This window comes from Huintestinicola sp., from assembly GCF_050874005.1.
Classification (GTDB): Bacteria; Bacillota; Clostridia; order Oscillospirales; family Ruminococcaceae; genus Huintestinicola.
Map to the genome: position 1 here is coordinate 1 of NZ_JBNMJV010000020.1, position 49180 is coordinate 49180.

General features: G+C 42.5%; 39 protein-coding genes. 3 read left to right on the forward strand and 36 right to left on the reverse strand.

The features are described from left to right. Nucleotides 1-29 precede the first annotated feature (29 nt). The 22 genes from ACR0QN_RS08055 to ACR0QN_RS08160 all read right to left on the reverse strand — a co-directional run bounded on the left by ACR0QN_RS08055 (nucleotide 30) and on the right by ACR0QN_RS08160 (nucleotide 18950). Nucleotides 30-1640, reverse strand: a complete 1611-nt coding sequence (locus tag ACR0QN_RS08055; RefSeq protein ID WP_432650690.1) for a recombinase family protein — start codon at nucleotides 1638-1640, stop codon at nucleotides 30-32. A 124-nt stretch (nucleotides 1641-1764) separates the two neighbouring features. Next, complete coding sequence (locus ACR0QN_RS08060; protein ID WP_432650691.1) at nucleotides 1765-1917, reverse strand: hypothetical protein; 153 nt, start codon at nucleotides 1915-1917, stop codon at nucleotides 1765-1767. Between the two features lie 69 nt (nucleotides 1918-1986). Next, on the reverse strand, nucleotides 1987-2346 hold the full coding sequence (locus ACR0QN_RS08065) for a helix-turn-helix domain-containing protein (RefSeq protein WP_432650692.1): 360 nt from the start codon (nucleotides 2344-2346) through the stop codon (nucleotides 1987-1989). A 269-nt stretch (nucleotides 2347-2615) separates the two neighbouring features. Beyond that, the gene (locus tag ACR0QN_RS08070; protein WP_432650693.1) at nucleotides 2616-3605 is read right to left on the reverse strand and encodes a helix-turn-helix transcriptional regulator; all 990 of its coding nucleotides are present in this window, start codon (nucleotides 3603-3605) and stop codon (nucleotides 2616-2618) included. A 374-nt stretch (nucleotides 3606-3979) separates the two neighbouring features. Further along, complete coding sequence (locus ACR0QN_RS08075) at nucleotides 3980-6160, reverse strand: NHLP bacteriocin export ABC transporter permease/ATPase subunit (protein ID WP_432650694.1); 2181 nt, start codon at nucleotides 6158-6160, stop codon at nucleotides 3980-3982. A 12-nt stretch (nucleotides 6161-6172) separates the two neighbouring features. Further along, nucleotides 6173-8350: an NHLP family bacteriocin export ABC transporter peptidase/permease/ATPase subunit gene (locus ACR0QN_RS08080; protein WP_432650695.1), complete on the reverse strand. Its 2178-nt coding sequence runs from the start codon at nucleotides 8348-8350 to the stop codon at nucleotides 6173-6175. Between the two features lie 9 nt (nucleotides 8351-8359). Then, nucleotides 8360-8836, reverse strand: a complete 477-nt coding sequence (locus ACR0QN_RS08085; RefSeq protein WP_432650696.1) for a hypothetical protein — start codon at nucleotides 8834-8836, stop codon at nucleotides 8360-8362. Between the two features lie 33 nt (nucleotides 8837-8869). Continuing rightward, the gene (locus ACR0QN_RS08090; RefSeq protein ID WP_432650697.1) at nucleotides 8870-9829 is read right to left on the reverse strand and encodes a radical SAM protein; all 960 of its coding nucleotides are present in this window, start codon (nucleotides 9827-9829) and stop codon (nucleotides 8870-8872) included. Next, on the reverse strand, nucleotides 9826-10785 hold the full coding sequence (locus ACR0QN_RS08095) for a radical SAM protein (protein ID WP_432650698.1): 960 nt from the start codon (nucleotides 10783-10785) through the stop codon (nucleotides 9826-9828). The genes ACR0QN_RS08090 and ACR0QN_RS08095 overlap by 4 nt, the downstream gene beginning before the upstream one ends. Nucleotides 10786-10950: 165 nt before the next feature. Then, nucleotides 10951-11211: a Nif11-like leader peptide family RiPP precursor gene (locus tag ACR0QN_RS08100; RefSeq protein ID WP_432650699.1), complete on the reverse strand. Its 261-nt coding sequence runs from the start codon at nucleotides 11209-11211 to the stop codon at nucleotides 10951-10953. Between the two features lie 77 nt (nucleotides 11212-11288). After that, nucleotides 11289-11585 (reverse strand): hypothetical protein, encoded by a 297-nt coding sequence (locus tag ACR0QN_RS08105; RefSeq protein ID WP_432650700.1) that lies wholly within the window; start codon nucleotides 11583-11585, stop codon nucleotides 11289-11291. Between the two features lie 24 nt (nucleotides 11586-11609). Next, nucleotides 11610-11903 carry a Nif11-like leader peptide family RiPP precursor gene (locus tag ACR0QN_RS08110; RefSeq protein ID WP_432650701.1) on the reverse strand — a complete coding sequence of 98 codons (294 nt, stop codon included), beginning with the start codon at nucleotides 11901-11903 and terminating at the stop codon, nucleotides 11610-11612. An 80-nt stretch (nucleotides 11904-11983) separates the two neighbouring features. Next, nucleotides 11984-12829 (reverse strand): DUF7005 family protein, encoded by an 846-nt coding sequence (locus ACR0QN_RS08115; RefSeq protein ID WP_432650702.1) that lies wholly within the window; start codon nucleotides 12827-12829, stop codon nucleotides 11984-11986. Beyond that, nucleotides 12816-13016 (reverse strand): hypothetical protein, encoded by a 201-nt coding sequence (locus ACR0QN_RS08120; protein WP_432650703.1) that lies wholly within the window; start codon nucleotides 13014-13016, stop codon nucleotides 12816-12818. The genes ACR0QN_RS08115 and ACR0QN_RS08120 overlap by 14 nt, the downstream gene beginning before the upstream one ends. Before the next feature lie 31 nt (nucleotides 13017-13047). Next, nucleotides 13048-13542: an RNA polymerase sigma factor gene (locus ACR0QN_RS08125; protein WP_432650704.1), complete on the reverse strand. Its 495-nt coding sequence runs from the start codon at nucleotides 13540-13542 to the stop codon at nucleotides 13048-13050. A gap of 28 nt (nucleotides 13543-13570) precedes the next feature. Then, complete coding sequence (locus tag ACR0QN_RS08130) at nucleotides 13571-13972, reverse strand: ATP-binding protein (RefSeq protein WP_432650705.1); 402 nt, start codon at nucleotides 13970-13972, stop codon at nucleotides 13571-13573. Nucleotides 13973-13974: 2 nt separating this feature from the next. Next, nucleotides 13975-15696, reverse strand: coding sequence for a SpoIIE family protein phosphatase (locus ACR0QN_RS08135; RefSeq protein WP_432650706.1), 1722 nt, complete (start codon nucleotides 15694-15696; stop codon nucleotides 13975-13977). Between the two features lie 11 nt (nucleotides 15697-15707). Then, a complete protein-coding gene (locus tag ACR0QN_RS08140; protein WP_432650707.1) occupies nucleotides 15708-16418 on the reverse strand; it encodes a hypothetical protein in 711 nt (236 codons plus the stop codon). Next, nucleotides 16405-17304, reverse strand: a complete 900-nt coding sequence (locus tag ACR0QN_RS08145; protein WP_432650708.1) for a DMT family transporter — start codon at nucleotides 17302-17304, stop codon at nucleotides 16405-16407. The genes ACR0QN_RS08140 and ACR0QN_RS08145 overlap by 14 nt, the downstream gene beginning before the upstream one ends. 15 nt (nucleotides 17305-17319) lie before the next feature. After that, nucleotides 17320-17799 (reverse strand): DUF3574 domain-containing protein, encoded by a 480-nt coding sequence (locus ACR0QN_RS08150; RefSeq protein WP_432650709.1) that lies wholly within the window; start codon nucleotides 17797-17799, stop codon nucleotides 17320-17322. Continuing rightward, entirely contained in the window at nucleotides 17799-18104 is a 306-nt protein-coding gene (locus ACR0QN_RS08155; RefSeq protein ID WP_432650710.1) for an STAS domain-containing protein, read from the reverse strand. The genes ACR0QN_RS08150 and ACR0QN_RS08155 overlap by 1 nt, the downstream gene beginning before the upstream one ends. Nucleotides 18105-18122: 18 nt before the next feature. Continuing rightward, nucleotides 18123-18950, reverse strand: coding sequence for a GGDEF domain-containing protein (locus ACR0QN_RS08160; protein ID WP_432650711.1), 828 nt, complete (start codon nucleotides 18948-18950; stop codon nucleotides 18123-18125). 335 nt (nucleotides 18951-19285) lie between these two features. Between ACR0QN_RS08160 and ACR0QN_RS08165 the strand changes: the two genes are divergently transcribed. Further along, nucleotides 19286-20371: a site-specific integrase gene (locus tag ACR0QN_RS08165; RefSeq protein ID WP_432650712.1), complete on the forward strand. Its 1086-nt coding sequence runs from the start codon at nucleotides 19286-19288 to the stop codon at nucleotides 20369-20371. A gap of 175 nt (nucleotides 20372-20546) precedes the next feature. Here ACR0QN_RS08165 and ACR0QN_RS08170 read toward each other — a convergent pair whose 3' ends face one another. Genes ACR0QN_RS08170 through ACR0QN_RS08200 form a run of 7 tightly spaced genes read right to left on the reverse strand, consistent with a single transcriptional unit; the run spans nucleotide 20547 to nucleotide 39170 of the window. After that, a complete protein-coding gene (locus tag ACR0QN_RS08170) occupies nucleotides 20547-31436 on the reverse strand; it encodes a DUF3849 domain-containing protein (RefSeq protein WP_432650713.1) in 10890 nt (3629 codons plus the stop codon). Nucleotides 31437-31450: 14 nt separating this feature from the next. Then, nucleotides 31451-31828, reverse strand: coding sequence for a hypothetical protein (locus ACR0QN_RS08175; RefSeq protein ID WP_432650714.1), 378 nt, complete (start codon nucleotides 31826-31828; stop codon nucleotides 31451-31453). Then, nucleotides 31825-33078, reverse strand: a complete 1254-nt coding sequence (locus ACR0QN_RS08180; RefSeq protein ID WP_432650715.1) for a DUF3991 domain-containing protein — start codon at nucleotides 33076-33078, stop codon at nucleotides 31825-31827. The genes ACR0QN_RS08175 and ACR0QN_RS08180 overlap by 4 nt, the downstream gene beginning before the upstream one ends. Further along, nucleotides 33079-34965 carry a diguanylate cyclase gene (locus ACR0QN_RS08185; protein WP_432650716.1) on the reverse strand — a complete coding sequence of 629 codons (1887 nt, stop codon included), beginning with the start codon at nucleotides 34963-34965 and terminating at the stop codon, nucleotides 33079-33081. Nucleotides 34966-34983: 18 nt separating this feature from the next. Next, a complete protein-coding gene (locus tag ACR0QN_RS08190; protein WP_432650717.1) occupies nucleotides 34984-35295 on the reverse strand; it encodes a hypothetical protein in 312 nt (103 codons plus the stop codon). Further along, nucleotides 35292-36800: a hypothetical protein gene (locus tag ACR0QN_RS08195; protein ID WP_432650718.1), complete on the reverse strand. Its 1509-nt coding sequence runs from the start codon at nucleotides 36798-36800 to the stop codon at nucleotides 35292-35294. Before ACR0QN_RS08195 ends, ACR0QN_RS08190 begins: the two co-directional genes overlap by 4 nt. Before the next feature lie 3 nt (nucleotides 36801-36803). Then, nucleotides 36804-39170, reverse strand: a complete 2367-nt coding sequence (locus tag ACR0QN_RS08200) for a DNA topoisomerase (RefSeq protein WP_432650719.1) — start codon at nucleotides 39168-39170, stop codon at nucleotides 36804-36806. Nucleotides 39171-39352: 182 nt separating this feature from the next. Between ACR0QN_RS08200 and ACR0QN_RS08205 the strand changes: the two genes are divergently transcribed. Both ACR0QN_RS08205 and ACR0QN_RS08210 read left to right on the forward strand, forming a co-directional pair. Further along, on the forward strand, nucleotides 39353-39622 hold the full coding sequence (locus ACR0QN_RS08205; RefSeq protein WP_432650720.1) for a type II toxin-antitoxin system Phd/YefM family antitoxin: 270 nt from the start codon (nucleotides 39353-39355) through the stop codon (nucleotides 39620-39622). Next, nucleotides 39609-39950: a type II toxin-antitoxin system RelE/ParE family toxin gene (locus ACR0QN_RS08210; RefSeq protein ID WP_432650721.1), complete on the forward strand. Its 342-nt coding sequence runs from the start codon at nucleotides 39609-39611 to the stop codon at nucleotides 39948-39950. The genes ACR0QN_RS08205 and ACR0QN_RS08210 overlap by 14 nt, the downstream gene beginning before the upstream one ends. Before the next feature lie 34 nt (nucleotides 39951-39984). On the opposite strand, the gene ACR0QN_RS08215 is transcribed toward ACR0QN_RS08210, so the two are convergent. The 7 genes from ACR0QN_RS08215 to ACR0QN_RS08245 all read right to left on the reverse strand — a co-directional run. Continuing rightward, entirely contained in the window at nucleotides 39985-40314 is a 330-nt protein-coding gene (locus ACR0QN_RS08215) for a hypothetical protein (RefSeq protein ID WP_432650722.1), read from the reverse strand. Between the two features lie 9 nt (nucleotides 40315-40323). Continuing rightward, entirely contained in the window at nucleotides 40324-43065 is a 2742-nt protein-coding gene (locus ACR0QN_RS08220; RefSeq protein ID WP_432650723.1) for a hypothetical protein, read from the reverse strand. 21 nt (nucleotides 43066-43086) lie between these two features. Continuing rightward, nucleotides 43087-46161, reverse strand: a complete 3075-nt coding sequence (locus ACR0QN_RS08225) for a VirB4-like conjugal transfer ATPase, CD1110 family (protein ID WP_432650724.1) — start codon at nucleotides 46159-46161, stop codon at nucleotides 43087-43089. Between the two features lie 21 nt (nucleotides 46162-46182). Continuing rightward, the gene (locus ACR0QN_RS08230) at nucleotides 46183-46737 is read right to left on the reverse strand and encodes a bifunctional adenosylcobinamide kinase/adenosylcobinamide-phosphate guanylyltransferase (protein WP_432650725.1); all 555 of its coding nucleotides are present in this window, start codon (nucleotides 46735-46737) and stop codon (nucleotides 46183-46185) included. A gap of 3 nt (nucleotides 46738-46740) precedes the next feature. Beyond that, nucleotides 46741-47139: a PrgI family protein gene (locus tag ACR0QN_RS08235; protein WP_432650726.1), complete on the reverse strand. Its 399-nt coding sequence runs from the start codon at nucleotides 47137-47139 to the stop codon at nucleotides 46741-46743. After that, a complete protein-coding gene (locus ACR0QN_RS08240) occupies nucleotides 47139-48353 on the reverse strand; it encodes a DNA cytosine methyltransferase (RefSeq protein ID WP_432650727.1) in 1215 nt (404 codons plus the stop codon). Before ACR0QN_RS08240 ends, ACR0QN_RS08235 begins: the two co-directional genes overlap by 1 nt. Before the next feature lies 1 nt (nucleotide 48354). Then, nucleotides 48355-49180 (reverse strand): hypothetical protein (locus ACR0QN_RS08245; RefSeq protein WP_432650728.1); only part of this gene is annotated, 826 nt, incomplete at its 5' end.

Below are 49180 nucleotides of genomic sequence, written 5' to 3' on the forward strand. Positions count from 1 at the left end.
CCCGTCGTTAAAGTGACCCACTTTTCATTTTACTCACACTTGCCGACAAGTCCGACAAATTTATAGTAAATCTTCACTTTCTGAACTACTTTGTTGGGTTCAACATATGTTTTCTCACCAACGGTGATTTTTTCAATAAGTGTGTTAAGGAGTTCCGAAGAAAGCTCGGTTATGTAATCATACTTTTTAAGCAGTCTGATAAACCTCTCCGAGTCCTCAAACACCTTTGTAGCTGATTCAAGTTCTTCTTCAAGCTGGCTCTTTCTTGTAAGGTAATACTGACGCTTTTCCTCACATTCCGCAGCCATTTCTTCAAAGAGCTTTGAATCGTGGATAATTCCATCGTAATAGTCATCGTACAGCTTTTTATACTTTTTCGTCTGCCTGTCGATCTGCTTGTTAATGTCACTCAGTTCGTTGCAGATTCTTTCTTCCGAACCTTCATCCATTCTTATGTTTCCAAGAACCTGATTCAAAAACGCTTCTTCATCGGTTTTGAGCATTTTTATCATCAGATTTATGTCCCTTAAAACACTTTCTTCAAGCACATCATACTTGATGTTATGCGTTGAACATCGGAAGTCCCCTGCTACCCTGCATTGACTTTTGGAACATACAAAGTATCTGCTCTTTTTCTTCGGATTGAACACTCTCATTGTAGAATCGCAATCCATACAAGTCAGAATTCCTTTGAACATATTCTCCGGCTGATTGGGATTGCATTTACGCTTTCGCTGATTCACCCTCATATGAGCATTGTCCCAAAGTTCCTGCGATATTATCGGTTCGTGGGCATTTTCGGCAACCACCCATTCGGATTCGTCCGCCTTGAAAATCTTGTCACTCTTGAAGCTGACCTTTCTTGTCTTGCCGTTTATCATTTTTCCAAGATAGACCTGATTATTAAGGATACCGTATATTGTGGATTTGTTCCATCGGTACGGGTTTGCCGACTTTATCTGCCCGTCCTTGAGTTCCTTCAATGCGGTGGGATTTGGTATTTTCTGTTCGTACAGCATATTGGCAACATTGGTAACACCAATACCCTGATATGCTATCATTTCAAATATCTTTACAACGACCGGTGCATACTCATAGTCGATCTCCAGCTTGTTCTTCTGTGTACTTGATTTCTTGTACCCATAGGGTACTGTCGGGTGAAGAAACTCTCCGTTTTTGGTTTTCACATCAAAAGAATTTCTGACCTTTCCCGACACCTCAGCAGGATAATACTCATTGATGACGCTCTTGATATTCATCATCAGATCATAATGGCTTCTCGGAGTAATATCAATATTATCGTAAATCGCAATAAATCTGATACCGTTTTCCGGAAAGTACACCTGAGTATAACTGTCAACCATAATATGCTCTCTGCCGAATCTCGACAGATCCTTTACTATTACGAGATTTACCTTTCCTTTCTCAACGTCCTTCATCATACGCTTGAATTCGGGTCTGTTGAAGTTTGTGCCTGTATAGCCGTCATCACAATAGAAATCAACGATCTGAAACCGATTTTCTTTGCAATATTCCCTTGCAACAGCCATTTGCGTTGTTATTGAAACGCTTGTCCCATCATTAAGGTCATCCTGTGATAATCTGCAATAACAAGCTGCTTTATATATTTTCATATCCATAAAAACATTATCCTTTCTATGGAATGAAAAACAACGTTTGCATATTCATTTTACCACATTAAAGTGGTGATGTCAATATAGATTCGCTGTTTTTCTGTATTTTTTGATGTCATATAAAGCTGTCTTACTCCGAACTGTCCTCGGCATTGCTTTCTTTTTCAAGTTCCAGAAACTCTATGATTTTTTTTGAAACATATCCTGAATACATTTCAAGAAAACTTCCGTTTCCAAATTCTCTTTCAACAACAATATCTGCTGTTATCGTTCCTGCTCCCACAATATCACCATCATTTCTTTGTTCATCTTGGCTTCATTTTGTATCCGGCGAGATGATGCAAATAAAGCATTATAACTTTGGCAAGTCAAGGTTATCTAATATCCTATTTCCTTGACAAACAGTAATCCCTGATAAAAAAGCGAGAGAAATCAACATCCTAAAAGCCATACCTTGAATATCATAGCCAATAGACATATGAGCTAAACTAATAAGGTATTCTGCCCTATGCTCGTTTATCTGTAACCCTATACACAATGCAACAAGTTTATGTATATCATTCGGAATATGGTTTCCGGCTCGATAATCAATCAGAGTATTTTTGTTAATGCCCGTTCGTGCAGACAATACAGCAATGGTAATATTTTGTTCCATCATATAACGATTTAATACCGATGTGAAATTATCATCTTTGCTTATTTCAAACTCCAAAGATTTCTTCGTTATCTCTCTGATTTCAATCAACACCTTATTAATCTAACTCACCTCCCTGTTGTAATTTATCTCAATATGTACTGTTTTGTATTGATTGAGATTATTCTATCACATATCTCAAAATTTGTCGACCAGAGTGCTTCGGGTTGTAAATGACGTAGAATAGCCGATTTTGATAATCAGGTTTACGTTAAATCGTCTAAAAACGTATCATAATAACCCGAACCACTCGTGTTGTAGGATCTACAAAATTTTTCAACTGTTTTTTATACACATTTAACAAGCAGCCTTGCTTTTTCAAGTTTTTCGATATATTTGTCAATCAGAAAAACCGGGGAAATGATTCTGATGTGATCTTCAAGCGTAAACACCCAGCCCCAGAACGTAGGACTATCCTCAATGGGAAGCTTGGCATAATATCTGTTATCTTCCAGCTTTGTCACTTTTGTGTCCTCGCCATATTTATCGTATATGATATTCATAGCTTTAAAGTCAAACTCAAACTCTGCAATTATCCTCTGACCGCTGTACATACTGAATACCGATGAACGATACCTTTGAATACATTCATCCCTATCGAATGGAATATCACCTTTATTCTTTTTACTGATAACAGTATCCTCCATTCGGTCTATGCGAAAAGTCTTTTCACTGTTGCACCCGGAGTGTGGATCGTAGGCTATCAAATAGTAGTTATCCATTCCATTTATCATTGTTATCGGAAAAACCTCATATATCTTGTTGTTATGTCGATATACCCTATTTTTACTTTCATCAAGGTCGAAATATCTGAATTTCACCCTTTTTCCTCTTGACAGGGCTTCTTGAATGACATTTATGGAGTAAGTTGTATTACAATTTTTATGTTTCAGCCTGAAATCAAGAACAATATCATTGATAAAATGCTTTTCCATTTCTTTATCGGTAAGTCGTACAACTTTTGAAAGAAGCCGTTCTGTTGCGATTGGGGTAACAAATTTTGCAGATACAAGTGAATCAGTTATCAGCCTTGCTTCTGTCGTATCAAAATGTTCGGAAGGGATATAGTAATAATTGATTTTTCCTTTTTTTATAGTAATCAAGTCATATCCTGCTTTTTTTATAACCTTCAAATCCTCAATTAATGTCATCTTACAGGGGGTTATATTTTGACTTGCAAGATAACTCAAAATATCAGCATTGCTAACCGGTTCACTTTCTGTGGATTTTTCTATTATGTATTTCAAGACCATCAGAAGCTGTATTCTGTTATTCATCGCTGTTACCCTTTCCATATAGTATTATAAATCTTTTTGATGTATTTTTTCAACGCCGATAGGTATAGAAATCTATACTTGAAAGCCCTTTTTCAAAGATAAAAACAAAAAAACTGTGTACTCATTATGAATACACAGACTGATAATATTATCCATATCACGTTTTTTCTGCGAATTTCCATTGAATGCATACGGTTGTTATACCTTGCAATTTCATCGGATACCTCTACTCGATTTTTTTTTTAAAATAATACTTCATTATTTCACTCCATTCCGACAGCTATGCCGTCATATATTTTTTAAATACAAACAAAAACGCCGCCTGTTTGTCAAGCGACGTTTTTACATAATTATTTATATGCCGGTGTTCTCTGTTATTCCGCAGCAGTCACAGTCTCAGGGCGCTGTCTTTCGACCAGCTTTGCAAAAAAGCCGTTCTGCCCGATCAGCTCCTCATAGGTGCCATCCTCAATGATCCTGCCCTTGTCAAGAACAATGATGCGGTCGCACTGACGTATCGTAGAAAGCCTGTGGGCTATGACGATCCTTGTGCATTTAAGATTATCAAGAGAATCGGACACTATCTTCTGTGTGATGTTATCCAGAGCGGAGGTCGCTTCGTCAAACATAAGCACCTTTGGCTTCGGTGCAACCGCACGGGCAATAATCAGACGCTGCCTCTGCCCTCCGGATATTCCTCCCGAACCCTCCGAGATAATGGTATGCATACCCATCGGCATATTTCTTATGTCCTCTGCAACACCTGCCATTTCAGCCGCTTCCCACGCTCTGTCCATTGTAAGCTCAGGGGCTGAGATAGTTATGTTTGAAAAAATGTCTCCCTGAAACAGCTTTCCGTTCTGCATCACCGTGCCGATATTTTTCCTGAGAGATTTCAGATCAAGCGATGCAATATCCTTGCCGTCATAATATACAGCACCCTTGCACGGCTTTTCAAATCCCAGCATAAGACGCATAAGGGTGGATTTCCCGCAGCCTGTCGTGCCTACTATCGCAACATACTGACCGGGACGGATCTTAAGGGAAAGGTCATCGATTATCATAGGCATATTGTCATTGTATCTGAAGGATACGTTATTAAGCTCAATACCGCCCGAAAGCCTTGTCACGACCTTTTTATTCTCATCTATCTCAGGAACAGCTTCAAGGATAGGCTTTACCATTTCAAGAATAGGCTTTATCTGTGCAATGGAGGTTCCCATTCCCACAAGCAGCGTGAATGCACCCGTAACAGCACCGTATGCCGCAGTAAAGGAATAATAATCCGCCAAAGGGACATTGGTAGTTATCGTAAAATAGTATATTACTACCGTACCTACAAGAGCGATAAACGAGCCGAATGGAATAACGGGAGTATATTTCGGTTTTGCTGCCTTTGCATACTTGTTTGCCCATTTTGCAAACGCTCTTTTTTCCGCTCCCGAAAGCTTTATCTTCTGTATTCCCGATATAAGAGAATATGTAAGTGATGCTTCTTCCGTACCCTCAGCCATTGCCGTTCTCATCAGTCTGACCTGAATGACAGCAGTTATTACGGAGAATATCACCGTCAGCAAGATCACCGTAAGTCCCGGTACAACAAGCCCGGGACCATATCTGAACATCTGCCCGATATAAAGCAGAGAAAACAGTGATGACAGACCCGTTGTGAACAGAACACCCGTTAAAAGCGAGCAAAGCTCTCCGATATAAGCCATACGGTTTGCCAGATCGCCCGATCCGTATTTCTTGAAAAATTCGGCAGGCAGAGACAGCATTCTCATCATTCCGCCCGCTTCTGCGGCAATGCCCATCTTCTGTGAAATACGGTCAACTATCAGCGTTTTTACAGCAGTTATTATAAGCTGCGAAAGCTGAGAGCAGAACAGGAAGGTAAATACCGCCAGCAAAAGCTGTATGCTTGTGCTGTTTACAACGTGCGAATAGATAACATTATGTATCTTCGGAACAAGCATACCTATCAGTGTAACGCCAAGCGTTGATATACAGATAAGCGCCCTGTCGGAAAATGAAACTGTTCCCAGTATATATTTTATAAGATCGGCTGTGCCTATTTTTTTCAGTGGCAGCGGCTTATAGAAGCAATATGCCTCATTATCCAGAAGCTTTGCCGTGCTGCCGGTAACTCTTAAACGTTTGCCGCTTTCGGTATCGTAGAACGTATATCCGAAAAGCTTTCCGGGAATAAGTGCAACAGGGAGTCCGTTATCCTTTCTTGTACAGAGCATCGCACCTACTGCGTTCTTGTACCATCTGCCCTCAAGGACAACAGTTCTTCTCATTATTCCGGAAGGACGCATAAGAAATTCAAGCTGTTCATCTGCCGTTCTGATATTATCAGGCAGTTCCCGTGTTTTTATACCGTAAAATTTAAGTATCTCATCTATGGCGTTTTTTGTCTGTATCCTGTCATCGCTCAGTGCCTTTGAGAGCCTTTCGCCCGCAACAGCTCCTGCCATAGCCGCAAATGCATCGGCAAAAACATCGTCATCGCTTTGTATCCTCTGCCTTATCTGTTCATCAAACCAACCCATTCCAACACCTCTTTATTCATTTGATACAAGGCGGGCATAAAGGCCACCCTTTGCATACAATTCATCGTGAGTACCACGTTCTGCGACCTTGCCCTTGTCAAGAACAATGATCTCATCACAGTCCCTGACAGTGGAAAGTCTGTGCGCAACTACGATGCAGGTGATACCTCTGTCCCTGATAGATCTTACAACGTCATATTCGGTCTTAGCATCGAGAGCCGATGTTGCCTCGTCCATAATGATTATTGTGGGATCCTCAGCAAGCACACGGGCTATCTCCAGTCTCTGCCGCTGTCCGCCCGACAGGTCCTTTCCGCCCTCGGTAAGCCTGTACTGATAACCGCCGTCACGCTTCATTATATCCTCGTGTATCTGAGCGTCTCTTGCGGCAAGTATCATTTCAAAATCCTCAATGGAGTTATCCCACATTTTGATGTTATTTGCTATCGTGTCCTCAAAAAGGATAATATCCTGATCCACAACGGAAAGAGAGCCTGTGAACACGTTTCTGTCTATCTCCGAGATAGGCTTTCCGTCAAACAGTATCTCTCCGCTCCACGGCTTGTACAAACCTGAAATAAGCTTTGAAAGGGTGGATTTTCCGCAGCCTGATGAACCTACAAATGCGACCCTCTGCCCCGGTTCAAGAGTCATACTGAAATCTTCGATAAGCGGGTCTGCCAGCGGCGAATATCCGAAGGTGACATTTTTCAGCTCTATCTTTCCCGTAAGCTTGCTGTATTCCGTATCGCCTGCCTGCTCACCGTACTTAACATCTGTTGGATATTCCATTACGTCCTCAATACGCTCCATACTTGTGCGCATTTCCTGAAATGACTGTGAAGCCTCCGTCAGCTGCACGGCGGGAGATGTAAAGGACAGCAGAAATCCCGAATAAGCCGTTATCATACCTATCGTCCATTCGCCCCTCATACACAGGTAAACGCTTCCCATAAGTATCACTGTGTTTGTCAGTGCAGAAACGACGGACGGAATTATGCCGAGCCTTGCGTTAAGCTCACTGTACCTGACCTTGCCTGCATTTACACTTGCCTGATAGCCTGCCCATTTCTCGAAAAAGCCGTTTTCAGCACCCGATGCCTTGATGGATTCTATCATCTCTATACCCGCAACGGCAGTACCCGAAAGCTTTCCGCTGTCTCTTACGGCAACTCTTGTGATATTTATTCTCTTTGCGGAGATATAATTTGAAACGGCAAGATTTATCACTATTGACAAAACAGCAATAAGCGTCAGTATGACGCTGTATCTGAGCATTACAAACAGGTAGAATATCATCATTATCGTCTGTATCGCCAGCGGAGCAAAGGTCGAAATAAGCACTCCCGCTATCTCGGAATTCTGCTGCTTTCTTGCGGCGATATCACCTGCCATTCGCTGTGAGAAGAAGCCCATTGGCATACGCAGAACGTGCCACATATATTCCGAATTTGCAATAACGGCGATCTTGCCGTTTGCTTTCATGGAATATACTGTGTTTATGCAGGTCACGATTATCTGAATGACCGCAATTGCACTGAGACCAAGAATAAATGGCTTGAACCATTCGGGATTTTTCCCCGTAAGAAGCCTGTCGGCAAAAATATTTGAAAATCCCGGAGTAACTATTCCGATAAGAGATGTTATGACCGTTGTGATCGTCATCAGCGCAAATGCCGCTCCAGTTCCTCTGAGCTTTTTGACAGCAAATTTCATAATGCTCTTAGGCTTGCCCGACGGCACAAAATTCTCACTCGGCTCAAATAACAAACATATTCCCGTAAATGCCTTGTCGAATTCCTCCATGGGAATTAAACAGGTACCTTTTGCGGGATCGTTTATTACAGCCTTGCTGCCCCTGAAGCCGCACAGAACAACAAAGTGATTGAAATTCCAGTGGATTATACAGGGAAATGTACCCTTTTCCTTAAGCGTTTCCGGTTCATATCTGTATCCCTTTGCGGTAAGTCCGTAATGCCTTGCCGCTTTCAGGATATTTTTTGCGTTTGAACCGTCTCTCGATACTCCACAGTCGGAGCGTACCTGCTCAAGCGGTATCCATTTTCTGTAATAGGCAAGTATCATTGCAAGAGAAGCCGCACCGCATTCGAGGGCTTCAAGCTGAATAACAACAGGCGTTTTGGCTACGCCCTTCGAAACAGGCTGTTTTATGGTATTGTTCTTATTCATACTGCTCCCTCACTGTATCACAAACGAAATAGGCTTGATGCTCTCCGTGATAACCTTTGCTTCATAGATGCCGTCAGGAAGCCCGTCAACGTCTATCTCTGCCGTATATGCAAAATCCCCTGCACTGTATCCTCCGATATACAGCAGATACGGGTCGGCATTTTCAGGAAGCATTACAGGCATATCCGATACAGCAAGCACCGTTCCCGTCTGACCGTTTACCGTTACAGGCATACCCTCGCTTATGGAATCCGCATTCTCAGGCTTTATGTAACACTGGAGCTTCTCACCACTGCAAACAACTTCAACATTTTTTGTTGTTTCTATCGTGCCGAAAATACCCCACACAACAAATCCCGCAAGCAGCACGGCTATTCCCGTAAGAACCAGCCATATCCCCGGAGATGCCACACGGATATATTCGTCAAGCTGTTCGGGTGAATTCACCCTGTCTATGCTTTTCTTTCTGAATATGCTTTCTTTCATAAAAATCATTCCTTTATAATAAATTAATGAGCACTATGCCCCAATAAAGTGTCTTACTCTGAGGCGCTGAGCTTCCTTTTCCACAAAGGGTCTGCACTTTTCAATAAAATCCTTATCCGTAAAAAGCTCATAGCACAGGTGACAGGACACACAGCATTTTTCACGGACCTTTTTCCCGAATGAACGGGCAAGCTCAACATACCAGCCAAATCCGTGATGCAAAAGAACATACAGGAAATCATTCCCGTTAAGATTGTCTATCGCTTGTTTCAGGGTCGTTTCTCCGAACTTACCGACCTTGACTATATCAATATCCCTGCTGAACTGTGAGCAGCACATCATCATCGTACCGTCAAACAATACCGTTATTGTATTATCAAACGAACAGCGGGCTGAAAGGCTGCTGCACTCACAGATAAATTTATCTTCGGGTATCTGCTTTTTGGCTTCTCCTGCCGGGAAACAGGGATACACTATCAGGTCGCAGCCATAAAGAAGGTCTCTGAAATTTTCCGTTGAATAATATACGCTGTCCCCGTCCTTCAGATCCATCAGGGTTATTGCAGACAAAAGCCCAAGCCGACGTGCAATAGTTATGGCGTTTCGCACACTTTCAACAGGAACATATTCCTGATGAAATTTATCCACACTGAAGGATATATGCTTTAAGCCGGCTTCCTTCAATCCGCTTATCTTTTTAAGACCGTCATCATAATTTTTTCCCCAGAAGCCGTTGCTTACAAGGGTCGATGACATTCCGAGGCTTTTGGCATATTCCATACACTCTCTCAGCGTGTCATAATATATTATCGCTTCACCGCCTGTAAAAGCTATCTGATCTGTTGTACCCAGCTCGGAAGCCTGCCGTATATAGTCCTTTACAAGCTCCTTGTCCAGCACTGTTTTTTTCTGCGGTGAGCAGGAAAAGCAGCACATTCCGCAGGCAGCATTGCAGGTATCGGTCATAACAAATGACAGTGATTTCAAGCTCATTTTAACAAACCTCCTCTGCCCAAAAAGCTGTCAACAAGCTTTTTTTCATAAATACTGTCCGCATATTCGGCGAGAATGTTCAGCCTTTTTTCGTCTTTAAACATCATTCTGCAAATTTCACAGTGATCGCCGCACATATCGGGGATATCTGTTTCCGAAGCTGCAATATTTTTAAGCTCTGTAAAGCTGTCAGGGTCTTTGATAACCTTTATAAGCTTAGCCAGTCTGCTGTTTTCCGTTATTTCCTTCAAGGACGAATCGGAAATATTACCCATAGACAATGCCGTATCAAAAACAGTCTGAACACAGCACGGAAAGACTTCGCCATCGTATCGGACAGCAAGAAGCCCTTCGCTGCGGCAATGTATCCGTTTGGCATCACAGAATTTGTAGAAAGCATCATCGGTCATTTTCTTTTCCGCTCTGCCTACTCTCAGATATGGGTAAATATAAAATTTCATCAGATACTTTTCCACACCAAGCTCTCTGAAAAAATCATTCGCTTTTTTCTCTTTTGTCTCACCTATCCCGACACTGTAGGATATGCCGTTTGCTTTGCAGTATCCGACAGCTCTTTCAAAAGCTTTTTCATCAACATACTCGGCGTGATAATGATCGTAGCTGAATGAAATATGATCCAACGGCAGTGCCGAAAGCTTTTTGACCAGCTCCCTGTCGTCCCAGCCGCCCCAGAATCCGTTTGTGGCAACAGTTACACCGAAGCCCTTTTGCTTTGCATATTCCATACCCTTTTTCATAAGCTCATAATATAAAAAGGGTTCTCCTCCTGAAAAGCCTACGGCATCTGCATTGCCAAGCTCTGCGGCATCATCTATTGCTTTCAGCATAAGCTTTTCATCGATTACCGAAGAATTTTTCGGCGAACACGAAAAACAGCAGGTCTTGCATTCCGCATTACATTTGTCAGTCATAATAATACAAACACTTCGCTTCATACCCTCGTCCTCTCCGTCAATATTTATTTTATCACAAAAAATCTCTTTGCACAAAAACGGATAATTTTGTACAAAGAGATTTTTTGCAAAACAGACTCCCATACTGTTTTGCAGCAGACCGAGCTTTTTACGGTCTGCCGCAAAACATACGGAAGCACTTAATTATCAGTTTTCAACAAAATATGTTTTCGCAAAAACAGTGCTTGATGTTACAAAATAGGTCTTTGCAAATATAGTCGCACCGCCCGCAACAGCCTCAAGCTCTGCGTCAATAAGCTCAGTGTTGCTCTTAACATCGTCAACAGTGAAGTTAAAGCCTTCTTCGGCAGCTATCTTTACAAGCTCCTCCGCTGTTTTAACGTTTTCAAACTTTGCAGCAAAAGCCTTGTCTGCTGCGATCTTTTCCTTGAATTCTCTTACGCCCATTACAGTTACACTCCTTTTTTCAGGAAAGAGCTGACCTATATGCAGCCCTTGTTTCCTTGAATAATTGTTGTTTCAGATCAGAATAATTTGCCGATGAGCCATTTTCCTCTTTTGAATAATGTTGAGAAAAATTCCTCGTCAGAAATATATATGTCGTCCATAGATGTTCCTCCGGCAACAGCTTCAAGCTCATCATCGGAAACGGCATTTGCGTTTTCCTTTCTGTCCTTAAGTTCAGAAATCATTTCATCAATGGTGTAGCCGGGGATTATATCCTTAACTACCTCAAAAGCCTCTTCCTTAGAGGAAGCTTCCATAAATTTTTTGCTGAGTTCGGCATTTTTGCCGAGTGCTTCAAAAAGTTTGCCTGCCATTTTAAATACCTCCTGAAATATTGATTATGAAAGTTCGTCAACAACAACCTTTATACCATCAATAGGATGAGTAAAGCCGTACTTAAAGCCTGTCCAGAAGTCACCCCAGAAGCTGCCGCCTGCAACTGCTTCAAGCTCATCATCGCTGATCTCGCCGCTCTTGCCGCTTACAGTGTTAATAAGTTCTTCGGGAGTAACATCAAAGCCTGCTGCCTTGATCTTGTTTATAAGATCCTTGGCATCTGCCGATTTCTGAAGACTTTCCTTGAAAGCTGCATCGCTTTCGAGTTTCTGCTTGAGTTCATTGATTCCTGCCATTGTTAATTCCTCCTGATTATAAAATATGTATTTATATTGATCCGGACTGAAGTATCCGAATAATATACTTTAGAAAAATCTCATGCTTTCAGGCACATATCACTGAGTCCCGTTTCGCATAATGCATTTATTCTTTCTTCTCGGCTTCTGTCAAGAAAATCTGCCGTCTTTGAATATTTTTCGAGATAAGCGGATGCTTGTACGGCAGCTTCGGAAACAGCCGCAAAAAGTCTTTCGGACATTCCGTCTGTATAGAAACTCAACCTGCCGCCGCTTCCGCCTATCCCCATAAATCTGAGGAACAGTTCAGCCCTGTATCCTCCGAAGGCTTCATATATCCCGAAAAAATCTGCAATAAGCTCATCATGAAGATTGTTCCTTGCCGTACCGTAGACCTGCTTTGTGTAATAGTGCGTACACTCATGCTCACGGCGTATTATCATAGATCTTTCTGCCCATTCTTCGGAAGAAATGCCTATCTCCGATGCAGGAACATTGCTGTAGGGCTTTGCCGAAAGGACAATAAATCTTGTGGTTTTTCCGCTGATAAAGGAAGCTCCTGTCTGCGGAAGATTTTCGGGCGGCACACCCTTATATACAGCATTGGTGATAAAGCTTTCAAAATCCTTGGTGTTTTTTATGTATATAACAGGTATCCTGCCTGCAAATGAATCGTATATTTCCAATCGCAGACCAGCTGTATCGGCAAAGCTTACAGGCCTCCTGGGAATAACATATTTATTCAGCGCCTCACCAACACCATTGACAGCAGCGTATGAGCAAATATCTGTCCATCTGTCAACAAAGGAAATATCCGTGTCGGGAGATTTTATATTTCCGATAAATTTATTTTCAAGGTATTCATTAAAGCAGGCGGTATCATTTTCATCGAGACAATATTTTTCTGCGATCTCATTCACCGTCATGCTTATCATCTCCTTTTTCGTTTACTCCGCCTGCCGCAGCCAATAAGCTGTCATCGGACAGTTCGATCGGTGCGGTATTTTTTTCAGTCACAGAAATTTCAATATGACCTTTTTTATTTTTCATCGGGGTAAAATCCGTTCTTTGAACCAGCGACCCAAAAAATTGTTCAAATTCAGATAAGTTCATCTTTAAATCCCCTTTTATAAACATATACGGTTCACATAGCCTTTTTGTCACACTTTTCAAAAACTTTTTTTGCCTTTTTTAAAGCCCTGCTGCAAAGGGTTGTTGCGTTTGTGAGTGAGATGCCCATGATCTCAGCTATTTTTTCGGAGCTCATATCCAGATAATATCTGTAATAAAGCACCTGCCTGTCTCTTACGGGCAGCTCGGACAATATCTCACTCAGCAGCAATCGGTCAGCCGAATTGCATTCAAATTCGTATGCTTCCTCATCACCGATAGACACCTCTTTATGATCTTTATTCTTTCTGAAATGATCAACAGCAACATTTTTCGCTATTTTCAAAGCAAATGTCAGCTTGCCGGAGATATTTTCATCGTATCTATCCATACTTCTGAAGAATTTAAAAAAGGTAACGCTTGTCAGATCTTCGGCAGTATGATGACTCATTGTCGCATAATAGAAGTAATTGTATATCCTTCTGTAATTTTCGGAATAGAATTCCTCAAATTCTTTCTCGGTCAACATTTTAATGCCCCCTGTTGAACTTGAATTTTCAGCAGCATTTTTTGATCAGCTGCAAATGGTTTTTCCCTCCCGAATATTCATATTTTATATCGTCCATACTCTTTTTTACCATTAAGATCCCAAGCCCGCCGATCTTTCTTTCCTCTGCGGAAAGCGTAGTATCGGCATCTTCCTTTTCCAATGGATTGTACGGTACACCGCTGTCAGCAAATGATATTGAAACTACTCCTGCCGCTTCATCAAAGCCCAGTTCAATATCGGCTTCCCCTGTTTTGCCGACATACGCATACGAAGCAATATTAACGTATATTTCTTCGGAAGCCGTAAGTATCTGAAACTTTGCCTTTAACGGACAATTTATGCTGTCAAGAAATTCTTCTATAGCTTCCATAACAACTGTCCAATTTTCTTTTGTTGCCGCAACTGTCATACTTACTCCCCCTTGATGCTGTTGATCTTAATTGCAAGCATAGTAATATCGTCAAACTGATCTGCTTCCCCAACAAATTCGGCTATTTTCTCATTCACATTGCATATCAGCTTTTGCGGTTCGGCATCAGGCTCCCTGTTAAGTGCTTCTGTCATTCTGTCTGTTCCGAAAAGCTCATTGCTGCTGTCAGCCGCCTCTGCCACTCCGTCAGTATAAACGAATAAAGTATCTCCTGCGTTCAGCTGAAGCTCATATTGGCGGTACTTAATATTTTCCATTCCCGCAAGAACAAAGCCGTGCTTGTCCCTGTAAAGCTCAAATTTGCCGTCCGCCCTGCGTATTGCGGGATATTCGTGTCCGGCATTGGCGGCAGTAAGCTTTCCTGTAGATATTTCATAGATCCCAAGCCATACGGTAACAAACATCTGAGCATCGTTATTCTCACAAAGTTGACCGTTTACCTCCGTCAGAATATCCTTCGGGGCTTTTTTCATAAGCGCCTGATTTTTGAGAAGCGTTTTGGAGATGACCATAAACAGTGCAGCGGGAACTCCTTTTCCCGATACGTCAGCAATTACCAAAGCAAGATGATCCTCATCGATAAGAAAGAAATCATAAAAATCTCCCCCGACCTCCTTTGCAGGATCCATAGAAGCAAAAATGTCAAATTCGGTACGTTCGGGAAATGCGGGAAATATTCTCGGCAGCATATCCGCCTGTATCTGCTTGGCAACATTCAGTTCCGCACTGATACGTTCGTTTTCGGCTGTAATATCAGTGATATTTTTTATGTAGCTTTCAATATTTACAGCCATTTCTCCAAAAGCTTTTGCAAGCTCACCGGCTTCGCCGTGAACATTTTCGTATTTACTGCACTCTTCAACTATCCATTTTGTGTTGAGTCCGTTGTCATCTTCGGCTTTTGAATATTCGCCCGCAATATATGAAAGCTTTTCAAGCGGTATAGTGATATGCTTTTCCGCATAAAACAGAAAACATACAATAACCACGCTGAACACAAGCAGGTCTGTTGAAATATAAATATATACTCTGTTCCACAGGGCAAGCAAGTCACTTACATATCCAGATATTTCGTTAAATGCAAACAATCCTATAATTGCCGCCGACAATATCGCAAGGAACAGGAAAATAAGTATGAACCGTTCATTCAGTGAAAAATTCTCGCTGACCTTTTTCAGTCTCAGCTTTGTATAAAGAAGTATCAGCGGAATACCTAAGACCACACAGAACACAAAGTTGTTCAGCAGCAGCATAAGCGTTGTCATTGAAAATATTTTGCCTATTCCCGTAATAAGCATAACAGCTCCGAGAAGAAAGGAAGTGACCGCCGAATTTGCCGCCGATATAAGCATATACCGCATAATATTTATCGAAGAATTCAGACGCATTTCACACCCAAAGCTTTTCCAGACTGCAAAGGGCAGCATACCGTAGACCATCTGAACTGCAAATCCCAATATGCACATAAGCGGAGTGTATCCCGAAAGCAGATCAGCAGCAAGATTTCCCAGCGCACAGCCCAATGCTCCCCAAAAGCCAAATATCAAGCCAAATGTAGGATTCAAAGCGGCAGCAGGGCGCACCTCTGTGACCGATACGACCTGAAAAAGCTTTCTGAACGGCATAGTTACCGCAAAAAATACCGCCGCTGTCAATACAACAACCGCTATTCTTTTTATATTTGACTTTTTATCCGTTATCATTTCCATCACCTTTATATTGATATGGCTATCATTCCGAATATTCCTATGGCAGAGAATATCCCCAGTGCAGTATTATCAGCCGGTGAAAGATGAAATACAAGAACGGCTGCCATTATCAGCGTCATATTCAGAGTATATATAACCGGGAATATCCTTTTCAGCTTTTCATCTCTGAGTATAAGATACCTTTTGCATTTTGGATCACATACAATATTTACATCATCGGAAGAAAGCATTATGAGCAAAGGCATACCCAGTCCGACAGAAAACCCGAAATTATTGAAAAAGACATATCTGTATATATCTTCTATCCATGTATCAAAGAAATAATAAAGACCGAAGCTCAGAAACCAGCTTACGCTTAATGCCGCCGAAAAGCAGATAAGCACATACTTCAGAATATTGACATTCCTATGTAAATTGGGCTGCTCATCGGAGTAAATATACCATAGCCTGTACGGAAGATATGCCGCAGCAAAATTTCCGAAAAAGCCTAAAACTGAGGTTTGATTAAATGTGCCGAACATATCAGCAATAAGATTTCCCGCTCCGCAGGCTAAAGCACCCAAAGGACCGCATACCAGCCCTGCTATTGGCGGTATTGCATTTACAGGTCTTACCTCGGTAAAGCCCTCCACAAGCACCATGACCTTAAATGGTATTCCAAGGGCAAGAAAAGCTGCAAGCACAATAAAAAACTGCTTTGGTTTACTTAGCCTCAAGCTTTTCTCCTCCTTTGCGTGAAAGAAAATCCGTCCCCGAAATAATTGCACCGACCATAATTACAGCAGCACCGAATACGGCAGCAGCTGTAAAATGCTCCTCAAACGCAGTAGGTATAAGGACAGCCAGAACCAGTGTAACGATCGGCTCTGTCGATGCGATTATTGTAACGTTTATGGGATCCGAATACTTTTGCGAATACATAAGCGCAACGTAAGCATACGCCTTTCCGAAAAATGCAAGGATAAATACGGAGGAAAGCATTTCGTTTGTGTATTCAAGCGAAGCAAAGGTCGTCGGTTCTTCAATAAACCACATAACAAATCCCATTATCGCTGTTACCCACATTTGCAGCACGCTTAACAGCAGTGGATCCTCTTCTTTGGTTATCCTGTCCGCAGCTATCGTATATACAGAAGTCACTGCGGCGGAAAGCAGCATAAACAATGCACCGAGACCAAATATGTTTTCTGCTTTGAACCCGCTTGTGATAACTATTCCCGTCATTATAACAACAGCACCCAGCAAATTGTTTTTTGTGGGTATTTTTCTCATTATTATCATAACAACAGGAACAATAAGTATTGAGGAAGATGCAAGAACACTTGCCGCAGACGAAGTAAGCCTGTCTATTCCCATTTTATCGAAAATCAGATTTAAAAGCAGCAGTCCCGACAGAATTACAGATTTTCCAAGCGTGAGGAACTTGACCGTTTTGACTTTTTTGAAGAAAACAATGGTCAGCAAAGCAGCTGCAATTCCGCAGGTCATCGTCAGATATGCGTATGTTGACAGGTCTGACGGCAGACTTTTTATAAAAACATAGGAAGCTGCCCAGCATAGAGTAATTGAAAATAACAGGATATTGTTTTCGGTTCTGCTCATAAATTTCCTCCGCAGTCAATTTCCGCTGTAAAATGTATAAGACCGATCCTGTCTTTCCACAAGAATAGAATTCTGATTGAGAACAGCAAGGACTTCGTCCATTATTGAAATAATATCTGCTTCTTCTGCATCGGTGAAGGTATAGATCAGCGATATTTCCTCTGTCAGAGTACCCGTTTCATCTACCCAGCCGCCGTTTGCCTCTGTCACGGTATATCCGTCAACATACTTGGTGCATATTTCGTTTACTGTCTTTTTTGCTTCCCCGACAGGTATCAGCTGAGTATATGTATCCTTATCATTAAGACCTATATACAGCACATATTTGCCGTTCTGAGAATAGTTATAGTCCAGAACGGAACCTTTATCGTAAATGCCCTGCTGATGTTCTCCGAATGAAAGATAAAATATTATTCCCGACACAGCGATCGCTTCAAGTATCATTACGATAACAACAGCAATTCTGAAAGCCGAGCTTTCCTTTTTTTGATCCATTACTTATCCTCTATATTCAGAATATCCACAAAGCCTGTGACCTCAAATACTTCCATAACAGTCTCGTTGGCTCCACGAATTATCATTTCGCCTTGTTTATTCATGACCTTCTGTGCAGAAAGCAATACACGAAGTCCGGCAGATGAAATATATTCAAGCTCGCTTATTTCAAATATGAGCTTTTCAATATTATCAACAGATTTGCGAAGATCGCCTTCAAGAACAGGAGCTGTTGTCGTGTCAAGTCTGCCAATCAGCTTTACTGTAAGCTCCGTTCCATTAACAGTGTTTTTTATATCCAACATTACTATCGATCCTTTCAATTAAACAATGGCGTAGCTGCCTTTTCCTTTTTCCTTGACCTTATAAAGGGCGGCATCTGCACTTTTATATAGACTGGCATAATCATTGATACCCGAATCAGTCATTGCAGCACCTATACTGACTGACAGCTTTTTATCGGGATATTCCTTTGCAAAATCAGCTTTGACCTTGTTTTCAAACGCTTCCAACGATTCGGAAAGCTTGTCGTAAGTCATTTCTTCGTATATGAATACTGCAAACTCGTCGCCGCCGATCCTTCCGACAAAAGCCGACAATGAAAAAGTGTCATTAAGCATATCCGCAATTTTTTTTAGTACGCTGTCGCCTGCAGGGTGTCCCAATGTATCGTTTACAAGCTTGAAATTGTCCATATCCATAATGCACAGAACGCTTTTATTTTGCCGGAGCTTCAAAGAGCGTTCAACTGTTTTTTCAAAGCCGCTGCGGTTCAGCACACCTGTCAGACCATCGATTTGTGAATTTCTTTTAAGCTTGGCGATCTCTGAAATTGCCCCCACATTTTTATTGACCTGAGCTGTTTTATCAACAATAAAGCCGAAATCTTCATCATCGGTCTTGAACAGATGAATGATTATATACCTTTCATCGATATCAATTATTCCTATCTTATGAATACATTCGCTGTTATCGTGTGTTGTTTCAGCAGACTCAGCCTCAAAAAATGAAATAAGCTTGTCTGCATTCTGCAAATAATAAGTTAATTTTTCCTGATCAAAACCAAGAATTTCAAACAGCTTATCCGAAACATATTTATTTTCTTTACTGCAATAAAAAACTGCGATCCTGCTGTCTATTGCAGCTATCATATGTTCCATCAAGCCTTTTTTTATACAAAACAGATCTTCCATATCCAACCCCTCAGCTATAAATTTATAATGTCAGATGATATTTGCATATATCTGTTCCCTGCCGCACAGCAGAATAAATAGGGTGATAATGTTAATAATACTATAAGTATGCGAGATAATTCATTTCGCAAAATATAGCCTTTTGCGAAAGATGATATAATGTAGTTACTTTCATTGAAGATTATTTATATAGTACCACATTTTTTTGAAAATGTCAATAAATAATTTCAATATTAATAATAATTAATATTTTAATAGTTGTTATTTAACAATTATTTTTGAGGAGTAATATTATGACAGGACACTATAATATCTATCACAGAAAAGATGGAAGATATGAAGGACGTATATCAAAAGGGAAAAGCAAGAGCGGCAAAAGGAGATTTCAGTATGTTTTTGGGCGTTCCAAGGAAGATGTTCAAGAGAAAATTTCCTGTATTCTTGAAAAAGAAATTTCAACAGGACATTGCTTAAAAACAATATCTGAAATTTTTGATGAATGGTATCAAGCTATCAAGCATAGGGTCAAAGAATCTACGGCAGCCAATTATGCCATGAAGGCTCAGAAACACATTCTGCCGGTTTTCGGGACAGCAGTATTTGATGATATTACATCTTCGGATATATACGTATTTATTGAGCAGAAACAAGAAAAAGGGCTGTCAAACCGATATGTATCGGATATTATTACTCTTATGAAATCAATATTTAAGTATGCTTCAGGCAAATATCACATTTCAGATCCGATGAACGGGATAACGATGCATAAAAAGAAATATGCGGAAATAAGACTTCTCGATCAGAGCGAACAGAAAAAATTACCGGAATATATATCGCATGATCCAAATCACACCACGCTCGGTATTGCACTGGCTATGTCAACAGGAATACGGATTGGAGAGCTTGCTGCGTTACAGTGGGAAGATGTGGATTTGGAAAAACGTATTCTGACCGTCAGAAAAACAATTCAAAGGATCCAATGTTCAGATGAAAATAAAAAAACCAAAATAATTATAACCGAACCCAAAAGTGAATCTTCAAGAAGAAGCATTCCGATTCCCGAATGTGTGATGGATTTTCTGAAAAGACTTAAGGGTAATGATCGGGAATTTATTTTGTCAGGCAGCGAAAAGCCCATTGAACCGAGAACGATGCAGTATCGGTTTTCAAAGGTTTTAAAAAACGTAAAATTACCGTCAGTTCATTTTCATTCGCTTCGTCATAATTTTGCATCGAATTGCGTAAAATTGGGGTTTGATATCAAGGCACTGTCTGAAATTTTAGGTCATAACAGCGTAGAAATTACCCTTAACCGCTATGTTCATTCTGATTTTCAGCAGAAATTTGAGTATATGAACAGAGTGAAAATTGATATCTGATATCTTGAATAGTGTGGAAATGCTGTCATTTTTCGCAAAAGGCTATATTTTGCGAAATAATGTGGACACTTACACTTTTTAAATGCTTACAGAGCTTTGATACTCATAAATAAAAAAGCGGTCATAATCACGACCGCTTTTCACATTATATATCTATGAACCGTCTATCAGCTCATTAACGGCTGATATTATCTCTCTTATGCTCTTCTTCACCTGTTTCGGGAGGAGCTGAATACCCCTGCTCCTCGATCCTGTCCATCCAGTCATCGGCAAAAGTAAGAATATCGTTTATCTGCTTCATAGTTTCGGGCTTTCCGTCTGAAATATCATACTGCTCATATACACCCATACCGCTGTTCTCAAAGCTTTTGGGAATGACCTTTTTGTTCTCGTAATCAACCTTGAAGTCAATACGGGGATCGTACATAAGGTCGCCATTTTGAACATAGGTCTGAGCTATGGTGAGAATATCGCTGTTCATTTCAACGTGCAGGGGCATAAAACAATCTGCTTCATACTTGACATAAGACTTCTCCCCTGTCAACACTTCGGGGAATGTATCAACAAGGCGTTCAAACATATCTTTTTGTGCCGAATCGTCCGTAAGCTCAAACTGAGTGAGCTTTATGTGAACATCTTCAAGCTCCGCTTCCGCAGCAGCAAGCTCCTGTTCCTTTTCAAAGGGCTTTTCTACGTCAATTTTCATCTGCTCAAGCTCGTTTTTCTTTATTTCCACCTTTGCTGAAAGGTCATCAATGGATTTCTGAATATTGTTTATAACGTTGTCAAGCCTGATTATATTGCCTGCGGTTGTTTCAATATTTATATCACAATAATGAGCCTTTTCGCCTTTAAGACAAGCCTGCGGCATTTTACGGAAATCGTTGTACATCACCGACAGCTGCAAGCCACGATACTCTCCAAGCTGAATTTCCTTGCCTGACATCATCATTCCGAGATTTTTGCAGACAGCTTCTTTGAATGCTTCGCCTGCTTCCTTTCGTGTAGGATAAACCTTATCGCCCATTTTCAGAGGATATGATACCTTGCCCTCCTCATCAATAGCCTTCGGAGCAGAATTTGCAGTCTGCAAATCGGCCGTGTAATGCTTGATTACAAGCTCACTGTGCATAATTTCATTGGGATATTTCACACGGATATTGTCCTGAAGCTCATAGAGGTTTTCATTGTAACGAGCCTTTTCGGATTTCAGATCCTTTATCTGTGCCTGCAGCTCCATTTCTTTCTTGATCAAAGGGTTGCCTGCGCAGAGTGCCTTTACCTCCGCATAGTCAAGAGCCTGCTCGTCAATATCCGCACAAGTTCTTTCGGGAGTTTTTGAGGTCATAATCTGTGAGATAAACCTCTGCTTGTTCTCCAAAATCTGATAGAGGTAGGCATCGAAGCTCTTGTCGGTAACGTAACGGAATATATCAACTTCGGGATTTTCATTTCCCTGACGTTCGATACGACCGTTTCTTTGCTCCATATCTGACGGACGCAACGGTGCATCAAGGTGGTGGAGAGCTATCATTTTCTGCTGAGAATTCATTCCTGCGCCGCACTTTGCCGTTGAGCCAAGAAGCACACGGACCTCGCCGGAGTTCATCTGATTGAAAAGAGCCTGCTTTTTTTCTGCCGTATCATAATCGTGGATAAAAGCAATTTCCTGTTCGGGTACGCCCAGCTTAATCAGCTTATCTCTAATGTCATCATAAACATTAAAGGGCTTTTCGGGCATTGCTTCTATTGGTGACATTCCCAGACTGTCAAGCAAATCATAGGAATTATCTTCAATAAGCTGTCCGTTTGTGTACACCGCCGCTCTTGATTCGATAGATGTTCCGTCCTCGCTCGGAATACGGAATACTGCAATATCTCCCTCCTGCAGCTTATCCTCCGCATCGGGAGAATGCTTATCCACATAGGACTTTATATCTGCAAATGACGAAATTCTTTTGGATCTGTCCTCATCTCCGCTGCCCAAACCTACCTTTTTGCGGATAAGGTCAAAACCGCTGTCCTTTGACTTGTCGGGACGATATATTTCAAATCTGTCCTGACGTGCATCGGATTTCGGAGTGGACATATCACAGAAAATAACCTGAGTGCTTCTGTTGGGCGCTGTCTTTGTATAAATATCAAAAACATTATTTACGCACATATTCACCTTTGAGTTTGGATTATCGGGACAGCCGGGCTGCATAAGCCGCTGATCCAGACCTATCTTTCGTCCGTCATTGGTTACGCAAAGCATATTATCCTCTTTTGGATCAACGTTTCCGTCACGGATCTTCGCTGCTCTTTTAGCAAGTGACTTTATGAGCCTTCTCTGAATTTTTGAGGGCTGTGCAACAACTTCGTGAACGTGTGAAACAGGCTTTTCAAGGTCCAGAGTATCAGCTGTTCTGACGTCTGCCGCTTCCTTGAACATTCCCATAAGCTCCGGGAGATTGGTAAACTTCGCAAATCTTGTTTTCAGCTGATACTTTCCGTCACTCTCCGGTTTTAATTCGTAATCGGTCTTGACCTCGCCAAAATCAGCTGCCCATTCATCAAAATGATTGATGTCACATTCTTTCAGAAGTTCTGTCTGCAAGTAACGCATCATCGTGTAAAGCTCGGTCATACTATTGCTGACGGGCGTTCCACTGGCAAAGACCAAACCCTTGCCTCCCGTTATTTCATCGAGATACTTTGTTTTCATAAGCAGCTCAGCCGCCTTGCCCGAACCTGTTGTGCCTATGCCTGCAACATTAGACATTTTTGTTGCTGTACCCAGATTCTTGTATAGATGGCACTCGTCCACAAAAATTTTGTCAAAGCCCATTTCTTCAAAGTCGATATAATCGTCCTTTGCTACCTTTTCGGAACTGTCCTTTACCTTCTTTTCATAACGGGCTATTGTCTTTTCAATCTCCTTAACGGAAAAGCTCTTGCTTCCGTCCTTGTCTTTCGCTTCTTCAAGCTGTTCACGGAGATTGCCTATTTCAGCCTGCATATATTTTTCCATACGGTCTTTTGACAGTCCCATACGGTCAAACTGAGAATGTCCGACAATTACCGCATCCCACTCGCCCGTTGCAATTTTTGCAAACAATTCCTTGCGGTTTTTAGGCTCAAAATCCTTTTTTGTGGCAACAAGGATATTGGCAGCAGGATATAACTTTTTGAAGTCCCTGCCCATTTGCTCCGTAAGGGAATTGGGTACGGCAAACAGGGATTTATGATGCAGTCCCAGACGTTTGCCCTCCATTGCTATGGTTATCATTTCATAGCTTTTCCCTGCTCCCACACAATGAGCAAGCATCGTATTTCCGCCGTATAACGCTCTTGCAACAGCATTTTTCTGATGATCTTTAAGGGTTATATCGCTGTTCATACCGACAAAATTAAGATGTGAGCCGTCATATTCTCTGTGCCTGATACTGTTGAATACCTCGTTGTATTTGTCCACAAGAACGGTTCTGCGGTCGGGATCTTTGAATATCCAGTCCTGCCATTCATTTTCGATTTTTCGTACCATTGACTGAACAGCCTTGGTTTCTTCGTGATTTGTCACCTTGACAATGTTGTCCCTTGAATCACGGACAGGATTGCCGTTTTCGTCCAGCTTCGGGTCTTTGACAGTCAGATCTTCGTGATTGAGAATGCCCTCAAGAATCGCATACGCATCTTTACGCTTTGTACCGTAATCGTGCATTGCGGCATAGCTTGTTTTATCGTTTTTGCCTGCACCCTCTATCTTCCACTTGCCGGAAGCCTTGCTGTACTGTGCAGTGACATCGCTTCTCCAGCTCGGCTTGAACTTTTCATTTATGAATTTCGTAACAAATTCGGGAGCTACCCAATGTGAGCCGAGCTTGACGGAAATGTCCTTCGCTTCAACTCGCTTAGGCATTGCAGCTTCAAGAGCTTCTCTGTGCCTGCTTACGTCCATTCCGTCCGGAGCATTATTAAGGTCACGGAGCTTCTGTCGGATATTGCCCGTGAGGTATTCATCGGCAGTCACATACTTTTCTTCTTCCTGTGGAAGTCGGAATATCTGGCCTTCAAGCTCATTTATAAGGGTATTTTTATCCCTTCCGCAAAGCTCGGTCATATAATCAAAATCGACTTTTGCTCTTTCGGCAACGGATAAAATGAGTGCTTCCTGTGCAGTTTCAACGTGTTCAACTATGTTATTGGGCTTAACGGTATCGTGATAGAAAATATCGGCTTTGGTGTATTCTCCGCTGTCCTTGTCCCTTGCTTCAAGTGCTGTAAGGAAGCTGTATCCGTCATCGCCCTTGAACAGACGGGCATTTTTCTTTTCGTCAAAATGTCCATACTTTGCAGTAAAACTATCGTATAACTGATTGAGCTTTTCACGCTTATCGGCAATATCTCCGTCAAGAGAATGGTCTGCATTATCAAGCTGCATATCAAGAAGTTCACGGACAGTATCACGAATTTCAACCATTGCCAAAGCTCTTTTCAGACCATCGCCCGAAAGCTTGACCTTGCTCATAGTTTCATCATCGCCACGATAATAAATGCTGTTATCTACCGCATAATAGCTGTAAGTCCTCGAATTAGCAGGAGCAGGGATAACTTCCTCTGCTTCCTTTTTCTTTTCCGCTTTCCTTGTCTGAGGTGTATATGTGCCGTGAATATTCTTTACAGCTTCGGAAAGCTGCTGTTTAAGGTCTGCACCGGGAATGGGAAGAACCTGTGTATTTTCTGTGGGACCGTATTTCTGATTTGCTTCGGCAATAGTTCCAAGCACCATTTCGGGGTGATTTACAAAATAGCTGTTTACGGAAAAGCCCTCGTCTGTTGTACCCTTTGCGATCCACTCAACTTCATCGGGTTTAATCTCGATAGGTCTTTCACGCTTTTGGAAAAACAGAATATCGGAGGTGACTTCTGTGCCTGCATTTTTCTTAAACGCATCATTGGGCAAACGGATCGCACCTAAAAGCTCTGCTCTCTGTGCAATATATGTCCTCATTTCGGGATTTTCCTTATCCATTGTTCCCTTTGAGGTTATGACAGCCAACACACCGCCGGGGCGAACCTTGTCAATGGATTTTGCCACAAAATAGTCGTGAATGTAGAATTTATGCTTGTTGTAGTCCTTGTCATCAACCTTGTAATCTCCGAAAGGAACATTTCCCACAACCAAATCAAAGCTGTCATTTCCGAACTTTGTTTTTTCAAAGCCCTTTATCTGAATGTCCGCATCGGGATAGAGCTGTTTTGCAATTCTTCCCGTAAGGCTGTCAAGCTCAACGCCGTGAAGCTCACTTGTCCTCATAGCTTCGGGCATTACTCCGAAAAAGTTTCCGATACCCATTGCAGGCTCTAATATCTTTCCGCTTTCAAAGCCTATGTTTGCAAGCCCCTCATATATCGCATTTATGATTATAGGAGAGGTGAAATGTGCGTTCATAGTAGAACGTCTTGCAGCCATATACTCCTCATCGGAAAGCAGTTCTTTCAGCTCTGCATATTCATTGCTCCATTCCTTATTGTCGGAATCGAAAGCCTGTGGAATAGCTCCCCAGCCTGTGTAGCCCGAAAGTACAGCCTGTTCGCTCGGTGTTGCTGTTCTCTGCTCCGCTTCGATAGCGTTCAGAGTGCGGATAGCTTCAACATTGGCGGCAAATCTCGCCTTTGGTGTTTTTACACCCAGATTATCATCGGTAATAACGTAATTTCTCGCATTGGAAGTATGATGTTCCACCGGAACATTTACGGTTTCAACCTCTGCTTCCGCTTCAAAATGTTCCACCGGAACATCGGGAGCAGCTTCTCTTTCGGCTTCCTCAACAACAGTAAAATCGCTTGCAAGGAAATCCGATATGCTCATTCGGGAGGTATTGCCCAGAAGATTTTCCGTTTCGGTAAATGTAATGATACTGCCGCTTATATCGGAAATAGAAAGCAGTTCATCATTGATGTCAATCAAATCACCGATTTTCGGAACATACTCCGACTTTTGGGATTCAGTCAAAGGTGCTTCTTCCTCCTGCACCTTATTGGGATTGCCGAGGAAAATACCATTCTCCGCAAGTTTGTATCTGTCAATATTCTGTGTAGCAAGATAGGTTACACCGCCTGTCTGCTCCAAATATGAAATACCAACATCATCGGGATAAATGCCTTTTTCCGATTCTACTGTGTATTCCCGTCCGTTATATAAAAATACATCTCCGACCTCGACCTCATTGCCCGACTTCTTTCTTCCCGTATCAGATGCAGGGGCAGACTGTTCTTCCTTTTCCTCTGCTCTGCCGTGTACCTTTTCAAAGTCCATAGGCTCGCATCTGTCAATGTCATAGCCTGCATCTTCCAGAATAATGGTGAATGCTTGTCGGAGAGAAATGCTTACATCATCGTAAACGCCGCTGTCCTTAACATTGAAATCGCTGTCATAAATGGTGTAATCATAGCTGTCATCGTCACGCTCGAACATTTCCGCATAGCCCACATTAGGAATCATAAATGCAAGCCTGTCCTCGGTTGCATCAAACTCAAACAGCCTGCCCTCAAGGACGGTTGTTTTGCCGTTCAAATCGGTTATTGAAATGCTCTTTGTAGAATCACTCCTTGAATCCTCAAAAAATTCCTGCACCTCTGCAAGCATACCCTGTCTTGTGGTGAATGTGTCACCCTCGTCCGCATCGGGCAGAACATCATCTTCATATGTAAATTCCTTGTATCTGCCTATGAGATACGAAGAATTCAGATTGCTGAAAGAAATGGTGTTCTTTATGTGCAGGAAATCATCGGGCTGATCCTTTCTGCGGTCATATTCCTCGGTAAGAGTAATTTCCGACAGCTTGGAAATGTCAATATTCTGCTTTTCCAAATCAAAAAACAGATCGGTAACCTCCGTCATTCCGTATGAATCAACGAAAAATGCGGAGCTGCTGTTTTTGTCCTCAAGGACGATAATATCACTTACGGAAAGGCTGTGTCCTCGGAAATCTTCGGGACGGTCAACATTGAATTTTCTGAAAATATCATCAAGAATAACTGCCCTGTTCTGACTTCTGCTTATGTCAGTAAGATAACCGCCGTAAACAGATTCATAGCTGTTCTTGTCAAAAGGAACATTATACCGCTTCAAAGCTTTCCAGTCGGTAAATCTTGAATTGTGATATTCTTCGCCCTTTTTTATCTGATAAATGGTGTACTTGGGAGCATTGGCTTTCTCGGCTCTTTCATCGGCAGAAATATATCTGTCATTTTCCATTGCCTTTATGACTGCCTGTGCAACCTGTTCCCACGAATATTCTGTCAGGTCGGGAAGGGTAATACCGTTAGGAGAAGCTGCATAACCGCCTAAACCGAAGCCCTGTCTTTCATTTTCAACAAGGTCTTTTATAAAAAATGCAAGGTCATTTACGGTAGGGAGATAGCTTTCATAGTATTCCTCTATCTTGAGTTTTCCGGGGTGATGTTCTGTTAATCTGCCTGCAAGGTTTTCAATTTCCTTGCTGTTTTTTTCGGGAATGCCCGAAAGCTCCTTGAAATGCTCAACCTCATCAAGCAGACTTTCAGCCTGTTCACGGAGTTCATCGCTTACGTCCTCGGAGTCCCTTATATTTTCAATGTAGGTTATAACAGAGGAATAGTTTCCGTCATAAAGGGCATTGAGAGTGTTCTCATATTCATTCAATCCCTTTTTGTAATCTGCCCACTCGTCATAGCTCTTTTCAAGGGACAGATAATAGGGCATACCTACCTCTTTGGGGACTGCATTGAAGGTTTCGTTCATATCCCAGATTGCGGAAGCGATAGTGTCGGCAGAAGCAAAAGTTTCAGCGTCCGACTTGCTTGCGGTATATACTCCGCTTTCATCTTCAAAAACCTCCGAAGCCTTGTCCCCTGCCCTGTGAGCAGGAACAGGCTCGTTGTTGCAGAAAATCTCAATACCTCTCTCCCACATTAAAACCGCATTGTCAATGTCCTCGATAACTGATATTCCTGTGGGTACAACGGGAGTTTCAATTTCCGCATTTTCAAAGGCAATATCAAGGTCAACGCTTTCGATTTTGTTGATGCAGAGGTCAATTACCTTCATATCCGAAAGATGATTATTGAAAAACTCTTTCATTCTGTCATCGGAAGATGCAGCCTTTATCGCCTTGTATATTCTTTCAAGAGATGTCATTTCATCAAGAAGAACAATATCTCCCAGTCCTGCGGCCTCCATTTGCTCGGCAATGTCGGTGATATAAAAATCGTTGATGTAAATATCAAGCCTGTCTGTCATAGCGGAAGCATCGTCAAATGTATCGGAATGAATATCCCCGTAATTGGTTTCATCTCTTAACGCATACTTTTCTCCAACCTTTACTACCGTGAAATCCATAGAAAAAATAAAATCGGAGAATGCCTTGTTTTCATCATAGTCAAGGCTATTGAAAAGATTTACGGGAACATAGCCTGTTTCACGAACATTGATTATAAAGCCTGCGGCCTTTGCATTAAGCAGATCGTTTCTGACTTCCTCAATTCTTACGGCAGTATCGGAATTATCATCGCTTTCCCAAGCTCTTTCAATGTCATTGTTGTTTTTGCTGTAATAGAAAACCAGCTTATCATCGGGAGTCTGTACCTCGATGCAGTCTATCTCTCGCATATCCGCATCAATGGCAAGGTCGGGAATAGCAAGACGAAATCTCTTTGCTTCAAATTCAGCAAGTGCATCTGTACCGATTGAATAAAAATCATCAAAGTTAAGCTCGGATAATGCCAGCTCGTTCATTTCCGCAAGGCTGTCATAGCTTTCGGTCTTTATGTTTTCATTATCAATCGTATATCTGATTTTGAGATTTACAAGGTCAATTTCCATCTGCAAACCGTACTCGCCGTACTCACCCAGAACGGAATAGCCTGCGGAGATATGTTCAAGGTCATCAAAGCTGACATTTTCGCTTAAAAACTCCGATTCAAGGTAACTGCGGATATACTCCTTTGCCTGTTCAAGCTGCATTTCTTCCTGCTTGCTTTCAAGCATTTCATCGGGAGTTTTTATGGTATATTCTTCATATTCCAAAGATGTGGTATATTTGTAATCCAGCACCTCGTCAAGATGCTTTTCGATAAAATCGGCTTCATCGGATAATGCACTCTCGGTTTCGATGTCCATATCACCCAGCATCAAGTATTCAACCGATACGCTGACTTCTTCCTCCTGATGCACTGCAATATAGTCCTGATACTGTTCAAGAGCGTGAATATCATATCTGTCAAGATGTTCGGGGACTACAAATCTTACATCGCTGTCAATAGTTACTACGGAGAAAGTAATAGCATTATTATCAAGGTCAAGTGTATCGTAAATCTCGTCCTTTTCCTGTGCTGCAAGCTCTTTTTCCTTTTCAAGATGTGAACGGACTGTATTGGCAAAAAGATTTAATAAGCCGGGGTGAGTGGTAAGATAACAACCGTCGGGGCGTTCTCTAATTTCGGGAGCAACATTGGAAAGATAAACATTAGCCCATTCTTTGTTTTCTCTCGATATACGTCCGTCCCAGTCCTTGCTTCTGATATTCAAAGCAGTTACAAGTGCGATACGGTCGGCAGAAAATTTTTCAAGAAGGTCATTCAAGGCACTTTCCGAATCTATCCTGTTGTTATTGTAGTGCTTGCTGAGAACAGCATCTATCATATCAGCACAAGCAGAATTGGCTTTTCTGCTCTCTCTGTAAATTTCAATTTCTCCCTGCTCCCTTGCTTCGGCAGGTGCCTTTGTATATACGGGAACATTACTGAAAACAGTTTCTTCCTGCTTTGGCTCTGAATGTTCCACCGGAACATCGGGTGCGGGGGGTTCTTTCTGCTCGGTTTCAATATGTTCCACCGGAACATTTTCCTTTTCTCTGCATTCCATAGAAAGCAGAATCCTGTCTGCCCTGTCAGCAAGTATCATAGAAACATCATCATAGCTGTTGGCAGACTCGTTCTTGTTCCATTCCTGATACACTTCATTAAGCAGATTTTCGCTTGACAAAAGTGCCTTCATCTGTGCATCGGAAAGGTCAAGCTCCTCATTTTCCACATAAGTGCGGATATTATCCTTTGTGTTTATCTCATAAGCAGCGGCAATGATTACTTCGGGCTTTTCATTTTTCAGATTTGAGATGAAAAAGTTGTACTCTGCCGCAATTCTTTCGGATAACTGAACAGACAGCGGAGCATCGGAAATTTCCAGATGTTCCAGTGGAACATTTTCGGAAATGGTTTCTTCCTCAGATACTATTTCCTCAAAATTCGAAAGGTCAATACCGTTATTAGACGCATATTCTTCCGCTTCGGGCTGGCTCTCAAAGGTAGGCACACCGCCGTTTTCATCAACATAAACATTTCTTTCCTCCGCCGATGCTTTTTCGACCTTGGAAATATAGTAGGGTTGTGCGGTTTCCGCTGTCATATCCACACGATATGCGGAAGGGTGAAAAAACTCATTGCTCTGATCGTGGAACATTTCACGGACCATATCCATACTGCGGAAGCCAACTATTTCGCCTGTGCTGTTATTGCGTATATTTACAAAGCCGTTAGTATCAGCCATTCTTTCATAGCCTGCACGGTAAAGATCGTTTATGATGTCGGCATTGCGGATATTTTCAATCATACGGTTGACCATTTCCGCATTTTTTCTTCCGCTTACTGTAATAGTTGCGGAATCGGCAAGTATTCTGCCCGAAAATCTTATGCTTGTATCACCCGACAGAAGATTTGCGACCTGTAATGCCGTTGCAGGGTCGGTGTTAATAAAATTCCTGTCCCTTATCTGTGAATACTCGATATTGCCGATGATACGCTGCTGATAATTCTGCTTATTCTGTGCAGGGCGCTTGTATTCGGCGGCAATGGCATTGGCTCTCTGTGCATCATTCTTGCTGACAGCAATGGTGTTGCGATAACCGCCGTATGTAGCCGAAAACATAATGCCCTCGGCACGAAGCCTTTCCATAACCTTGTGTATGGTGTTTGCGTTAAGGTCGATATAGGTGCAGTTTCCCTTGATGCTGTTGTAGTAGTCCTTGTTTACATATTCGGTCATAGTCCATTACTCCTTTACACAAAAAGATTTATTATGTCATCTGCGGTCATACCGTCGGGAACGCTGCGGATAATCTTTGCAATATCCCCGTATGAAAAGTTCTTTTCGATACGCAGCTTGTCAATCTCTGCAATTTCTTCGGTGCGTATCTCCTTTTCCAGCTTTTCGATCTGTGAGCTTATGCTTTCTGTTTTCTTTGCCGCCGCTTCCTGTGCGGTAGAAGCCTTTTCATACTTTTCCTTTAATACCGCAAGTCGTTCAAGCCTTTTTTCGGACTTTGATACCTTTGCTTTTTCAGGAGATGTATTTTTTTCCGCATCATTTACGGGAATATTTTCATCAGCGTTCATATCTTCTTCGTGAATTGCCGAAATCATAGTTTCATCAATCATCTTGCAAATGCCACCTTTCTTGACTGTTCATCGGAAATCTTCTGTATCGCCTTATCTGCCCAGCTTTTCACCGCACCCACTCTTTCCGAAAAAGGGACGTTTTTTTTCATTTTGAGCAGTTCGTTAAAATCCTTTACGTTGTTCATTCTGCACTCTGTAAAATATCTGCATCGTGAACCGAATTGATTTATAAAGCTCTGTCCTGCCGTATCATTGTCCACACAAAGGGTAACGGGCAGGCCGCCTGCAAGGAGCTTTTCCACAACATTGGGTTTAAGCCCTGCCATTGCGACAAACTTACAGTCTGTGCAGTCGGGGTGCAGGCAAATAAAGCTCATAAGGTCAATGGAGCTTTCAAAAACAAACGCTTTCTGCGGATTGCCCTTGTCATACTGAAAGAAGCTCTCGGACGTTCCGGGTGCAACACCTTTGTAGTTTTTCAGCTTGCCGTTTACCTCGCTGTCTATTGCTTCCCTGTCAATGCTCCTGCTCTGAATTTCTGCAATCTTCCCCATAATTGCGGAATATCCTGTGCTGTCGGTAACGATATTTGCATTGTTTTCATAAACATATCCTGCAAATCTCACACCGCTGTCATTCATTTCTCTGCCGATAAGCTCGGCTATGTACGGCTCTGTGGGAATGACCTTTTTGTCTGCCGAAAAGTCGGAATACCTTGCATTGCCTACGGTATAGCTTTTTCCGCTTGTGCCGTGAATTTCAGCTCCGCAAGGCTTTCCGTCCTCTTTGTGAAGATATACGGCATTGCCTTTATTGTCCTGAAACAACACTCCTGCACGGATAAAATCATTGACTACACTTGCATCAATGCACCTTGTTTTTGTAAGGTAGCTGAACATTCTGCGGTTGTCTGCACCCTTTTCGGGCATTATAAATTCGGGCTTAGGTTCGGGAGCTGACGGAGCAGCTGTTCTGTATTGCGGAGTATATTTTGTACCGCTTTCCATTCTCTCGGCTTGTCCCAGCTCACCATTAAGAGCCGTTCTGACAGCTTCCTTGAACGGCATATCCATAACCTTCATAAGACAGCTCACAAGTCCTGCACCGCCTATCTGCTGTGAATGGATATAGAACTGATTGGGAATAGTGCTGTCCTTTACATAAAAACCGCCAAAGCCTGCAATGTGCGTTTCCGACCGTATTTTTTTGCAGGAATATCCCTCCTGCTGAAAATACTCGGATATGCTCCTTTCGTTTGCCCTTCTTATTTGTTCATCCGTATAAAGCATTTATCTTGCACCTCCGTTCTTTTTCAGCACATTCTCTTTCTGAATATTCTTTTCGTTCACCTTTTCAAGTGCCTTGTCTGCCCATTCTTTCATAGCAGTTACTCTGTCGGAAAAAGATACTCCGTCATTTGCCGGGGTTTCTGCATAATATGATTTCTGCTTTGGGAATACTGCGGTCAGATTTGAAACAGCCCTGTCAAGAGGAATTGAAGCATAAATATCATTGTTGTATGCAGTAAGGGAATTTTCATCAAAGTTTATTTCAGCCGCTAATATGTTTTTGCTCTGATTTTCATAAGCAAAATCCGCTTCGGTCATAAATTCCGATGCCATATCCTTTATAGCCTTGTACGGGGTTTTCTCATCGCAGCAGTACAGAATATCAAATAAGGACTTGTCTGTTTTCATATATTCCTTGCAGCCGTTCTGCTCAACGGATATGAGCATATCGGGAGAGGACTCGTCCAAAATGTCAAAAACGTTATAACCGCTTCCGCGCTTATTCGGTGCTTCTGTTGCGGGTATTTCTTCAATTTCCGAAACGGAAAGAGCATTGTCCGATTTCTCAAAATATGCTTCGATCTTATCTGCAATAAAATCTGCAAGCTCGGATATATCGGGCATAGTGTCGGAGGTCTGAACAGCATAGGTGCGGAGTGCATCAACGATAGTATCAAAGCCCTGTTCCTCGGTGGGAGCCGCAAAACTGTCGGTTATCATATCCGAAATTCCCTTTACCGCTTCCTTATCCTCTATCCCCTCGCTTTTTACAAAAACCTCTGTGGCTTTCATAGCAAGATAGGAAATGTAGGTCTGCTCATCTGCACAAACTACCTTGTTTCTGCCTGTTTCCTTCGCTTCATATACGGCATTGTCCGCTTTCTTAAATTCAGCATCGAAAACCTCTCTTGCATTAGCGGAAGTAAGCGGAACATCGGGCTGCATTTCGTGTACGCCTATGGAAACAGTTACGGAATAGTCCATAGGCTTTCCGTCAACCATAATTTCATTGACATTCTTTCCGATAGCCCTGCGGAGATTTTCAGCCATATCCACACCCTGTTCGGGAGTATCCGTTATGAAAATTGCAACCATTTCTTCGCCGCCCATACGGAAACAGCTGTTTGCTCCGTCCTTTGTAAAATCCTTCATAATTGAAGCTGTGCCTTTGAGGATAACATCTCCTGCATCGTGGCCGTATGTATCATTTACACTCTTAAACCGGTCAATATCGCACATTACAATATTGACGGACTTGCCCTCCGCAAATGCTTTTACAATGGTATTTGCAAGGTATTCATTAAGTCCCTGACGATTGAGCATTTGTGTAAGCTCGTCTGTAATTCTTCCCTGATGCTGATATTCCTTTTCAAGTCCCAGCTTGATGTTTTCTACAAACGTTCCTCCCTTGCTAAAATTTCGGGCAAGGTCATCTGTGTTAAAACCGCTGCTTCGTTCAGCTTCAATTACTCCCAGAGTATTTCCGTTTCCAGAAATAAGGGGGATATATGCCCTTGTTCCCTCATTCTGTATCTCCTGATTATCCGATACACTTTTCAGAAATTCGGTTTCAGCCTTTGACTGCCAGTTTCGTCCCTCGTCCTCTGCGAAAAATTTTTCATTAACGCTGTCCATACAGTAGAAAATTATATTATCGCTGTCGGTAAGCTGCTTTGCCGCACTCTCGATCTCCGTCATAATTTCATCAATGCTCTGACTTTCCGTCATTGCAGAAATAAAACGGTTGATGGTATTAAGCTCGGCCTTTATCTCAATATCATTGGTTTTGAGTTCTTCCACCTCTGCACGGAGAGAATGGTTTTCCTTTTCAAGAAATTCCACTCTTTTGAGTAACGCTTCAAGGTCAATATCTCTTGTATCAGCCATAATATTTCACTCCCTCCGTTAAATAAAGAAACAGTCTGAATTAAAGGTGTATTCAGCCTTGCTGTCCCCGTTTTCGATTTTTTCCTGCACACCGTCAATAGCGTTCTGAATATGTGCAAGGTTTTCCGCAAGATGTTTGAAATCGGCTTCGGTTATGATAGTCCATTCCGCTTCCGTTTCAAATTCCTCCTGCTCCTCCGGGAGCGTTGGATATGCTCCGTCCGTATCGGAAAAATACTTTTCAAAAAAATCTTTGGTATGAAGTTGTCCGTCTGCTCCGTAAATATTCACTCCGACAGTTCGGAGAGTTTCTCTTATTAAAACTTTCATTTCTTATCCTCCTCCGTTATAGGTGCGGCACGATTGTCTTTCAAGGCTTTCTGCTGCTCCTTGACTTTCATTTCCTTATTGGCATAATTTTTCAGATCGCTGAGTTTCTGCAGCATCTTATTGTTGCTCTTTTTCAGCGAATACTGCTCGGCAATCATTCGCTTTGCATATTCCCGGTCATTCTCCGGAAGCTTTTGCAATTCGGAAATCGGAACAACTATGCTGTTGCCCTTTTTCTGTATGAGCTTGGAACGGGACCACTCCATAACGGTAGTCCAGACGTTATTGTAGTCAAAGGGTATTTTTCGGAATTTCTCGCTTTCAAGTGTTTTTGCAATTTTACCCTCAATGAGAAGATAGAGTATCTTCTTCCCCGAAAATGTAACCTCAAGCACCGTCTTATCGGGCAATGTCTTGTTTACAAGGAATGTATCCACCGCACGAACAGAAAGCTCCTCGTCCGATAAGTTTTCATCATCGGTAATATCACCCGACAAGTCTATATGCTCCGTAAGGTCAAATTTGTTATCAATTATGATTTGTTTGTCGGCATATCTTGTAGTGCCGTAATCAAACCAGTTAATGTCATCACCGCAAATTTCCCTCTTTCGGGAAATAGCGGCAACCGTAAACTGCCTTTTTGTCCTGCGGATATATGCCGTATATTCATTTACAAAGTTATCGTCAAAGGGGATCCCGTTTGCTTTTGCATAAAGGACAAATTCAACAACATAAGGCTTTTCATAAAGCTGATGAATGTAAAACACGTTCTTGACATTCAGAACGAAAGGTATTTCGGGCATATAGTCATTGTCAAGAATATCCCTCTCTTTTTCCTGTGCCTTATCCGATCCGGGCGTTGTTTCTTCGGAATTGATTTTCTTGGGAAACAGCTTATCCTCAATGCTCTTGTTATCGGTAAAATCATTGATTACCTGCCCTGCCGTGACTACCTTCATCTGTTCGCCGTCAAAATTTCCCATAAGCTCCTCAACGTGAACAAGCAGCGTAAGGAAACTCATATCCTTTACGAAAACAAATCCGTTGAGAATAACGGTATGCTTGTTTTCGCAAAGCTGCCGTGCGGTATCAAATCCGATAGGCTGTATCTCGGAATATTTCCTTGAATTTATGGTGCATAAGAGAATATTCTGAATGATATGCTCGGAAACTCGTTCCTTTTCGTCCAGATCTGCCTGCTTGATTATAAAGTCCTCGGCGGCATAAATTTCGTCCTTGTATTTGGGTGCATCTCTAATAACGCTTGAAAGATTGTCAAAGCTGAAATATCCTGCACCGTACATAATGAGAAGATGTGCAAGTGCATCGGAATATGGTTCTTCAACAATACCTCTCAGCTTATCATCGGGAATGGTCTTTACCTCGATATTTTCAGCACCCTTTAAATCGCTTATCTTCGCAAGAAAAACAGCTCGCCATAATTCCGAAAACACATTATCTCTGCAAGCGCAAAGCTCATAAACACTTTTCTTTTTCTCCGACATAGCTTATCCCTTTTCCTCCGCTGACCTGATATTGGCATACTTGCCGTTCATAACCATAACAAAGGCTTTTTTCTCGCCCTCGCCGTTCAGCTTCTTTCTGACCTTGTATATCTTCTTGCCCGACAAAAGGTCAAAAGCGTTTGATGCTGTTATGGTAATGCCGTTGTATCTGTCCTCTTTCCAAAGCGAAAATCCGCAGCCTTCAGCACCGCTTTCGCAATAGAAATTCTTTCTTCCCTCAAGCACGTTTTTACCGCATAAGGGGCAAGTACCGACAGGCTTCTTTTCCTGCGGTATTCTTTTCAGATTGATATACTTGCCCGTATCTTCTATAACATACTCGGCTTCGTATTCTTCGCCGTCCCTGTTGACAGCTTTCATTTTTACAGCTTCACCGTTAAGGAGCATAACCGCCTTTTCGGGTGTTACCCTGCTTGACAAAAATTTGTCCTCTTTCCAAAGGGTAAAGCCGCAGCCCTCAATTCCGCTTTCGCAATAGTAATTTTTCTTTCCCTCGAAAACTCGTTTTCCGCATCTCGGACAAACACCGACAGGCTCTCTCTTTGAAGCATTGGGGTTATCGTTATGTACGGGAGTTCGCTTTCTATCGGGACTTCTTTCAAGGGATATAACGGAGCTGACAAAATCCATTACGTCCGTGATAAACGGTTCGGCGGATATGCCCTTTTCCTTGATATTTGTAAATATCTGCTCCCATTCGGCTGTTCGCTCAACAGACTTTACGCTGTCGGGAATAGAAGCAATAAAGTCCCTGCCAAACTGAGTTGATACGATATTCCTGTGATTTCTCTCCGCATAGCCTGCACGAATCAAATCTTCGATAACCTCTGCTCTTGTAGCTTCCGTTCCGATACCCTTTCCCGAAACAACGAATTTCAGCTCCTTATCGTCAATGCGGTTGTCAATGTTGCTCATAACGGACAGAAGCGTTGCATCGGTAAAATGCTTCGGGGGCTGTGCTTCAATTTCCTTGACCGTTATTCCCTCGGCGGTAAAGGTTGTATCTTTGTCATAGCTGACAATAGAAGCGTTCTCCAATTTTTCCTTTTCGGTATCATAGGCTTTCCAGCCAAGCTGTTCGGGAACCTCCGTTTTCAGCTTGAAAACGATGTCATTGCACCGAAATTCATAGTTTGTTTCCGTATATTTGTAAGGCTTATCCACCGCACAAAGCAGACGGTTTAACACAAGACCGTAAATGTTTTTCTCAATTTCCGAAAGAGCATCAGCCTTGCCTGTGAATGCTTCGGGAATGATTGCGTGATGTTCGTGACCGTTCATTCTTCCGTTGTTGACTACCCTTTCATCAAGGTTAAGCCCCTGTGTTGTGAGCTTATCTGCCCTCTCCGCATATTCGGGAATGGCTGCAATGCGGTCAACCAGACGTATTACTCCGTTCTTCATATCTTCGGAAATATAGTTACAGTCCGTTCTCGGATATGTAATGAGCTTTTTTTCATAAAGGCTCTGAGCTGCATCAAGAGTTTCCTTTGCGGTATAGCCGTACAGATTGTTTGCTTCCTGCTGTAGTGATGTGAGATTATGGAGCAGAGGTCTGTTCTTGCTCTTGCTTTCTCTGACAACTGATACAACCGATACTGTCTGACCGTTAGCAAAGTTCATCTGTCTTTCCGCTTCCATACGGCTGCTAAATGCGGTTTCGGATAAAGCTCCGTTGGGCATTTCAAGGCGGTAGGAAACACTCTTTTTGAAATTCAGAATTTCGTTGTCCCTTTCGGCAATTATGGAAAGCACGGGAGTTTTTACCCTGCCGATATGATGTGCATAGTCATCAAGCACACCATAGAGCCTTGAAAGATTCATACCGATTATCCAGTCCGACTTCTGCCTTGCAAGGGCAGCGTAATACTCTCCGTCAAAATTGCTGTCGGGAGGAAGATTTTTCAGCTGCTCCCTTATGGCTTCATCTGTCATTGAATTGCACCACAAACGTTTGACAGGCTTCTTGCACTTGTTGGCTTCATAGATGTGGCGGAAGATAAGCTCGCCCTCTCTGCCTGCATCGGTGGCACATATAATTTCATCAATATCGTCCCTGCTCATAAGCTCGGAGATAAGTGTGCGGAGAGCTTCCGTATCCTTTCCGCAAGTAAAAATCTTGAAATCCGGGAACATAGGCAGCTCCTCAATATTGTATGTTTTGGAAAAGCCGTAATCTTCGGGTTCTCCCAGACTATAAAGATGACCTCTTGCGTTTACAACATAGTAGCCGTTGCCGAAATAGCAGTAGGCATTACTGTTTCCGCTGTAAATCTTTTCTCTTGCTCCTACAACGTGGGCAAGTATTCTTGCTGTGCTTGGCTTCTCTGCCAGAATTAACTTGTTCATAGAAAACTTCCTTTCATTCGAAAAATACATTTTGTTCTACTCTTTTGGTAGAATGTAATATACAGACAATCATACCTTTCCAAAAATCTATCCGAAGCACTAATATACTCTTGACATTCTGCATAGAATAGTGATATAATATGTATAGTAAAAAGCAATTACAATTCAAGGAGTTGATTTATATGATGATAAGACCGTCCACCTGTTTAAGAAATGAATATAATGATATTGCTGAATTCTGCAAAACCGAAAATCAGCCTGTTTTTCTCACAAAAAACGGAGAAGGAGACCTTGTTGTTATGAGTATGGAAGCATACTCATATCGTGAGGAAATGCTCGATCTGCGTGAAAAGCTGCTTGAAGCCGAAGCTCAGCGATTAAGCGGAGCAAAAACATTCACTCTCGATGAGGTAAACAAGCAGTTGGAGGATATTATCAATGGAAGCAACTAATGAATACACCATTGAATTTCTCCCTGCTGCCTTAAACGATATGACTGAAATAATTTCAACGTTTATAATGCTCGGCAGTAAGCAGGGTGCAGTTCGCATCAAGGATAAAATGAACAAAGCCGCCGAACAGATACATCTTTTTCCGTATTCGGGTATGTCTGTTCCCGATCCTAAGCTGTCAAAGCTTGGTTTTCGTATGATAGTGGTTGAAAAATATCTTATGTTCTACAAGGTTTTTGAGGAAGAAAAGAAGATACTTTTCTATCGTGTTCTTAACGGCAAGACAAATTATCCTACCCTTATGTACAGACTTTACAAAGACGAATGACTTTAATGCGGAAGCTCTTTTCGGGCTTCCGTTTTTATTTCTTAATCTTTCCTCCGCTTTCCGTGAGTTTGGTTTCGTTCCTGCACTTTACGATAAAAAGGGTTATAGCAAGCCCACCGAAAACAATAAAATGAGCTTTGCTGTCGTCCCATATTTTCTGTAAAATATCGGGTTTATCTTCTTCAACGGGAGCTTCCTCCACAATTTCCGTTTGGGGAAGCTCCTTGCTGTCCTGCCACTTTCTCCACTCGCTTGCGGCTATGGCAGCAATGATAAGAACAACGATTATGACCGTATATTTGAAGCCATGTTCGTCCTTATGAACCTTTACAAAGTCCTTTATCCTGACGAATATTTTTTTCATTCTGTCCTCCTATTCTTCATCATTGGAAAAGGGTGTGTCCACTTCCCACAAGTCGGCATTGGGCAGTTCGTCTGTTATTAGAAGCTGATAAAATTCCTGTGCCTTTTCATTATCCGCCGCACCGAATTTGCGGAAATCGTCCTCGTCAATGTTAAGCTTCTTTTTGAACATATCAAGATACGATTCTATAATTTCCTTGCAGTTATCCTCGTCAACTCCCATATTCTCCGAATCGGTAAGCTCCATTACCTTTGCAAGCAATTCATCGGCAGTAAGGCAAGCACCTATTTCTCCGGTCAGATTATCGTGGTCGCTGTCGCAATAATATTCCCAAGAGTAACCGCTTTCCGCATCTCCGATAAGCCTGCGTTTGCAGTTCTGATTTATGCAGGGGTTATCGTGGGTTATATTCGTTGTTATGCTGAAAAACTCTGTTTCCTCAAAGAAATCCATAATATCTTGTGGAGTAATATTTACCGATACTTCTTCATCCTCCGCATCGGGATCGGCAGGCGTATCATCGGGGTTTAAGGTTATAAGGCTCTTGTAAAGGGCGATATATGCAAGCAGTTCCTCTGCCGACAGCTCGCTGTTTATCTCCACATTCCCAAAGTTATTTGTTCCGGGAATAGGCTTGTTATGAAAATCGGCTGAATCATCAATGCCGTTTCCGCCGCTTGTGACCTCAACCTCATAATGCTGTCTGTGTTCTGTTGGTGTAAATTCATCATCAAGAGTGGAAACAAGCTGTGAATACTCCTCATAAGCCGCTGTCTGTGCATTTGCAAGTGCCTGACGGATAGCTTCACTCATTGCCCTGCTTATCGCCATAGCCTGTGCAGGGCTTGATGCCTGATCTATAAGGGGCTGATAGTACGCTTGTATTTCGGCAACAATGCTTTCGCAATAGTCGGCAAAGAATGAAGCAAAGTCCAGCTCCGCACTTTCGTACTGATATGTACCGCCGTACCAGTCACCATAATTGAGGTAGTAATACGCCTGTGTAACGTCCATATAGTTTTTCACCATAAGAGCGTAACCGTCTATGACCTCGGCTTTGGTTTCCGCATTATGCTCTGTGTCGGGATCTTCGCCTGCAAGTCCGTATGAAAACGGAGAAAGCCAGCCGAAAAAGGCAAGCATAAGAATGAATACTATAATCACAAGAAATATGGGTATCACAACCGCACCGACACCACCGCCTACAATAAGCGAAGCTCCCTTTTTGGCAAATATGCGTCTGAAAATCTGTGACTTACCCGAAGCAGCGGAATAAAGGGTGTTTGAGATTTTTCTGTTTTCCTTGATAAAAATCTCTTTCTGCTTTCCCCTTATCTCCTTTGCCCTCTGCGTCTTAGCGTACTCCTGCTTTTCCTGCTGCAGCTTATGACTGCTGCCGACTTTATTGCTTCCCTGCTTTTTGTCGGGAGCTTCCGAATGTCGGTCTGCATTTTTCTTGGTATCTTTTGACTTTTCATTTTTTCCTGTTACCTCGTCATATTTATCTATTCCAAAACGATTGCCGTGATTTTTCATACGTTCCTCGGCTCGTTTCTTTTTCTTAATATCAGTTTCAGCCAGCTTCTTGACCAGCTTTTTCGCTTCAATGGCGGCAAGCGTGGAAGAAACGTCAAGTACGTTACTGCCTACCGAATCGGAGCCGGAAACAGCCTGTCCGACAGTTCCTATACCGTTAATTGCATTTTGTACGTTTTCCCCTGCCAAACTGCCAACAACAGCATCGGTCATCAGCTTTCCGTATTCTCCTCGGCTGATTTCACCGACAGTCTGTGCTGTTCCTGCAAGACGGTCAATACCGCTTTCCTTTGCATTTCTTTTCTGTTTCCGAACATAATCCCCGTAAGCGTTTTTGGCTCTGTAAGCCCTCAAGTCATTGTTATATGTATCAAAAACAGCGTGTTCGGAATTGCCAAGATATGAGCAGCCCTGCGTTTCTTCCTGCTCCTCGTCAAGATGTTCCAGTGGAACATTTTCCGTTTCTTCGGAAAAATCATCATTTTCATATGAAACAACATCCCGTTCTTCTTCCTCTGTGCTTATGACAGAAGCCCGATTAAGCTGTATTGCTTCTTCGTTTTTCTGTGCTATAAAGGCAGCACGTTTCATTCGGAGAGCCATTTCGGGAGTGATAGCCTTTTTCTGCTCCGGGATAATGCTGTCGGCAGTCTGCGAAACATATTTATGCTCATAGGGCTTCTTTTCTCCGCTGTCATTTGCAGATATGACAGGGACAGAATTTTTATCTTCTGTATTTTCGGGAGAACGTTTTGCTTCGGAGAAATCAGTCCTTGCAGTGTTTACCTTGATGTTTGCTTTGTTCTGCTGATCCAAAAATGCAGCCCTTTTCATACGCTGTGCAATTTCGGGTGTGATTGCCTTTTCGGGTTCGCTTACCGTACTTTCGGGTTTGTGAGCATTACCGGGAGTGTGATTTTCACTTCTCCGATTTGCTGTCTGTCCGTTTGTGAAAGTCCTGCCTGCCGTATTCTTTACGGGCTTGGCTGTATTTTCATTTTCGGGAACATTTACGGACTTTTCTCCGTGAATAATTTTGCATGTGGGAGAAATATCCCTATGTTCTTTCTGCACATTTACAACACGATATTTTTTGTTAGTCCGTGCCTGTGCATAATTAAAAGCGATTTTTGCTCCCCTCTTCTTTTCAAAAGAAGAAAGGGAGTGTTTTTCGCCCTGCTGATTTTCCTTGTTTTTTCTATCAACCTTTGCCATAAACAACTCCCTTTCGTTTTCTTATGTGGTATTATTTTCGTCCTCGTTCTGATGGAGCATCTTCGCCGTTTCGGAGAAATTTGTAGTCATAAGACTGTACAGCTTCGTATCCTTCGGGAATTCGTCATAGAACGGTATTTTCGTCTTACCGCCCAGAATGAGCAGTCCGTGTCCTGCCGGGACATCATTGACAAACTGTATCTCGCTGTCATTGATATTGAGAACGTCCTGCAGCTTGGCCGCATCTGTGGGATTCTGCTTGAGAAGCACGATAAACTCGGAGTTTGCAAGCATATTACGGGACTTGTAATCCTTCAGCAGATCGTCAACATTCTGTGTGATGCCTGTGAGGATACCGCCGTACTTTCTCGCACGTTTCCAAAGCATCTGCAAGTAGTCAAGAGAGTATTCATCGGCAAAAAGCAGATGGGCTTCATCAATGAAAATGTAAGTCTTTCTGCCCTTTTCCTTGTTCTCTGCAAGCCTGTTCCAGATGTAGTCAAGGATAAGGAGCATACTCTGTGTTTTCAGATTGCCGTTGAGGTCACGAATATCATAAGCGATAAATCTGTTCTTCGTGTTGACGTTGGTCTGATTGTTAAAGTATTTTGCAGAGCCGTTTACATACATATCAATGGTGATAATGAGCTTATTCTTCATTTCCTGCGGTACGTTTTCGGTTTCTTCCTTCATACATTCAAGGAATGTTCCAAGTGTGGGCATATCCTTCGGGTCAAGAGATTTAAGCACTCCCGACTTTGCATAAGCCTTCTGTACGCAGCGGTCAACAAAGGACTTTTCCTGTGCGTTCAGAGGGTGCTTTGAATCCATACAAGAAATGAATGATGTAACCAGCTGACACTTGTCGGCAATAATATCAACTTCGGGATCGTCAAGCAGACGGAAGTCAAAGTCAAACATATTGATATAGTTTGTAGAGCCGTTGGAGAAACGGACAACCTCTCCGTCGAATGCTTCTGCCAGCTTCCAGTATTCTCTTTCTGGGTCAATAACAAGAACATCTGCATTTTCATCGCCTGTTATGATATTTGTAATTTCCGTCTTGACCTTGAAAGACTTACCGCCGCCGGAAGCCGCAAGATAGAAGCCCGAAGGGTTTATAAGTCCCAAAACTCGGTCAAAAAGGATAAGATTGTGTGACAGCACATTCATACCATAGTATGTAGCGTGTGGCATCTGTACCTCACGAACATTGAAGGGCATAAATATCGCAACGGACTCGGAAGGCATTGTGCGGAGATAATCAAATTTTCTCTGATAGCCCAAGGGCAGACAGTCCGACATTCCGTGTTCCTGCTCCCAAGCCATTTCACCCTTGATACAGCCGGAACGCTTGAGGGTGCTTTCGATAACCTCAACACATTCATTCAGCTGTTCAAAGCAGTCAGCCTTAATGAGTATCTGCGTATTCACCATAAAGAGCTTTTGGTCTTTTACAGTAATTTTGTCAAATACGCTTACCATCGCATCACGCTGATTTTTTATTCTCTGCGGCATCTGTGAGGAGAAGTTTCCGTGCTGTGCTGCCTTGACCTCTCGCTTTGCCATATCCGTATCAACAGCGGTAATCTGACGCTGAACTAACTTTCTTGCTTCGGCGCTGTCATAGGTTTCGATGTTGGAAGTTACCATAATTTCAATGCCCGTACCCAGAAGCCCCGTAAGAATATCCGATGTAGCCGTTGAGGGATATTCACGGATATACAAAACCTTTGCGTACTTATCATTGAACATAAAGTAATCTTTCTTGAAATCGAAATAGTCGGGACTACAATAGAGCTTTTCCTTTCCCTTTGCAAAATCCTCCGCCGTAAGTTTGGGGACTGTCATATTCTCCGCACCAACAAAGAAGTCACGAAGCATTTCGATACGCTCCTGTGATGTAAGCACACGAAGTCCGGTATTCCCGATACGATTAAAGGTATTCATAGCAGTTATATCCAGCGTTCTGAAACGTCTGACAGCCGATTCCTCATCGGGGGCCTTAATGGTAAGAGTGATGTACATATGCTTCTGAATAGCGTTCTGTCCCTTGCGGATATTTTCCTCCAGCACTCTCGAATTGAATTCATAACGATATTCAAAAAGGTCATCAGCCTTCTGCGGCATAAGAGTTGCCTTCTTAAACTCTTCCATATTCAGCCTGCTGTTCCAGCAGCAAATCTGACAGTCAACGGTATCGTCCAGAATACCAAGAAATTCGATATATCTTTCAAGGTACATATACTGCTGTTCCTCATCGGCAAGGTTGAAATTTATGTCATCAAAGGTATAAGCCTTTGAGTACATCTTTTTTCCAAGATAGAAAATATCATCGGAAAGGACTTTCTGATAAGGAATTGTGGAAAGTACCTTTTTTGAAAGATTTTTCTTTTCCTTTTCAGTCCTGCTCTTTTTGGACTTCCTGCCTTGTTTCTTTTTGGGCTTGCCTGCCGAAAGTCTTATGGCATCTCTGTCCCTTGCAGACATTGGAGCATCATCATCGGTAACAGCTGTCTTTTTTGACCGTTTTTTCACGAATGCCATAGCCGCAGCCAGAACTGCAATAACGGCAGGAACGGCAATAAATCTCGGATCAATATTTATCTGACTTGTACTGTTTTCCACCGCTGTTTCCGTAACTGCTTCCGTTATAGCCGTACTCTCCAAAACCTCTGTAATCTCCTGCACAACGGATTCGGTTACGGCAGGCTGTTCCGAAACAATTTCCTCGGCTTCGGTTACGGGTATGTATTCAGTTACCGTAACAACAGCTTCTTCCGTCTGCACCGCTTCTTCCGTTACTCCTGCTTCTTCAAGGGACTGTGATACTGCTTCCGCAACAATGCTTGAAATAATGTCATCGTTGTTCATTTCAGCATCGGCAGGGACTTGTGTTTCTGCATTTTCTTCGATATGTTCCAGTGGAACATTTTCGTTTTCGGCGGTTTCCATAGCGGAAATATCTGTGCTTTCCGAAACATTTCCCGTATTATCGGTTACGGCAGATGTTCGTGACTGTTCACCCGTAACCTCTGAGGGTTTAGTCATTTCTGTAACCTCTGTAACTGAGGTCATAACGCTTTCCTCGCCCATATCCGTATATCCTCCTTTCGCTTACTTTACTCTGAGCTGCAGGCCGCTGAACAAAAAATATGCTTCATCAGCCATATTCGCCACTCGCTGATTTACTGTGCAGAGGGCTTCACGATAGATATTGTCGATCACGTCAAAGGGTGCAGGCTGAAAGCCCGTTTCTGCGGATATGACAACAATGGTGCCGCCGCTTCCTGTGACCTCGTTCATCAGTATCGTTATAGCCTGCATAAGCTCCTTGACAAAGTTCTGCATATCCTGTTCAGTAAATTCCACCCTTGCGGCATACTCCGAAATGGTCTTTTTGTATATCCAGTCTGCAAGGTTATCCAGCACAAAGCACTTGTACTCCTTGTATTTGACAGGGTGCTTGTCAACGCTGAAATTGCGGATAATATCCCAGCGGAAATGTTTGCTCCGCTCGTTGAAGAATATGCGGTTCAGAGTCTTATCGTCCATATCCTCATTGGTGCAGAGATACTGTACTCTGTCCATTTCCTTGAACTGCGACACTCCGAATCTTGATTTTCCGCTCATAGCACTGCCCGTTACAAAAATCATCTTTCCGTTATTCATTGGTTATTTTCTCCTCTTTTTATTTGCTTTTTTCTCGGCGGCACGTTCTCTTTCAAGCCCCTGCAGCCATATTTTTCTCACCTCATCGTGGAGCTGAACCTCCTCCGGGAGATATGTCATTCCCCGACGCTGTTTTCCCACATAAAACTCAAACACCGTTGAAGCGATTTTCTCAAAGGGCATACCGTTGTATCTCATAAAGCCCACCGCTGCCAGCGGAGCAACCTCGATAATAACGATATACATTAAAATATCCGTTGAGATAAAATTCTTTCCGATAAGGAATGTGAGAATAGCCAGTGCGATCATTGCAATTCCGCATACAAACTGACGTATGGTAAGTCCGAAGAAAAACTGCTCCTTGTACTCCGTAACGTCCTGCGGAATATCTGCCTTTATCATCAAATCACCCCTTTCAGCCCGTTAAGGATATGGGCAATAACGTCAACGGTCCAGCCGTTTCCGATACATTTATATCGCTGTGTTTTGGATATTCCCTCGGTATAGTTGTCCGGGAGAGTCTGCAAACGCTCTGCTTCGACAGGGGTTAATTTGCGGATTATGTAATCACCGTCGGGAAGGTCGATTTTGTAAAGGCCTGTTTTTGCACCCTGACCTCCGCCGTTTGCTGACAGGGTTACGGATTTTCCACGAACGGAATATATCCGCTGTCCCTGACCTCCGCTGCCATACTGTCCAACTCTGATTGGCTGTGCTATTGCTGTTGCACCGCCCTTGAAGCCTTTGTTTGTGATTATGGTAGCTTCGCCGTACTTGTAATAGCCTGCCATAAAGGTACGGGATTTTTCTCCCTCACCGTTAAAGGTATTAAAGGGAATTGGCTCTGCAACCATTGAATCCTTCTGAACGGTAGTAAGGCAGTTGCTTTTCCCGTCCTTTCTTGCTTCAATAAACTGCTCGGTGCCGCCCTCACATTTTGATGTTCGGTTTCCGCTTTGGACATATCGCCCTCTCTGTGCTACTCCGACAGGCTCTGCTATCATACTCCGCTGACTTCTCTGCATTGTGTTCCAAAAAACAGCTCCGTCATAGCTTGCGGTCATACAATAGCTTTTGTCCTGCCAAGAGATACCGCTTTCAAGAATATCTTTCAGCAAAATGCCCTTGTCCTCCGGCTGACATACACCGGGAATATTGGTCCAGTAGCAGCGTTTTCTCTGCTGTGCCGATACAAGTGCAGAATTTATCATTATGGGTTGTACTCCCAACATTTCGGAAATGAAATCCTTTATGTTCTGATGAATACTGTTGTTGTTTTCATAAAGAAAATATCTGCACTCGCTTTCCCGTAAGGCTCGGACAAATTCCATAAACAGCTTTCCGCCTATCCCGTCCGGGGTTGTTTCCCTGCCCGTTTTTGCAATGCTCCAGTAGGTGCAGGGTGAACCGCCCAGAAGCAGATCGTATCCTTTGAAATCGGCAAAGTTTCCGCTGAAAACGTCCCCGTGATGTACTATCTGAGGATAATTTTTCTCGCTGACCTTTATTGCGTATTTGTCAATTTCAAAAGCATCGTATCTTTCTACGCTTATCCCTGCACGTTCAAGAGCTGCCATTCCGCAAGATATTCCGTCAAATAAGCTCAATACTCGCATATTAACCTCCCAAAGCTCGCTTTGTAATATCGCTTGACTTTGCAACGGTTATTGCAAGCATTACAACACTTAAAACGGGAGTTGCGTACTTGAAAATGTGCATCAGAAGTCCTGCACCGTTAAGCCCTGCTGAGAAATCAAGTGCCAGATTTGCGGAAATAATCGTGTATGCCTTGAAACATATTGCAAGCACTCCCCACTGCATTGATACGGCCGCAAAATTCTTTATGAACGAAATTCCTGCCGAACGTGCCTGTGTATTCACAAGTGTTGCAAGTGCTACGGGAGAAATTGCCGTAAGTATCGCCGTTTCAAAAACTACACCCAGTACCGTTACCACGATAAGTGAGAACATAACGAACATAAGAATTATGATTATTACATAGAGCAGCGTTAAAACGATATAGTTTATATCAAGCAAACCGCCCTCAAGCGGAGTCCCCTGATTCATCGCATCACCAAACGCCGCTCCTATTCCATCGAAGGCAGATGCAAAATCCACCTCACTTCGGAACAGTCCGGATATTATCCCGACAATGTTGTCCACATTCTGTACTATCAAGGCACTTACTACCAGCTTCATAGCCACTCTGATAGCTCCCTCGATACCGCCGTTAAAATCTATGGACGCACAATATGTAAAGGCTTCCATACAGAAAAACAGGGTTAAAAGGGCTGTGCCTGCTCCCTCGAAAATGCTTATTGCATCTCCTGCCTGACTGACAATATCAAAGCCTGCCAAACTCTGCAAAACGGCAGCGAAACCGTCTGCTTCCGTCTGCAAAAGGTTTTGTGCTTCTTCAAAGGCAATTTCAAAAAAGCTCTGA

What these genes read in the sequence shown, in the direction of transcription:
- ACR0QN_RS08055 (WP_432650690.1), bottom strand. Translation starts at nt 1,640, where the DNA reads ATGGATATGAAAATATATAAAGCAGCTTGTTATTGCAGATTATCACAG.
- ACR0QN_RS08070 (WP_432650693.1), bottom strand. Translation starts at nt 3,605, where the DNA reads ATGAATAACAGAATACAGCTTCTGATGGTCTTGAAATACATAATAGAA.
- ACR0QN_RS08075 (WP_432650694.1), bottom strand. Translation starts at nt 6,160, where the DNA reads ATGGGTTGGTTTGATGAACAGATAAGGCAGAGGATACAAAGCGATGAC.
- ACR0QN_RS08080 (WP_432650695.1), bottom strand. Translation starts at nt 8,350, where the DNA reads ATGAATAAGAACAATACCATAAAACAGCCTGTTTCGAAGGGCGTAGCC.
- ACR0QN_RS08085 (WP_432650696.1), bottom strand. Translation starts at nt 8,836, where the DNA reads ATGAAAGAAAGCATATTCAGAAAGAAAAGCATAGACAGGGTGAATTCA.
- ACR0QN_RS08090 (WP_432650697.1), bottom strand. Translation starts at nt 9,829, where the DNA reads ATGAGCTTGAAATCACTGTCATTTGTTATGACCGATACCTGCAATGCT.
- ACR0QN_RS08095 (WP_432650698.1), bottom strand. Translation starts at nt 10,785, where the DNA reads ATGAAGCGAAGTGTTTGTATTATTATGACTGACAAATGTAATGCGGAA.
- ACR0QN_RS08100 (WP_432650699.1), bottom strand. Translation starts at nt 11,211, where the DNA reads ATGGGCGTAAGAGAATTCAAGGAAAAGATCGCAGCAGACAAGGCTTTT.
- ACR0QN_RS08105 (WP_432650700.1), bottom strand. Translation starts at nt 11,585, where the DNA reads ATGGCAGGCAAACTTTTTGAAGCACTCGGCAAAAATGCCGAACTCAGC.
- ACR0QN_RS08110 (WP_432650701.1), bottom strand. Translation starts at nt 11,903, where the DNA reads ATGGCAGGAATCAATGAACTCAAGCAGAAACTCGAAAGCGATGCAGCT.
- ACR0QN_RS08115 (WP_432650702.1), bottom strand. Translation starts at nt 12,829, where the DNA reads ATGACGGTGAATGAGATCGCAGAAAAATATTGTCTCGATGAAAATGAT.
- ACR0QN_RS08120 (WP_432650703.1), bottom strand. Translation starts at nt 13,016, where the DNA reads ATGAACTTATCTGAATTTGAACAATTTTTTGGGTCGCTGGTTCAAAGA.
- ACR0QN_RS08125 (WP_432650704.1), bottom strand. Translation starts at nt 13,542, where the DNA reads ATGTTGACCGAGAAAGAATTTGAGGAATTCTATTCCGAAAATTACAGA.
- ACR0QN_RS08130 (WP_432650705.1), bottom strand. Translation starts at nt 13,972, where the DNA reads ATGACAGTTGCGGCAACAAAAGAAAATTGGACAGTTGTTATGGAAGCT.
- ACR0QN_RS08135 (WP_432650706.1), bottom strand. Translation starts at nt 15,696, where the DNA reads ATGATAACGGATAAAAAGTCAAATATAAAAAGAATAGCGGTTGTTGTA.
- ACR0QN_RS08145 (WP_432650708.1), bottom strand. Translation starts at nt 17,304, where the DNA reads ATGAGCAGAACCGAAAACAATATCCTGTTATTTTCAATTACTCTATGC.
- ACR0QN_RS08150 (WP_432650709.1), bottom strand. Translation starts at nt 17,799, where the DNA reads ATGGATCAAAAAAAGGAAAGCTCGGCTTTCAGAATTGCTGTTGTTATC.
- ACR0QN_RS08155 (WP_432650710.1), bottom strand. Translation starts at nt 18,104, where the DNA reads ATGTTGGATATAAAAAACACTGTTAATGGAACGGAGCTTACAGTAAAG.
- ACR0QN_RS08160 (WP_432650711.1), bottom strand. Translation starts at nt 18,950, where the DNA reads ATGATAGCTGCAATAGACAGCAGGATCGCAGTTTTTTATTGCAGTAAA.
- ACR0QN_RS08165 (WP_432650712.1), top strand. Translation starts at nt 19,286, where the DNA reads ATGACAGGACACTATAATATCTATCACAGAAAAGATGGAAGATATGAA.
- ACR0QN_RS08170 (WP_432650713.1), bottom strand. Translation starts at nt 31,436, where the DNA reads ATGACCGAATATGTAAACAAGGACTACTACAACAGCATCAAGGGAAAC.
- ACR0QN_RS08175 (WP_432650714.1), bottom strand. Translation starts at nt 31,828, where the DNA reads ATGATTGATGAAACTATGATTTCGGCAATTCACGAAGAAGATATGAAC.
- ACR0QN_RS08180 (WP_432650715.1), bottom strand. Translation starts at nt 33,078, where the DNA reads ATGCTTTATACGGATGAACAAATAAGAAGGGCAAACGAAAGGAGCATA.
- ACR0QN_RS08185 (WP_432650716.1), bottom strand. Translation starts at nt 34,965, where the DNA reads ATGGCTGATACAAGAGATATTGACCTTGAAGCGTTACTCAAAAGAGTG.
- ACR0QN_RS08190 (WP_432650717.1), bottom strand. Translation starts at nt 35,295, where the DNA reads ATGAAAGTTTTAATAAGAGAAACTCTCCGAACTGTCGGAGTGAATATT.
- ACR0QN_RS08195 (WP_432650718.1), bottom strand. Translation starts at nt 36,800, where the DNA reads ATGTCGGAGAAAAAGAAAAGTGTTTATGAGCTTTGCGCTTGCAGAGAT.
- ACR0QN_RS08200 (WP_432650719.1), bottom strand. Translation starts at nt 39,170, where the DNA reads ATGAACAAGTTAATTCTGGCAGAGAAGCCAAGCACAGCAAGAATACTT.
- ACR0QN_RS08205 (WP_432650720.1), top strand. Translation starts at nt 39,353, where the DNA reads ATGATGATAAGACCGTCCACCTGTTTAAGAAATGAATATAATGATATT.
- ACR0QN_RS08210 (WP_432650721.1), top strand. Translation starts at nt 39,609, where the DNA reads ATGGAAGCAACTAATGAATACACCATTGAATTTCTCCCTGCTGCCTTA.
- ACR0QN_RS08215 (WP_432650722.1), bottom strand. Translation starts at nt 40,314, where the DNA reads ATGAAAAAAATATTCGTCAGGATAAAGGACTTTGTAAAGGTTCATAAG.
- ACR0QN_RS08220 (WP_432650723.1), bottom strand. Translation starts at nt 43,065, where the DNA reads ATGGCAAAGGTTGATAGAAAAAACAAGGAAAATCAGCAGGGCGAAAAA.
- ACR0QN_RS08225 (WP_432650724.1), bottom strand. Translation starts at nt 46,161, where the DNA reads ATGGGCGAGGAAAGCGTTATGACCTCAGTTACAGAGGTTACAGAAATG.
- ACR0QN_RS08230 (WP_432650725.1), bottom strand. Translation starts at nt 46,737, where the DNA reads ATGAATAACGGAAAGATGATTTTTGTAACGGGCAGTGCTATGAGCGGA.
- ACR0QN_RS08235 (WP_432650726.1), bottom strand. Translation starts at nt 47,139, where the DNA reads ATGATAAAGGCAGATATTCCGCAGGACGTTACGGAGTACAAGGAGCAG.
- ACR0QN_RS08240 (WP_432650727.1), bottom strand. Translation starts at nt 48,353, where the DNA reads ATGCGAGTATTGAGCTTATTTGACGGAATATCTTGCGGAATGGCAGCT.